Origin of the sequence: Cypionkella aquatica, assembly GCF_030161095.1 — a bacterium.
Taxonomy (GTDB): Bacteria; Pseudomonadota; Alphaproteobacteria; order Rhodobacterales; family Rhodobacteraceae; genus Cypionkella; species Cypionkella aquatica.
On sequence record NZ_BSPP01000010.1, the window covers coordinates 339,609 to 396,426 of the forward strand.

Consider the following 56,818-nt stretch of genomic DNA (forward strand, 5'->3'; position numbering starts at 1 on the left):
GCTTCCGGGGTCGCCAGCCGCATATCGGCGGCCATCGCCAAAATCGCGCCCGCCCCGACCGCCACACCGTCCACTGCCGCAATCACGGGTTTCCCGCAGGAAATCATCGCCTTGACCAGATCGCCGGTCATCCGGGTGAACGCCAGCAAGTCCTTCATCGGCAGCCCGATCAGCGGCCCGATAATATCATGCACATCGCCGCCCGAGCAGAAATTGCCGCCATTTGAGGCCAGCACCACCACATCCACATCATCCGCATAGACCAGATCGCGGAACAGATCGCGCATCTCGGCATAGGACTCGAACGTCAGCGGGTTCTTGCGCTCGGGCCGGTTCAGCCGCAGCACGGCGACGCGATCAGAGACCTCCCACAGAAAATGCACAGGGCTGATATCTGCCAGTTTCATTTGCCCATCCTTTTCAAAATCTCGGTCAGCGCGTCCAGATCAGCCTCGGACAAACCGCCAAACAACCGGTCCACCGCGCGTTCATGATCAGCCGCCAGCCCCTCAAACTGCGCCAGCCCTTCCGGCGTCAGCGCCACAAAAACCGTGCGGCGGTCCTGCTCGGATTGCGTGCGCCGCACCAAACCGTCTTTTTCCAACCGGTCCACCACCGCCGTCGCATTGCCGTTGGACACCAGCAGCATCCGGCTCAACTCAGACATCGTGACGCCATCCCGCCGCCGATACAGCGCCGCCAGCACGTCAAAGCGCGGCAAGGTGGTGTCGTGCTTCACCCGCAAAAACTCGCGCAGATGGCTTTCCGAGCCGCGCGTCACCCCCAGCATCCGTATCCACATCTTCAGCCGACGCTTGGAAAGCTCGCTCACACCTCGCCCCCCGCAATCGTCACGGCCTGCCCGTTCACGCCTTCCGACCCCGGCCCGCACAAAAACAACGCCATCGCGGTGACTTCCGAAGGCGCAATCAGCCGTCCCTGCGGGTTCATCGCCGCCAGCACTGCCCGCGCCTCGGCCAGCGATTTCCCGGTTTTCTCGGCAATCACCTCGACCGAGTGATCGGTCATCGGCGTGTCCAGAAACCCCGGACATATCGCGTTCACCGTCACCGGACGCCGCGCGATTTCCAACGCCAGCGACCGGGTCAGCCCCACCACGCCATGCTTCGCCGCCGCATAGGGTGCCACCTTGGCATAGCCCTTCAGCCCCGCCGTCGACGCGACCGAGATCAACCGCCCCCAGCCCGGCATCTGGTTCAGCCCGTCGCGCAGGGTCAAGAAAACCCCGGTCAGATTGACTGCGATCATCACATGCCACTGCGCAAGACTGGTCTTCGCCATCACCGTCGAATCCGCAGCCCCCGCATTGGCGATCACCACATCGCATAGCCCCGCCTGCTGAAACATCGCCCGAACCGAGGCTTCATCCGTCACATCCGCCTGCACCGCCCGTATCCCCGGCGCGGCAGCCGCAACCGCCTGCAGCGCGTCCAGCCTGCGCCCGGCGATCACCACCTCGGCCCCGGCTTGCGCAAAGCCAATCGCAAGGTTCTCGCCTGCGCCCGAGCCACCGCCAGTAATCAGAACCCGTTTGCCAGACAGCGTCATACCCGGATCACGCCTTCCGATTTTTGGGCCAATCGCTGCGCCTGATCGCGGCCCGCATAATAGGGCTTCGGCCACGCTGTCGCAGTGTCGCCCAGCGCCACCGATTGATGCAAAGTCCAGTACGGGTCAGCCAGATGCGCCCGCGCCAAGCAGACCAGATCGGCCCGACCTGCCAGCAAGATCTGGTTCACCTGATCGGCCTCGGTGATATTGCCCACCGCCATTGTCGCCAGACCAGCCTCATTCTTGATCCGGTCGCTGAATGGCGTCTGGAACATCCGACCATAGACAGGCTTTGCCTCGGTCGAGGTCTGGCCCGCCGATACATCAATGATATCCGCGCCTTCCGCCGCGAACATCTGAGCGATCAGCACAGCCTCGGCTGGCGTCACGCCACCTTCAGCCCAATCGTTGGCCGAGATACGCACTGCCATCGGCTTTTGTCCCGGCCAATAGCGCCGCATCTCGCGGAACACTTCCAGCGGATAACGCATCCGGTTTTCCAAGCTGCCGCCGTATTCATCGTCCCGCACATTCGACAGCGGCGAGATGAAGGACGAGATCAGATAGCCATGCGCCGCGTGCAATTCGATCATATCGAACCCTGCCGCTTCGGCCATTTCGGTGGCTTTGATGAAATGGCGCAGCACCGTGTCCATATCATCGCGGTCCATCGCTTTCGGCACCTGATTGCCTGTCTGCCATGGGATGGCGCTTGCACTCAGCAGCGGCCAGTTGCCCGACACCAGCGGCGCATCGGCATCCGCCCAGCCCACTTGCGTCGAGCCCTTCCGCCCCGCATGCCCGATCTGGCAGCAAACCTTGGCCTGCGTTTCGGCATGGATGAAATCGACAATGCGCTTCCAACCCAGCATGTGCTTTTCAGAATAAAGCCCCGGACAGCCGGGCGTGATCCGCGCATTGGCGGTCACACAGGTCATTTCGGTATAAACCAGCCCAGCGCCGCCTTTGGCGCGTTCGGCGTAATGCACGAAATGCCAATCGGTCGGCGTGCCTTCCACCGCGCGATACTGCGCCATGGGCGAGACGACGATGCGGTTGTCCAAAGTCATGCCACGCAACTGAAACGGAGTGAACATCGGCGCGCGCCCCGGTTTGCCGCCATGTTGCGCCGCAAACCAATCTTCCGCGCTGCGCAGCCAAGCCGGATCGCGCATCCGCAAGTTTTCATGACTGATCCGCTGCGAACGCGTCAGCAGCGAATAGGCAAACTGTGGTGCTGGCATATCGAGATAGCGCTCGACCTCCTCAAACCACTCCAGCGAGTTGCGCGCCGCCGATTGCAGCCGCAAAACTTCCACCCGCCGCTCTGACTGATAGCGCTCAAACGCCGCCTGCATGCTCGGTTCGGAATGAAGATACTCAGCCAAAGCAATCGCGCTATCAAACGCCAGCCTTGTGCCAGAGCCGATCGAGAAATGGCTGGTCGCCGTCGCATCGCCCATCAGCACGACATTCTCGTGATACCATTGCGCGCAAATCACCCGCGGAAACTGCATCCACACCGCCGAGCCGCGCAAATGCGCCGCGTTCGACATCAGATCATGGCCGCCAAGGTGACGCTCAAAGATCTTGCGGCAGGTTTCCACGGTTTCTTCCTTGGACATCGCCTCAAAGCCCCACAACTCCCAAGTGTCGGCGCTGCATTCGACGATGAAGGTCGCGGTGTCTTTGTCGAACTGATAGACATGCGCCCAGACCCAGCCATATTCGGTTTTCTCGAAGATGAAGGTGAAGGCGTCGTCGAACTTGGCATGCGTGCCCAGCCAGACGAATTTGCACTTGCGCAGATCAATATCGGGCTGGAACACATCGGCATATTCGCGCCGCACAAGGCTGTTCAAGCCATCGGTCGCCACCACCAGATCAAACTCGCGGCGATATTCCTCGGCCGATTTGAACTCGGTCTCAAACCGCAGATCCACACCCAATTCGCGCGCCCGCGCTTGCAGTAAGATCAGCAGCGCCTTACGGCCAATGCCCGCAAACCCATGCCCGCCCGACACCGTGCGCAAGCCGTTGTGCACCACCGCAATATCGTCCCAATAGGCAAACTGGCTGCGAATGGCATCGGTGCTGACCGGATCGTTCTTTGCCATCCGCCCCAAGGCATCATCCGACAGCACCACGCCCCAGCCAAAGGTATCATTGGCCTTGTTGCGCTCCATCACCACGACCTCATGGGCCGCATCGCGCAGCTTCATCGAGATCGCAAAATACAGACCCGCCGGACCACCGCCCAAACACAGAACCTTCATGGCAATCCCTCCAATGCGTTTAGGACAGCCTGCCATCCCCTCAAAACAATTTCAAGCTTGAAATTTCTCGCTTGAAATTTTCCCGCCCTGCCGCATAGTGCAGCGATGGAAAACCTGATCCTCACCCATCACGGCGCTTGGCTGCAAATCACCCTGAACAGGCCTGCGGTCAAGAACGCATTGAACACCGCCACTTTAGCCGCCTTGGCGCAAGTGCTCGGCGATGCCGCAACTGATCCCAACATCCGCGCCGCTTTGATCCACGGCGCCGATGGCAATTTCGCCGCAGGCGCCGACATCAGCGAAATCGAGCATAAAACCAGCGCAGAGGCCGCCACCGATCCCCGCAAAGCCCATTGGGCCAGCATCCGCGCCTTCCCGAAACCGCTGATCGCCGCCGTCGACGGTTTTGCCCTGGGCGGTGGCCTCGAACTGGCCCTGATGGCCGACCTGATGGTGCTAGGCGAGACCGCCAAACTCGGCCTGCCCGAAACCAACCTTGGTCTGATCCCCGGCGCAGGCGGCACGCAGCGCCTGCTTGCCCTGATCGGCCGCGCCCGCGCCAGCCGGATGGTGCTGACAGGCGAAATCATCGACGCTGCAACCGCCCACGCCTGGGGCCTCGCCGCCTATCTCAGCACAGGCTCCGCCCTCACCGAAGCCATGACCCTCACCGCAAAAATCGCCAACCGCGCGCCCCTTGCGCTGCAAGCCGCCAAAGCCGCGCTGGTGACGGGCGACGAAGCCCAACGCGCCTTCCCGCAAGAACGCGCCGCCTTTGAATCGCTGATGGACACTGCCGACAAAGCCGAAGGCATCGCCGCCTTCCGCGCCAAACGCAAACCCGATTTCAAGGGCGCGTAATGCACAGCATCGGCATCATAGGGCTCGGCACCATGGGCCTCGGCATCGCGCAGGTTTTTGCACAAGCGGGCTTTCCCACCATCGCCACCGACGCCCACGCGCCTGCCCGCGAAACCGCGCGGCACCGCATGGCAGATGCGCTGCAATCCCGCATCACTGCCGGAAAACTCACCACCGAGGCCCGTGACGCCACTCTTGCCAACCTGCAGATCGCCGATACGCTCGCCGATTTCGCCGCTTGCACCCTGATCATCGAAGCCATTGTCGAGCGCGCAGACGCCAAACAATCGCTGTTCGCCAGCCTCGAAGCGGTCGTCCCCGCCACCACGATCCTCGCCACCAACACCTCGTCTATCCCGGTGGCAACCATCGCCGCCACGGCAAAACACCCCGAGCGCATCCTCGCCCTGCACTTCTTCAACCCGCCCACAGCGATGAAGCTGGTCGAACTCGCCCCCCATGCAGGCACCTCGGCGCAAGCGCTGACGCTCGCCCGCCAAATCACCGAAGCTGCGGGCAAAACCGTCATCCAATGCCCCGACCGCCCCGGCTTCATCGTCAACCGCTGTGCGCGCCCCTATTACGGCGAGGCCCTCGCCCTCCTGGAAGAGGGCCACCCCGCCGCCGAGATCGACGCCGCGATGATGGCCGCCGGATACCGCCTTGGCCCCTTCGCTTTGATCGACCTGATCGGTGCCGACATCAATCTTGCCGCGACCGAAGGCTTGTCCGCCGCGATGCAAAACCACCCGCGCTACCGGGTTTTCCCAGCCCTCAAAGCCCAAGTCGCCTCTGGCCATCTGGGCCGCAAATCCGGCCAAGGCTTCATCCACCCCGCGAAAACCGAACCCAAAGCCAACGCGGAAATCGCCCTGCGCATCGACTCCACCCTGATCAACGAAGCCGCTTGGCTGCTGGCCGAAGGCGGCACCACGCCCGAAGGCATTGATACGGCGATGAAACTGGGCCTGAACTTCCCGCGCGGCCCGTTTGAGGCGCTTGAGCTTCACACCGCGCCCAAAGTCCTCGCCACCCTGCAAACCCTTGCCGTCAAAGCACCCGCCCCGCTGCAACCCCGCTATGCCCCTGCTCCCTTTCTCATCCGGTGAATCCTATGTCTGAAGTCTATTTCCTCTACCATTCCATCGGCATGTATCCCGGCAAAACCGAAGATCTCGCTTCCGCCATGACCGAATTTGCAGGCGTCTGGGGCAAACCAGATGACAGCCAATGGGCCTATGCGCTGGGAAAACGCCAGAATTTCATCGACCGCTGGCGCGCCATCCTGAACGCCGCCCCGCAAAGCATCACCGCCACCGAAAACGTCACCGCCGCCTTCCACGCCCTGCTGACCTCGCTGCCCGAAAGCCATCTGAAAGGCCGCAAAGTGCTGGTCGGGGCCGATTGCTTCCCGTCCAACCACTTTCTGCTGAACGGTATGGCCGAGAAATACGGCTTCACCCTGCACACCGTGCCGCTGCGGCAAGGCATGGGCTATGTCGAGGATGACGACTTTATCGAGGCTTGGACGCCAGATGTTGGCCTTGCTTTGCTGACATGGGTATCCTCGCTGACCTCGCACCGCATTGATCTCAAACGCATGGTCGCACATGGCCGCCGTATGGGCAGCCTGATCGGCACCGACATCACCCAAGCGGCAGGGCTGATCCCCTATGACGTGCTGGCCCCCGAGGTTGATTTCACCGTCTCCACCAGCCTGAAATGGATGTGCGGCACCCCCGGCGCAGGGATTCTTTATGTCAGCCCGCGCCTGACCCCGCATCTGACCCCCGAATTGCGCGGCTGGTTTTCGCAAGCCAACCCGTTCAACTGGGACATCACCGCTTTCCAATACGCCCCCGACATTCGCCGCTTTGACAATGGCACCCCCGGCACGATGGCGGCGCTGGCAAGCCTGCCCGCCTTGGATTGGCATGCAACCCAAGACCAAGCCGCGCTGTTGGCCCACAACCGCCGCCTGACCGCACGCATCATCGAGGCCGCTGACGCGCTGAACCTGACCCTGCTGACACCGCGCGCGCCAGACAAACGCGGCGGCTCAATCATGCTGCGCCTGCCCGACACCCACCCCGCCGCCGAGGTGGTCACCGCCCTGCGCGCCCAAAGCATCACCACCGACGCGCGCAGCCAAACCCTGCGGCTGTCGCCCGGCAATCTCACGACGATGGCAGGCACCGAGACTTTGATCGCCGCCCTGACCAAACTTTTGCGCGCCTGAAACCATAGCGCGGCGGCACGGTCGAAGCCTCCGGTCGGGATATTTGACCCAATGTGAAATGAGAGGGCTTGCGCTGTCGGCGATGCAGCACGCACGGCACTTCCTGCTTTCGCACTGGGTCAAATATCCCCGCCGGAGGCTTCAAGTTCGGCCCAGAGCAAACCGGGTCGCAATAAAATTCCCCACCAAAGCATTAAGAAAGCATGAACACCCCCCTGCTAACCCCTTGAAAAGGCATAAACCGCTCATCTGTCCACGCGTGGACACCACGCCGTGTTTGCCATTGCCCAACGCTCGCCCCGCGCCTACCCTGTGCCCATTCCATCAGGGAGGATACCATGAGCAACCCCTTAGGCTTCGATACCCTTGCCATCCACGCAGGCACCGCACCAGACCCCGCAACGGGCGCGCGCCAAGTCCCCATTTATCAAACCACAGCCTACGTTTTCCGCGACGCCGACCACGCCGCCAAACTCTTCAATCTGCAAGAAGTCGGCTACATCTACTCCCGCCTGACCAACCCCACCGTGTCAGCCCTCGCCAACCGGGTCTGCGCGCTTGAAGGCGGCGCGGGGGCGATTTGCTGCTCTAGTGGCCATGCGGCGCAAATCATGGCGTTGTTTCCGCTGATGGGGCCGGGCCTGAACATCGTCGCGTCGTCGCGGCTATACGGCGGCACGATCACCCAGTTCAGCCAGACCATCAAACGCTTCGGCTGGTCAGCGAAATTCGTCGATACCGAGGACCTGCTGGCGGTCGAGCACGCCATCGACGAAAACACCCGCGCGATCTTTTGCGAGACCATCGCCAACCCCGGCGGCTATGTCAGCGATCTTGATGCGCTCGCCCGCATCGCGGATCAGGCGGGCATCCCCCTGATCGTCGACAACACCACCGCCACACCTTACCTGTGCAAACCCATCGAGCATGGTGCGACGCTGGTGGTCCATTCCGCCACCAAATACCTGACTGGCAACGGCACGGTGACGGGTGGCGTGGTGGTGGATAGCGGCAAGTTCGACTGGTCGGCTTCGGCTAAATTCCCCAGCCTCAGCCAGCCCGAACCTGCTTACCACGGCCTTGCCTTCCATCCAGCCTTGGGCGCGATGGCCTTCACCTTCCACTCCATCGCCGTCGGCCTGCGCGATCTGGGCATGACGATGAATCCGCAGGGCGCGCATTACACCTTGATGGGGATTGAGACCCTGTCGCTTCGCATGCAGCGCCATGTTGAAAACGCCAAGATCGTAGCCGACTGGCTGGATCAAGACCCGCGCGTGGAAACCGTCACCTATGCCGGTCTGCACTCTTCGCCCTACCGCAAGCGGGCAGAGAAGATCACGCCGAAAGGGGCTGGGGCATTGTTCACCATCGCGGTGAAGGGCGGCTATGATGCCTGCGTCAAGCTCGTCGATAACCTGAAACTGTTCAGCCATGTTGCCAATTTGGGCGACACCCGCAGCCTGATCATCCATCCGGCCTCGACCACCCACCGTCAGCTGGAGGAAGACGCTCAGATCCGCGCGGGGGCTGCGCCGAATGTGGTCCGGCTGTCGATTGGCATTGAAGATGTAAAAGACATCATTGCGGATTTGGATCAGGCGCTGACGGCTGCCACCGCGTGACGCCAGAAAACCCGGGCTTAGATCGCGCCCGGGTTTGCTCTTTTTGAAATACTCCCGCCGGAGGCATCCGGGAGGGGCCACAGAAGCCTCCGGCGGGGATATTTAAGAACGGATGAAATGCTAGGTCAGTCAACGATCTCGTAGGTGACGGTGACAGCCGCGCTCATTCCGATCTGGCCCGAAGCGACCGGCACCGCAGATGCCGCCTTGGCCTCGTCGCGGAACATCGGCATTGGCGCGCCGTAACCTGCGTTTTCAGAGATCGCTTCGACCTTGCCAAGCTTTACCCCAGCGGCCGCGGCGAACAATTCAGCGCGGGTTTTGGCATCGGCCACGGCGGCTTTGCGGGCCTCGTCCTGCGCCGGGCGGGGGCTTGCAAGATCAAAGGTGATGCCGTTCAGCGTATTCGCGCCATCGGTGATGCTGGCATCAAGCACGCTGCCCAAGCTTTCCAACGCCCGCACCCGCACGCTGAGCATGTTGGACGCCACATAGCCCGCAATCTTCGGCGTCGAGCCGGATTCGTAGCCGACCCAGTTCGGATTCAGCGACAGGTTCGAGGTTTGCAGATCACGGTCCTCGATCCCCGCCGATTTCAGCCGATCAATCACCGCTTGCAGGGCTTTCGAGTTGGCGGCCATCGCCTCGGCAGCTGACGCGCCATCGGTGGTGACCCCGAGCGAGATCGTCGCCATGTCGGGGGTGACCTGAACGGTGGCTTCCCCCGTCACGGTAATCACATTATCGGCAAGTGCCGGGGCCGCAATTGGCAGGACAAGGGCGGCGGACAGCAACAGGGTCTTCAGAACACGCATGGGAACCTCCAAAAGTTATGCGTCTTAGGTGTAGTGCTATGACGCGCGCCGCAAGCCAATCCTTGGACCCGGCTTGCGTTTTTCTTTCCTTCGGCAAAAAGCTGCTATAGGAAGGGCCCAACCTTGCAGCGCGCGTTTCCTGCGGTGCCCTCCATGTGCTAGACCCGTGATATGAAACCAGCTTTTGCACTCGATTTCCGCGATGACACGATCAGTTTGCTGCACCGCTCGGGAAGTGGTTGGCAACTTGTTGGTGCCGTACCACTTGACACACCCGATCTGACCGAGGCTTTGGGCTATTTGCGCGCCACAGCGCTTGGCCTATCGCCGCGCGGGATGGCCACCAAACTGGTGATCCCGAACGAACAGATCCTGTATCTGACTTTGCATGCGCCCGGCCCCGATCCAGACAGCCGCGCCGCGCAGGTGGCCGCAGCGCTTGAGGGGCGCACCCCCTATGATGTTGCCGATCTGGCCTATGATGTCAGTGGTGATGGCGCGGATGTGCAGGTTGCGGTGATCGCCAAGGAAACTTTGGCCGAGGCCGAGGCCTTTGCGACCGAGCACCGGCTGAACCCGATTGCCTTCGTCGCGGCGCCTGATGGGGGCGTCTTTGCAGGCGAGCCGTGGTTTGGGCTGTCGTCGCTTGCGCCCTCGCTGATGGCGGCGGGGGGCGAGGTTGAACGCGATGCGGCACCTGTGATGATGGTGGCGCGCGGGTTTGCGGCAACTGCGCCGGTTGAGACCGAAGCTGTGGTTGAACCAGAAGCTGTGGCAGAGGTTACTGCGGACGCCGAGGCTTTGGTTGAGTCTGAATATGTCGCAGAACCTGAGTTTGTCGCAGAAGCCGAATTTAGAGCAGAACCTGTCGCGGAAATCGTGGCAGAGCCTGTGCCTGAAGTCACCGCTCAGCCCGAGTTGGCGCTGGAACCTGCACCAAAGCCAACACCTGCTTCCGCGCCAGAGCCGTTTCCCGAGGCATACCCGGACGCAGAGGCCAGCCAATATGTGCCTTTTGAAAGCAAAGCCTCTGAAGCCGAAGCCGTTGGGCGTGAAGCCCAGTCGCGCGATCTGCAACCGCGGCCGCTGCGCGCGTCGGAGCCGGTTTTTATCGAGCCGCGCCGACCATCGGCTGATGGCGGCGACGATGATCGCACGCTGATTGCGGCTTTGGCCGATACGCTGTCTGCGCCCATCGCGCAGCCTGCGCCGCCGCCACCCGTGAAACCGGCACCACCGAAGCCGCTGCCCGAGGTTGAAGAAGCCCCGATGGCGCTGGATGTCGCCGATGACGAGGCCGACAATGACACCGCGCAAGACGCAGAGCCGCAAGGGGCCGATGTCATCCGTGCGGCGCTTTCGGCGCAATCTGCATCGGGGCAACCCAATTCTGGGCAAACTGTCTCGCCGCAGTCGGCGCGGGTGATTGATCCGGCAATTGACGATGATTTGCCGCCAATGCATCCGGCATCGGCCTTGGGCGCGTTTTCAAGCCGCCGTCAGGCCAATGACCCTCTGCCCAGCAAGGCTCCGGCTTTGGGTGGGGCGAAGGATGGCGGGCAGCGTTCGGTTGGGGCAAAGCCGCTGGCCGGGCCACCGCCGTCAGCACAGCGTCCGGGCATCCAGAAGCCTGAGGCCCTTGCCAAGGCAACAAAGCCCGCAAAGTCCGGGCTGCGCGGCTTGTCGTCTTTCGTGTCTTCTGCAAGCACAGCGACAGCGTCAGGGACAGCCAAGCCGCGCAGCAAGGTTGCGATCCCCTCCGCCTTGCCGCCGCTGAAATCCACCAATGCGGCGTCGGCCAGTGCCACGTCACAAGCCACCACCCCACCACGCCCTGCTGCGGCGCGCGCGCCCGGCGGGTTTGCCGCGCGCGAGCCGGTGCGGGGCAAGCCGCGCTATCTGGGGCTGGTGCTGACGGTTGTGCTGCTGTTCTTGTTGGCGATGGTTGCGGCATGGTCGTCTTACACGATGGGCGCTTGGAATGCCTCAAGCGAGCAGCCAGTGCAGGTTGGCGATGCGGGGGGCGATGGCTCTGACGGGGTAAGCAGTGACGCGGGGACCGACTTCCCGGATGCCAATGACGAGATGTTGGCCGATATGCAGGACCCGGCTGCGCTGTCGGATACCGCTTCGGTCAGTGATCCCGGGGCAGCGCCTGTCGAAGAGGTGGTCAATCCGCCTGCCGAATTCGAGGATGCTGCACAGGCTGGCGATCAGCAAGCGGGCGATCTGGCCGCTGGGACGGCCACTGAACCTGCGCCGACCTTGCAGGTTGCCGCCGAAACTCCTGCCCCGGTCAATCCGACAGCGGGCACCGATGATGAGATCTTTCTGGCCTCGATGGATGCAGCGCCTGCTGCTTCTGACCCGTTGACGCTGAACCAGCCGCTGCCGCAGGGCGACAGCCTGCCCTCTGCACAGCCCGCTCCTCCGCCGTTTGGCACGGTGTATCAGTTTGAACCGAATGGCACGATTGTGCCAACGCCCGAGGGTGTGATCACGCCGGAAGGTGTGGTTTTGCGCGCAGGCAAGCCCGAGGTGGTGCCGGGTGTGCGCACCGCTGCCGTTATCGCTGCCGCCGCTGCGTTGAAACCAGCACCTGCGGATGCTGCGGCTTTGGTCGATCCTGCCGCCGTTGCCGCAGCGGTCGCAGACGCACAAGCCGAAGCGCCGGTCTATGCCGACCCCGCGCTTGCCGGCAAAAAACCAAAGCTTCGCCCTGCCGGATTGGCCGCCCCAACTGCCGATCAAGGCGCGCTGGCCCCTGCGGTTGACACCCGGCTGGCTGGTCTGCGCCCCGCGGCACGCCCCGGCGCTATTCTCGCCGCTGGGCGTCAGGCGCAACAAGCCTCTGCTGCGGCCTCTTTGACCGCACAGGCCGAGGCGATCACCCAAGCGTCGGCGGTGAGCGGTGGCTCGAAGCTTGCCATCGCGATCAGCCGCAAACCTGCCGCCCGCCCGCGCGATCTAAGCCGTGCGGTCGAGGCCGCCGTCGCAGCCGTCGCCCGGGAGCCGCAACCAGAGCCCGAAGCCGAGGTTGCCGCCGTGGCACCGTCGCGCAAAGCCCAGCCAGAGCCGGAAAAGAACGGAGCCGCAGAGGCTGACAATGAGCCCGAGATCGCCTCTGCCGCGCCGAAGATCCCAACCAAGGCGACAGTGGCAAAGCAGGCGACCTTCAAGAACGCGATCAACCTGTCAAAGCTTAACCTGATCGGCGTTTATGGCACTCAGTCCAAACGCTATGCTTTGGTGCGCACCGCCAATGGCCGCTACAAAAAAGTGCGGGTTGGCGATACGATTGACGGCGGTGGCCGCGTCGCAGCCATCACCGCGACCGAGGTGCGCTATCAAAAGGGTGGCCGTCTGGTCGCCTTGGCGATGCCGAAAAGCTGAGAGCCGCGCCTGCGCGCCTTGCGTGCGCGGCTATGCCAGCTGTGACCGGATCGTAGCCAACCCTGCCCTATTTCGTCACCTATTGCTTGAGCAGCCGCAGCAGCCGCCAGAATTTTCTGGCATTTGCGATAGGATACTTTGGGGTCTGGCGCTGTGCCGCTATCAGCTTGCATGAGGCAGCGCGCCCCCGACCCTGCCAACCGCTTCGTCTGCAAATTTGAAATCCAAACAAATCTTGAACCCCGCCAAATCTTAAACCCAGCCAAATCTGCCCCACCCCAGACTGAAAGTGCATGATGGAAAGCTTTCTGCTGCAAGCCTCAATCTACCTTGGTGCCGCCGTTTGCGTGGTGCCTTTGGCGGTGCGCCTGGGGTTGGGCTCGGTGCTGGGATATCTGGCGGCGGGGATTTTGATGGGGCCGATCTTTGGCCTTGCCGGTGCCGAAACCGCCGATCTGCAGCATTTTGCCGAGTTTGGCGTCGTGCTGATGCTGTTCCTGATCGGGCTGGAACTGGAGCCGAAATCGCTGTGGGAGATGCGCCACAAGCTGCTGGGCATGGGTGGCGCGCAGGTGGTGCTGACCACGGCGGCGGTGGCGGGCGCGCTGATCTGGTTCGGGCAGTCGCCTGCGGTGGCTTTGGTTTTGGGGATGATGGCCTCGCTTTCGTCGACCGCTATCGTGCTGCAAACCCTGTCGGAAAAGAACCTGATGCGCAGCATGGGCGGGCGATCGGCGTTTTCGGTGTTGCTGACGCAGGATATGGCGGTGATCCCGATGCTCGCGGTGATTCCGCTGCTGGCGCTGCCTGATCTGATTGGGCCAAACGCGGCGATTTATGGCGTCAGCAATCCACTGGATGTGGTGGACACCCATGATGCAGCCTCGCCCTTGATCACCACGATGCAGGCGCTGCCCGGTTGGGCGGCGGGGCTGTTGACGCTGGCCATTGTCGCCGGGATCGTGCTGGCCGGGCATTACCTGAGCCGCCCGATTTTCCGCTTTGTCCATGCCGCGAAACTGCCCGAAATGGGCACGTTCATCAGCCTGCTTATGGTGCTTGGCACTGCGTTCTTGATGACTCTGGTCGGCCTGTCGCCAGCTTTGGGCACATTTGTGGCGGGCGTGGTGCTGGCGAACTCGGAATTCCGGCATCAGCTTGAGGCCGATCTGAAACCGTTCAAGGGTCTGCTGCTGGGGTTGTTTTTCATGACCGTCGGCGTCGGCATCAACTTTGCCATGCTGGCCCGCGAGCCTTTCACCGTGCTGGGGCTGACGCTGGGCTTGATGCTGCTGAAAGGTGTGATCCTGTTGGGCATCGCTTGGGTGTTCAAACTGAAGCGGCAGGACCGTTGGCTGTTCTCGCTTAGCCTTGCGCAGGGGGGCGAGTTTGGCTTTCTGATCGTCAGCATTGCGCGGGCCGAAAGTGCTTTGCCGCTGGCGGCGGGGCAGATGGGGCTGCTGGTGATCAGCTTGTCGATGCTGCTGACACCGCTGCTGTTCATCGGCTATGATTGGCTAAGCGCGCGCTTTGCGCAGCGGGTGCCGGATCAGGCCCCGGATGAGATCAACGAAAAGGGTCGGGTGATCATCGCGGGCATCGGGCGGTTTGGGCAGGTGGTCAATCGGCTGATCCGCACCTCTGGCATCCCGACGGTGGTTTTGGACAATGACATGACCACGATTGAAACCATGCGCCGCTTTGGCATCAAGGGGTTTTTCGGCGACCCTGCCCGCCCCGAACTGCTGGAGGCCGCAGGTCTGGCCGAGGCGCAGGTGATCGTGATTGCAGTAGATGACCGCGACACCGCCAGCCGGATCGTGCGTTATGCCAGATCGCGTCGCCCCGATATTCACATCGTGGCACGGGCGCGTGACCGGGTGCATGTCTACGAGCTGTATCAGGCTGGGGCGGATGACATCGTGCGCGAGACCTTTGACAGCTCGATCCGGGCGGGGCGGTATGTTCTGGAGAATATGGGCTTCTCTGAATACGAAGCGGCCAAGGTCAGCCAAGCCTATTTCCGGGTGGACCGCGGGGCGATGCGCGATTTGGCAGAGGTCTGGGTGCCGGGCCAGCCCACCCATCTGAACGAGGCCTATATCGCGCGCGCCAAGCAGTTGGACCGGGATCTTGAAACCGCGCTGATGGAGGAGTTGCACGAGGTCAAACCGATGGCCGCCGAAGAGCCGCCAGAAGTTTTGCAAGCCATGTTGTTCCCCGATATGGAAGACATCGCAGAGCGTCCTACAGACCGATAAATGGCGCTGATTTTATCCCCGCTGGGACAGATTTACATATGTGGTAGTTTACGGAAATTTAACCACACAATCGAGTGGTATGCAGGAATAAGCGCCATCCAGATCAACCAAAAACGGCGGCCCGATGGACCGCCGTTTTTTGGAAACTTGACGCAGATCAGATAGGCTTGATCAAGCGGCGCGGCCGATCAGCACATCGCCAACCTTCTTCTGCGCGCCTGCCTCATCCACGCCCGACACAGCCGCGACTTCGCGGGTCAGACGCTCTAGCGCTGCTTCATAAAGCTGACGCTCGGAATAAGATTGCTCGCGCTGATCATCGCTGCGGTGCAGGTCGCGCACCACTTCGGCAATTGCCATCAGATCGCCCGAGTTGATCTTTTGTTCATATTCCTGCGCCCGACGCGACCACATCGCGCGCTTGACGCGGGCCTTGCCCTTCAGCGTGTCCAAAGCCTTGGTCACCAGATCCGGCGACGACAACGAGCGCATGCCAACATCGGTGGCCTTATGGGTCGGCACCCGCAGGGTCATCTTGTCTTTTTCAAACGAAATCACGAACAGTTCCAGCACGAAACCGGCGACTTCCTGTTCTTCGATAGAGACAATACGGCCAACGCCATGCGCAGGATAAACAACAAACTCGTTAGGACGAAAATCAGGCTTCTTCGATTTGGTCATTCAGTCGCTTCCTCGGCAAGAGCCTGTTCCGCAAAAAACATCACCGCCCCAGGAATTCATCCCGAGCAAACGGCTTATCTTTTCGACTAGATTTTCACCCCAAGCTGGCAGCTTTGAGGTTTGTGCAGGCATCCGTGTTTATTTGTAAACAACGTATAACACAGAATCGCCCCGATTCCAACCGCCGCGAAACAGGGCGTTGGGCACACTAAGGCTTGGAATCATTAGGCTTTTACGGTTCTGCCCGATTCGTGAACCGGATTGGTGCGAATCAGTGCAAGGGTGCGCGGCTCAGTTGCCCTGCCCTGCCGCTTCCGAGAAATACTTTTCGCGCTTGCCGGTTTCGCCGTCACGCTCCTCATAGCCCGGCAGCGGATCTTTTTTGGTCACGATCACTGGCCACATTTCGGAATATTTGCGGTTGAAGGTGACCCAAGCATCCATGTCCGGCTCGGTATCCGGGCGGATCGCATCGGCGGGACATTCGGGTTCGCAAACACCACAGTCGATGCATTCATCCGGGTGGATGACGAGCATGTTTTCGCCCTCGTAGAAGCAGTCCACCGGGCAGACTTCGACGCAATCGGTGTATTTGCAGGCAATGCAGTTGTCGATCACAACGTAGGTCATGGATGGGCTCCTATCTCAGCGTCGTCTGACTACTAAAGCCAGACGGATCATTCAAGCGGTGCATCGGCGGTTGGCGCAAGATCGTGATAAAGCTGCTGCGCTTCTTCCGCCGGGCCACGACGATCTGACAGCGCCAGCACCCGGATCACCCGGATCGCGCGGCCCTGCGGAAAGGTCAGCGTATCGCCTGCCATCACCGCATGGCCCGGCTTTTTGCAGCGCTGGCCGTTCAGGCGCAAATGGCCGCTTTCGATAACTTCGGATGCAAGCTCGCGGTTCTTGAAAAACCGCGCCGCGAACAGCCATTTGTCCAGCCGCAACTTCGGCTGGACATCTTTTGCGGGTTTGGCACCGGGACCAGCCAAACCTAACCGCCCGTCAGAGCTTGCTTTTCAGCGCCATCAGGGCCGCGAAGGGATTGTCTGGGTCAATCGGCTTTTCGGCGCGCGGTGGGCGTTGTTCGTAGGTTTTCGGCTTGTTATCGCGGTCGCCCGGCTTGCCACCATACGGTTTGTTGCCCTTGTAGCCTTCGCGCTTTTCACCATCACGGCGCGGGCCGCGATCGGATTTGTCGCCTTCGGGGCGCGGGCCACGATCAGGCCGTGGACCACGATCTGCGGCTGGCGCATCGCCTTCCTTCTTGGGGCCGCGATCAGGCCGTGGGCCACGATCCGGGCGTGGGCCACGGTCTGCGGCTGCCGGAGCATCAGCGCGCGGCGCACGTTCCGGGCGCGCGGGGCGTTCTGGACGTGGGCGCGGTTTGGGTGCCCAAGTGAAGGTGTAGAACGACTCCATCTCGGGGGCCGCTTCCGGGTCAGGCTGCACGAAGGCCGATTCGCCTTCGGGGATCGGCTGGATCGGGGCATCGGGATCGACGGCAACCGGGATCGGTGCGGCTTTGACCTTTGGACGCTCGGCCTTCTCGCCCTTATAGCCCAAACCGCCCATCAGGTCGCTGAACTGCTCCAGCGTCATGCCGGTGATCGACAGCATGTCGGGCGTGGCTTCAAAACCTGCGCGGCTGTCTTTGGTGCGCAGGATGTCGGCCAGACGTTCCAGCATATCAATGCGGATCGCGCGCGCGCCTGCCGGGTGGTAGCCCGCCAGAGTGTAGTGCATTTTCGGCACGGCGGGGATGTTCGGGATCGTCACCAGACCCGGAGGCGGGCTTTCGGGGAATTCATCCAGACCATTCCACAGCGACCACAGCACCAAGCGCAGACGGGTCGGCGCGGGTTTCAGCAAAGCAGGCAGGAAGACGGTGAACTGACCAAAACGCACGCCATGCTTGCGCAACGCGCCGCGGGCTTCCTGATCCAGCTCTTTGACTTCATTGGCGATATTCTCGCGCGGGATCACGCCCAGACCTTCGGCCAAGCGGAACGCGAAACCGCGTGCAAGACCGGTGAGGGTTTCATCGCGGCCCATCGCCAGCAGGGGTTCAAAGTTGGCGGCCACCTTGCGGTCGATGAAATGCTGCAGACGGCGGCGCACTTTGTCTGCGACATCGGGGCCTGCTTCGTCATCGACGAAAGCCTCGACAGCGGGACGGGCAGGTTCAGCGCCTTTGACCAGCTTGCCCATCGCTTGGGTGCCCCACATCAGGCCGCCCTGCTCGGTAAAGTCCAATTCGGTATCGGGCGCGTTATAGAACCGATCCGCCCGCAGGTGGAATTCGGGCTTTAGCGCCGCAAATGCGGCTTGCCGCAGCGTGGCGGCTTCCTCATTCGATTCGGTCGTATCCTGACGGAAACGGAACCCCTCAAGACGGCCGACGAATTCGCCTGCTACCGTCACTTCGCCTTTGTCATTCACCTCGGCCACGAGGGTCTCCTTCTGCTTCAACCGCCGCAACAGCACGGACGTGCGCCGGTCAACAAATCGTTGAGTCAGGGCTGCATGCAGCGCATCTGACAGTCGGTCTTCTACTGCACGCGTCTCGGCGCGCCAATGGCTTTCGTTGTCGACCCAGCCCTTGCGTTGCGCAACATAGGTCCAGGTGCGGATATAGGCCAGCCGTTTCGAGATGGTATCAATGTCGCCGCCCGCTTTATCTATCCGGGCGATGGCCTTTTCCAGCCAATCCGACGGGATCCGGGTCTGCGCAAGGCCCCTGCCCGTCAGGAAATCGAAGATGCGGGCCAGCAGGGTGACATGCTCATTCCCCGCCGCATTGCGGAAATCGGGGATGCGGCAAACCTCCCACAGCAGTTTGATGCGCTGCGGGGTGTTCAGTTTTTCTTTAACCTCGGGCAATTCGGACAGGTATTTCAGCGCCAGCACATCATCGGCATCGCGCGCACGGGCGAGCCATTTGTTTTGGGTGGGGGCTTCAAGGCTGCGGATCAGGCGATCAACGCTGCCAAATTCCAGCGCGTGATTGCGCCATTCAAGTTTGCGCACCGGGTCAAAGCGATGCTCCTGAATCGCCTCGACGGTTTCATCCTCCAGCGGGCGCACCTCGCCTGTGACGCCAAAGGTGCCGTTTTCCTGATAGCGCCCGGCGCGACCTGCGATCTGTGCCAATTCCTGCGGATACAAAGCCCGCATCCGGCGGCCATCGAATTTAGAGGTCGCGGCAAAGGCGATGTGCTTGATGTCCAGATTGAGCCCCATGCCAATCGCATCGGTTGCCACCAGATAATCGACATCGCCGTTCTGATAGAGTGCCACCTGTGCGTTGCGGGTGCGGGGGCTTAAGGCGCCCATCACCACGGCACAACCGCCCTTGGTACGGCGGATCAGTTCGGCAATCGCATAGACGTTTTCCACCGAAAACCCAACGATAGCAGAGCGTTCGGGCATCCGGCTGATCTTTTTCTGGCCGGTGTAGGTCAGTTCGGAAAACCGCTCTCGTTTGACGAATTGCACATTCTTGACAAGGCCAGCAATTGCAGGCCGCATGGTTTCGGCGCCCATAAACAGGGTTTCGTGCAGGCCGCGCGCGCGCAAAAGCCGATCTGTAAAGACATGCCCCCGCTCGGGGTCGGCGCAAAGCTGGATTTCATCCACCGCCACAAAATCAGCGCCAAGGTCCAAAGGCATGGCTTCCACAGTGCAGACCCAATATTGCGCACGGTCGGGCACGATGCGCTCTTCACCCGTCACCAGCGCCACCACTGACGGGCCGCGAGAGGCCACGATACGGTCGTAGACCTCGCGCGCCAGCAGACGCAGCGGCAGGCCGATCACCCCCGTGCGGTGGCCCAGCATGCGCTCTATCGCGTAATGCGTTTTCCCGGTGTTGGTCGGCCCAAGCACCGCCGTCACCTGTCCGGCAGCCGTCATATCTGTGGCCCTGCCCTATAGGTCTTTGCCCTGAAGCTCGGTTTCAATCCGGCTTACGGCTTCTTCGACGCCCGGCGCATGCGGGTCTATTTTCAGTGTGGCTTTATATACTTCCAGCGCCTGCGCGGGCTCGCCGAGTTCTTCAAAGATTGAGCCCAGACCCGATAAAGCCCCGAAATGCCGCGGATTCAGCGTCAGCACATGGCCAATATCGGAAATCGAGGGGCCAAATTCGCCCAGTTGATAATAGGCGGTGGCGCGGGCGTTCCAGCCTTCGGCGAAATCTGGCGCATGGTCGACCAGCGCGGTCAGATGCTGCACGGCCACATCGGGCTGGCCGTTCGCCATCGCCTCTTTGCCGCGCTGCAACAACAAATCCATCGCCGGAGAGCCAGATTTCGACCATTCCATCCAGATATCGGATTCAATCTGCGTCGCATCTGCCGCATCGGCCTTTTGCAAACGGGCGAAAAGATCGTCGAGTTTGGCGGTTTGGGCGGTGGCTGGCAGGCATGACAGAAAAACCAGCACAAATGCCGCAACGATACGATTGTGTAACCCATGATGCGCTTTCATAAAGGTATAGGTAACGCAATGGGCGGGAAATTCCAGCCCTGCCCGCGCAGACAGGAGAATGTGATGAGCGATGTGATCTCTACCGCCGTGGAAGCCTTGGCGAAAAAGCTGCCGAATGGCTTTGATGGCGTGGCAAAGTTCGTGCTGGAAGGGGAAGGCGCGATCATGGTGGACCCTGACGGTGTGCGGGCGGGCGACGAGGCTTCGGATGTGACGCTGACTGCGACGCCAGAGGTGTTTCAGGCGATGCTGGCGGGCGATATGAACCCGACCACGGCGTTCATGACCGGCAAGCTGAGTGTTGAGGGCAGCATGGGCCTTGCGATGCAACTTGGCGCGGCGATGTCGTGACGGCTCCGCTGTTTCAGGGCGTGGCTGAGGGGCCAGAGGGCGGGTGCGCCTTTTGGCTGATGGCTGCGGATGGCGTGCGGATCAGGGTCGGATTGTGGACGCATCCGGGGGCAAAAGGCACTGTGCTTTTGCTGCCGGGGCGGACGGAATATGTCGAAAAATATGGGCGGGCAGCGGGCGATTTGCGCAAGCGTGGCTTTGCGACTTTGGTGATTGATTGGCGCGGTCAGGGCCTTGCCGACCGGGCTTTGGATGACCCGATGAGCGGCCATGTCACTGATTTTGCTGAATATCAGATGGATTTCGATGAGATGGTCGGCTTTGCACGCGCGCAAGGGTTGCCCGAGCCATATTTCATGATGGCCCATTCGATGGGTGGCTGTATTGGCCTGCGGGCGCTGATGCGGGGGGCACCTGTGAAGGCGGCTGCATTCTCGGCACCGATGTGGGGAATTTTGATTGCGGCATGGATGCGGCCGATGGCGGTGGCGCTGACCACGGCCTCGCGCTGGTTCAAGTTTGACGGGCGCTATGCGCCGGGGACAGGGGCAACATCGTATGTTTTGACCTCGGCTTTTACGGGTAATTCGCTGACCACTGATGCCGAGATGTGGGACTACATGCGCAGTCAAGCCTTGGCGCATCCCGAACTGGGATTGGGGGGGCCTAGTCTGGGATGGCTGAAGGCGGCTTTGAGCGAATGTCATGCGCTTACCTTGCTGAAATCGCCCGCCGTTCCTGCTTTGACGGCCTTGGGCACGCAGGAAAAGATCGTGGATGTGGCGCCTATTCATGCGCGGATGGCGGCGTGGCAGGATGGTCGTTTAGACCTGTATCCGGGGGCCGAGCATGAGGTGCTGATGGAGCGGGCGGCGTCAAGAACACGGTATTTTGATACCACAGCGGAACTGTTTTCAAGCCAGCGCTAAGCCTTGAGTTTGGGCTGGGTTAACAAAAGCTGAACGACCCATAAAACGGCCATATAGGGGCCAGATATGGCCCCTATGAATTCCGGCGGCTGATTACAGGGTGATCTGGGTAAATCCGTCGCGCAAAGCCTTTGACCAAGCTTCGGACATGGCGCGGAAACTTTCGTCGCCCGCCTCAATCCGGCGCTTGCGGCCCACGCGCAGCGCGTCCTTCTCGATCACGCAGAGATCCAGCGGCATGCCGACCGACAGGTTCGAGCGCAAGGTCGAATCCATCGACAGCAACACCGCTTTTTCGGCATCGGCCAAAGACGTGGCAGGCTTTACGACGCGGTCGAGAATCGGTTTGCCGTATTTATGTTCGCCGATTTGCAAAAACGGGGTGTCCTCGGTCGCCTCGATAAAGTTGCCTTCAGGATAGATCAGGAACAGCCGCATTGCGCCGCCCTTGCGCTGTGCCGCGACGATCATGCTGGCCGAAGCGCTTTGCTTCATCGTGGCCATTTTCTCGTCGATCTCTTGCCGGACGCGCGACAGCATATCACCGATGATCGACGCCACTTTCAGCATCGTCGGGGCTTTCAGGATCGAGGTGGATTCGGTCGAATCGGGGTCATCAATCGCCTCGCGCAGCCGCGCAAGGGTGGTTTGCGTCACCGAAAGCGAGCCTGCGGTGACGATGGAAATCACCCGCTCGCCCGGTTGTTCAAAATGAAACATCTTGCGGTAGATTGCGATGTTATCCAGACCCGCATTGGTGCGAGTATCCGACAGCAACACCATGCCAGCATTCAACAAAAGTCCGACGCAATAGGTCATGGCTGCTCCGATTTCAGTCGAGAGACCCTATTGCTCTTGGGTTTGGACCGCAACCGTCACGGACAAGATTTCCGCACCCGAACCGCGCGAAATACCACGAATGGGGGCTGCATCTTGTGCATCAAGGCCAGATCCGATCCGAATATAGCGCGCATCGGGGCAGCATTGGTTGGCGGGGTCAAAGCCGATCCAACCGATTCCCGCGACATATAACTCGCCCCAAGCGTGAGCGGCCTCGTGATCCATGCCATCCTGACCCGATTGCAGATAGCCCGAGACATAGCGCGCCGGGATGCCGCCGGCGCGGGCGGCTGAAATGAGCGCCTGCGCGTGGTCTTGGCAGACACCTTCGCCCTGCGCCAAGGCCTGCGCTGCGGTGGTTTGCGCGCGGGTGGTGCCGGGTTTGTAGGCGATTGCTGCGGAAATGGCCTCCATCAGCGCGTGACAGCCCGACAGCGGCGAGTCTGCAGCGGCGATCAACTGGCCAAGTTCGATCAGGGCGGCATCGGCAACCGTGGTGTCGGTGTCGCGCAGATAGGCTTCGGGCGGCACGATTTCCTTATGGCCGCGCAAGATGCCCGCCAGATCGGTGGTCAGCACCCGGCCAGAGACGCGCACTTCGATCTCATCGACAGGGCCTGCGACCGTCCAGCCCTGCACCCAATCGCCTGCACCATCGCGGAACGCGCTGCCCATGGTGCCGCCGGTCATCGTCACCGACCAATCGAGCACCTGTTGGCCATCGAATTTCGACGGCATCAAACGATGGCTTTGCACCACCCCGCGCACCGGGCGGTCATATCGGTAATGGGTGACATGGTCGACGCTGAGCAGCATTATTGCATATCCCCCGACAGGTAAGAGTTGTGGATGATCGCGCCCAGACCTGCGGCCTCGCCGATGAAGCGCGATAGAAACTCGTGCAGGCCTTCTTCAAAAATCTGCTCGGTGCTCTGATTTTCCAGATTGTGCAACAGGCTGGCAGCAACGCTTTGCGCCTCGGTCTCGCGGCCATAGAGTTTCGCAAGACGGGTGAGGTGGTTGTTCATCCCAGCCATGCAGGTGATCAGGCTGCGCGGACATTGTGGGTTCAGGATCAGGAAATGCGCGATTTTGGCCGAGGTGATCTCGCCGCCGTAAGCCCAATGAAAGGCGCGGCTGGCCGACATGGCGCGCAACAGCATCGACCATTGATCGTTATCAAGACCCGACCCGACATAATCGGCGCGCGGCAAAAGGACGTAGTATTTCACATCCATCAGACGAGCGGTGCTGTCGCCGCGCTCCAGATAATAGCCCATGTTCAGCATGTTATAGCCATCATTGCGCAGCTGGGTCGCATCAATTGCGCCGCGCACCATGGCGGTGTGACGGGTGACCCATTCGGTCAGGCGCGACAACTCGCGCATGCCGGTTTGCGCCTCAATCTGGCGGAGCTCTTGAAACGCGGTGTTCAGCGCATCCCAGACTTGCGTGGTCAAAGCGGTGCGGATGATGCGGGCGTTTTCGCGGGCATTGGTGATACAGGCGGCGACGGAATTGGGATTGTCGCGGTCGAAAAACAGATATTGCTCGATCTGCGCCTGCGCCGGTGCACCGTATTTGGCGGCATAGCCATTGGCGTTACCGCTGGCACGCAGCAGGCTGTCCCAATCGTTGCGATAGCCTTGCGCGGTGGGCAGCAGCGAAATCCGCGCGCCAACTTCCAGCAGGCGGGCAGCGGTCTCGGCACGCTCCATATTGCGGGCGATCCAGTAGAGATTGTCGGCGGTTCTTGAAAGCATGATTTACTCCGACAATACCCAAGTGTCTTTGACGCCGCCACCTTGGGATGAGTTCACCACCAAAGAGCCCTCGCGCAGCGCCACCCGCGTCAGGCCACCGGGGACAAGTTCGATGCGCTCGCCCACCAGACAATAAGGCCGCAGATCAACGTGGCGCGGGGCGATGCCTTCTTCGACAAAGGTGGGCGTGGTCGAGAGTGCCAAGGTCGGCTGCGCGATATAGTTGCTGGGATCGGCCTTGATCAGCAGGCGAAATTCTTCAATCTGCTGCTTGGTCGATTTCGGGCCAACCAACATGCCGTAACCGCCCGAGCCGTGGACCTCTTTCACAACCAATTCGTGCAGGTTTTCATCGACATATTTCAGATCAGACGCCTCGCCGCATTTCCACGTCGGCACGTTGTTCAAAAGCGGCTCTTCGCCCAAGTAAAACCGGATCATTTCCGGCACATAGGTGTAGACCGCCTTGTCATCGGCCACCCCTGCCCCCGGTGCCGAGCAGATCGACACCCCGCCAGAGCGATACACATCCATCAGCCCCGGCACGCCGAGCATGGAATCGGGGCGGAAGCACAAAGGATCAATGAACGCGTCATCAAGGCGGCGGTAGATCACATCAACGCGCTTTGGGCCTTCGGTGGTGCGCATGTAGACGAAAGCGCCATCGACGAACAAATCCTGACCCTCGACGAGTTCAACGCCCATCAGGTCCGCAAGGAAGGAATGTTCGTAGTAGGCCGAGTTGAAATGGCCCGGCGTCAGGATCACCACCGTCGGGGCGCGGTCGCATTTGGCGGGGGCGACCGAGGCGAGGGTGCGGCGGAGTTTGTCGGGGTAGCTGTCGATCGGCTCGATGCGGTTTTCGCGGAAGAGATCGGGGAACATCCGCATCATCATCTCGCGGGATTCCAGCATATAGGACACGCCCGAGGGGGTGCGGCAGTTGTCTTCCAAAACGTAGAACTCACCCGGCCCGGTGCGCACGATGTCGATGCCAACGATATGAGAATACACACCTTTTGGCGGCACAAATCCGCAGACTGATTTCTCGTAAGCGTCGTTCTGATAGACCAGCTTGCCGGGGATACGGCCCGCGCGCACGATCTCACCACGGCCATAGACATCGACCAGAAACGCATTCAAAGCGCGGGCGCGTTGTTTGATGCCACGTTCCAGTTTCGCCCATTCGCTGTGGGTGAAGACGCGCGGAAACATATCGAAGGGGATCAAACGGTCGGGGTCGCCGCCTTCGCCGTAAACCGCAAAGGTGATGCCGATGCGGCGGAACAACGCCTCGGCCTCGGCCTGTTTGGCCAGCCGGATGTCGGCGGGCATATCCGCACTCCACCCTTCCAGACCGGCATAAGGCGGGCGCACCGCGTTATTCTGGAACATTTCGTTAAAATAAGGGGTCATGCCGTGCCGCCTTTTCGTGCTGATTGAAACAAGTAAATGCTGCGGGCAAAGCGCCGTAAAGGGCAGAAGATTGAAAGCGCTTCGATTTTCACTGATCCGCCCGAAATAGCCGCAAAACGACGCTTAATTTTTAGGCAAACCGCTTTGAACACCTTTCTGCGCGCGACCTTGCACTGGGGGGCCATTGCCCCCTAGATACGTTCAACAATGAATGAGGTTCTGATGTCGTATACCCTGCCCCGCCCGATGGCACGTCCCGGCCAGCAACGCCCGGTTTTCGATGCCCGTATTGGCTCGAACTCGTTTGGAGATCTGCCGGATTGGGATCTGAGCGACCTGTATCCAGCCCCCGATGCGCCGGAATTGCTGCGTGATATGGCGTGGCTTGAGACGGCTTGTGCTGATTTCGCCGCGAAATATGAGGGCAAACTGGCAGGGCTGTCAGCCGCTGAGATGTTGGACTGTGTTGCCGCCTATGAGGCGATTGATGTGACGGCAGGGCGGATCGGGTCTTACGCGGGCCTGCGCTATTACCAGAACACGATGGATTCCGAGCGCGCCAAATTCATGGCGGATGTGCAGGACAACATCACCAATTTCACCACGCCTTTGGTGTTTTTCAGCCTTGAGTTCAATCGGTTGGATGATGGGGTTTTGGCGGGTCTGACGGCTGCAAACGCGGATCTTGCCCGCTACACTCCGGTATTTGAACGGATGCGCGCGATGCGGCCGCATCAGTTGTCGGATGAGATGGAAAAGTATCTGCACGACGCGTCGGTGGTCGGCGCATCTGCGTGGAACAAGCTGTTTGACGAGACAATGGCGGGGCTGATGTTTTCGGTCGCGGGCGAAGAAGAAGAGCTGAACCTTGAGGCGACGCTGAACCTGCTGACCGACAGTGATCGTGCCAAGCGCGAAGCGGCAAGCCATGCGCTTGCGGCGGTTTTTGACAAACATATCAAGCTGTTCGCGCGGGTTCATAACACTTTGGCGAAGGAAAAGGAAATTGAGGATCGCTGGCGCAAGATGCCCAGCCCGCAATATTCGCGCCATTTGGCGAACCATGTCGAACCCGAAGTGGTCGAGGCTTTGCGCAACGCGGTTGTGGCGGCCTATCCCAAGCTGAGCCACCGTTATTACAAGCTGAAAGCCAAATGGATGGGGCTTGACCGCTTGCAAACATGGGACCGCAACGCGCCTTTGCTGACCGAGGCACCGCGACTTGTGAACTGGGCGGAAGCCACTGAAACCGTGCTGTCGGCCTATGCCGCTTTTGACCCGCGGATGGCCGAGATAGCCAAGCCGTTCTTCACCGATGGCTGGATTGATGCGGGCGTCAAACCCGGCAAGGCTCCGGGGGCGTTTGCGCATCCGACGGTGACGACGGTGCATCCCTATGTGATGCTCAATTATTTGGGCAAGCCGCGCGATGTGATGACCTTGGCGCATGAATTGGGCCACGGCGTGCATCAGGTTCTGGCGGCGGGTCAGGGTGAACTTTTGTCCTCTACCCCGCTGACTTTGGCGGAAACTGCCTCGGTGTTTGGCGAGATGCTGACCTTCCGCAAGCTGCTGGACGGCGCGAAGACCCCGGCCGAGCGAAAGACCCTGCTGGCGGGCAAGGTCGAGGATATGATCAACACCGTGGTGCGCCAGATCGCGTTCTATGATTTTGAATGTAAGCTGCATGCGGCACGGGCAGAAGGTGAGCTTACGCCGGATGACATCAACATCCTGTGGATGAGCGTTCAGGCGCAATCCTTGGGCGAAGCCTTTGATTTCGCAGATGGATATGAGACCTTCTGGGCCTATATCCCACATTTCGTCCACTCGCCGTTCTACGTCTACGCCTATGCGTTTGGCGACGGTTTGGTGAACGCGCTTTATGCCGCCTATGCCGATGGGCTGCCGGATTTCCAAGAGAAGTACTTTGATATGCTGAAAGCGGGCGGATCGAAGCACCACAAGGAATTGCTGGCCCCGTTTGGGCTGGATGCCAGCGATCCGAAGTTCTGGGACAAGGGCCTGTCGATGATCGCAGGCTTTATCGACGAGTTGGAAGCGATGGAAGACTGAAGCCGCGCCGCCCCGGGCTTGATCCGGGGCCTTGTGGCATAAAAACGCCGCCCCGGATCAGGTCCGGGGCGGCGTCTTTTTATCAGTCAACTCAAGTGCTTACAGGCTGATGTTCACGCCGACTTTGTAAACGGTATCCATCATCGCTTGCGTGCCTTTGACAAATTCCAGCGGGCACGGATAAGCGACACCCTCGCGGATCGAACGGCCAAAAGCCTCAACCTGCAGCACATAATGGCTGGAGGTCGGGAAACGCTCGGTGGTGACTTTGTTGCCGTTCTGGTGCAGTTCAATCTCGGCAATGTCGTTGTAGTTGGCGTTGAACGGGCCGCCGTCAAGGCGGATCATGCCCTTGTCACCTTGGAACACCACGGTTTGGCGATTATAGGCGCGCATCGAAGTCATCGAGCCATAGGTGAAGCGGCCATGCGGACCGTCCATGATGCCTGCAACTTGGGCGAAAGTATCGACGCCGTTTTCAAGGATCAATCGCGCAGAAATATCAACGGGTTCGGACCCGGTGGTGAAGCGCGCACAGCCAAAGGTATAGACGCCGATATCGCGCAAGGAACCGCCGCCTGCGTCAGGGCGGTTGCGGATATTGGTGAGGTCTTCCAGACAGAAGGTGAAGGCGGCATCGACGTGGCGCAACTGGCCGATCTCACCCGCCTCAAGCCATTTTTTCGCCAGCTGCCACTGTGGGTGATGCACGATCATATAGGCTTCGGCCGCCAGCAAACCGCTGGCATCGCGGGCGGCGATGATCTGATCAATCTCGGAGGCTTGCAGCGCGATTGGCTTTTCAGTCAGCACATGCTTGCCCGCGGCAAGGGCTTTCAGCGTCCATTCGACATGCAGATGGTTCGGCAGTGGAATATAGACCGCGTCAATCGACGGGTCAGCCAGCAAAGCCTCGTAGGTGGAGTGGATTTTCAGGCTGGGGCAAAACGCCTGAAAACCAGCGGCTTTTTCCGGGCTGGAGGTCGCCAAAGCCGCAAGCTCTGCGCCCTTCGCTGCGTGAATCGCCGGAGCCATTTGCTCTTTCGCGAAATTCGCAGCCCCCAAAACACCCCAACGCACTGGCTTCATGATCTTCCCCCTGATGTGATGGCGCAAGCCTAGCGGGATGGCCATGTTAGCGCAACCAGCTTAGGCCTCGTTCTGGGGATCTTCACTGATTTTGCGCGGTTTTTTGATGAACGTATAGGCCAAGGCCACCAGATAAGCGCAATCGACCAAGGCCAGAGTGATCCAAGGATAGGTCAACAGGGCCGCCACAACGCCGACAAAGGCCAAGAGCACAAAGCTGACATTTTCGGCATAGATCGTGGCGCGTTTGAACGACGGGGTGCGAAACCGCCCCACCATCAGCGCGCCAACGCAGGCCATCCAAAGCGCGACCAGCCAGGTTGCATGCGGCTGACCATCGCCCAGCGCAAAGGCCAGAAACATCGGCAGCATCACCAGCAGCGCGCCCGCAGGCGAAGGCACACCTTGGAAGCTGTTGGAATCATTGTCAGGTTGGCGGTTGCCAATGTTAAAGCGGGCAAGGCGCAACAGGCAGGCGACGGCATAGATCAGGCAGGCGATCCAACCTTCGGCCCGCATGCCTTGCAGCGCCCAAAGGTAGGTGATCAGCGCAGGCGCGACACCGAAGTTGACGAGATCGCACAGGCTGTCAAGTTCAGCGCCCATGTCGGATTCGCTTTTCAGAAAGCGCGCAAGGCGACCATCAAGGCCATCCATCACCGCCGCCGCAATGATCAGCGCCACGGCCAGACCAAAACGGCCCTCAATCGCAAACCGCACCCCGGTCAGGCCCGCACATAGGGCCGCGACGGTCATGAAATTCGGGATCAACTGCACGATATGCAGCTTTTTGCGCGGACGTCGGCCAGATTGGGGGGATGGCAAATCGCTCATTCGCGGCTGGCCGCGCGGCGCAGCATATCGCGGTCCAGCTCGGCCAGAACGGTTTCGCCGCCAACCATGGTTTGACCGACAGCCACCAGCGGCTCTACCCCGTCTGGCAAATAGACATCAAGGCGCGAGCCGAAGCGGATCAGACCAAAGCGTTCGCCGGTGCGCAGGGATTGGCCCTCGGACACAAACGGCACGATGCGGCGGGCGACAAGCCCCGCAATCTGCACCACGATCAGGTGGCGCCCATCGGGAAGTTCCAGCAGCAGGCTGTTGCGCTCGTTATCTTCAGACGCTTTATCGAGCGAGGCGTTAAAGAATTTACCCGGACGATAGGCCATTTTGGCGATGCGTGCGGCAATCGGCGCGCGGTTAACATGGCAGTTGAACACCGACATGAACACCGAAACCCGGGTGAGCGCATCATTGCCCGCGCCCAGTTCCGGCGGCGGCACCGCGCGTTCGATCAGGCTTACCACGCCATCGGCGGGCGAGACGATCAGGCCGCGCCCCTGCGGGACCGAGCGTTTCGGATCACGGAAAAAGTAGTAGCACCAGACGGTTGCACCGACGCCCAGCCAACCCAGCGGATCCCATATCCAGAACAGCACCAAGGTGATCGCGGCAAAGATCGCCACGAATTTATAGCCCTCTCGGTGCATTGGTTTCAGGAAGGTTTCCAGCATGGTCATTCGGAGCGCCCTTTTATGGCCCGGCAGTTTGATCCGGCTGTTTAGCCGCTGTGCCGGGCTGACGCAACCTTTGGGCGCTGTTTTACGCCCAAAGGAGTTTGCATTTACGCAGGCACAACCATGCCTTTGCCCAGCGCCAGCGAACGCATCCGCTCTTGCAGCTTTTCAAAGGCGCGCACTTCGATCTGGCGAATACGCTCACGGCTGACGCCGTAGCTTTCCGACAGCTCTTCCAAAGTGATCGGGGTTTCCGACAGACGGCGCTTCATCAGCACGTCTTTTTCCCGATCATTCAGCGCCGACATAGCCTGATGCAACAGGTTCATCCGCGTATCGAATTCGTCGCGTGCCTCGTAATCGCCGGCTTGGTCGCTGTCTTCATCTTCCAGCCAATCCTGCCATTGCGTGGTGCCTTCGCCGTCCGAGCCGACGGTGGCATTCAGCGAGGCATCGCCGCCGGACAGACGCCGGTTCATATCGACGACTTCATGCTCAGACACGTTCAGATCGGTGGCGATGCGGGTCACATTTTCGGGCCGCAGATCGCCCTCTTCCAACGCGCCGACCTTGGCTTTGGCCTTGCGCAGATTGAAGAACAGTTTTTTCTGCGCCGAAGTGGTGCCAAGTTTCACCAACGACCACGAGCGCAGGATGTATTCCTGAATCGAAGCCCGGATCCACCACATCGCATAGGTCGCCAACCGGAAGCCTTTTTCGGGGTCAAAGCGCTTGACCGCTTGCATCAGGCCGACATTGGCTTCGGAAATCACCTCGGCTTGCGGCAGACCATAGCCGCGATAGCCCATCGCGATTTTGGCGGCCAGACGCAGGTGGCTGGTGACCATCTTATGCGCCGCCGGGCTGTCTTGGTGATCAACCCAGCGCTTGGCCAGCATATATTCTTCTTCGGGTTCCAGCAGCGGGAATTTGCGGATTTCCTGCATGTAACGGTTCAGCCCCTGTTCCGGGCTTGGTGCTGGCAGATTGGCATAGGTGCTCATGTTTGACGCTCCCTCGTTAGCCCGGTGCAGTTTCGCCCCCGGGGCATCGCAACTTATGTATGCCGGACGCAGGGTTCAAGCATCCTGCACACAACTTGTTTAACGAAAGATGGTTCCGTTTCCGTCGCAGCGAAAGGTTTGTAACATTCCGGTCACGGGAATGTCAGGGCAAGCCGCGTTTTGGTCATCCTCTGTGCCTGATTATTTCCACCGGAGGTATCCTACATGGGCCATAGGAGCCTCCGGTGGAGATTTTAGACCATTGTGAATGGCCACGGTGGCAATTCAGGTCTTGCCGAGCGCGGCAAGAAGGCCTTGCAGGTCGGCGGGCAAGGGTGAGGTGAATTCGAGCATCTCGCCCGTCACCGGATGCGCGAAGCCAAGGCTGGCGGCGTGCAGGGCTTGGCGCGGGAAGCTGTTTCCAAGCTCGGCCACTTCGGGGCCAAACAGTTTTGGTGAGACCTTTTTCTTGCCGCCATAGGTCTGATCGCCGATCAGGCCGTGGCCCGCATAGGCCATATGCACGCGGATCTGGTGGGTGCGGCCGGTTTCCAGCCAACATTCGACCAAGGCAGCACCCCCACGGAAATCCTCGACCACGCGGGCGCGGGTGACGGCGTGACGGCCCGAGTGCCAGACGACGGCTTGGCGTTGGCGGTCGGTTTTGTGCCGCTCCAGATGGGTGGCGATTTTCAGGATGCCACCAGCCTCAAAGCTGATGCCTTGCAGGCCACGGATGCGCGGATCATAGGCCGAGGGCACGCCGTTCACCACTGCCATGTAGTGACGGTTGACGGTGTGGGCCTCGAACTGCGCAGCGAGGCCGTGATGGGCGCGGTCGGATTTGGCGACCACCAGCAGGCCGGTGGTGTCTTTGTCGATGCGGTGGACAATGCCGGGGCGACGTTCGCCGCCGATGCCCGACAGCGTATCACCGCAGTGGTGCAAAAGCGCGTTCACCAGCGTGCCCGAGGGCGTGCCGGGGGCGGGATGCACCACCATGCCTGCGGGTTTGTCGATCACGATCAGATCGCCATCTTCCCAGATCACCGACAACGGGATATCTTCCGGCAAAGTCGCTACATCAACGGCGGGAGCGAGGATAAGGGTGTAAACCTCGCCCTCTTTCACCTTGGTTTTTGGATCGGTCACAGCCTGCCCGCCGCGCAACACATCGCCCTCGTCGATCATCTTCATCAAACGCGAGCGCGATAGCGCTGCATGCTCTGGCACTGCGGCGGCAAGCGCCTTATCAAGGCGTTGCGGGGCGTCTTCACCGATCGTGATGATCAGCTGACCGCCCGCGCCTGCGTCTTCGTCTTCAAAAGGGCTCGCCATGACTGACACTCCGATCGAGCCGGGCTTGCCGCCCTCGCTCCGCTTGCTGAAAGGGTTGGTGATCGTGCTGATGATCACCATGATTGTCGGTGTCATAACCGTGGTCGCGCTGCTTGTCACCCGCATGCCGGATATGCGCGCCCGCGCGCCGGAGTTGCCCACAAGTTTGCAGATGCCCAGCGGCGCTGTGGCGCAGGCAGTGACGATGGGCACGGGCTGGATTGGCGTGGTCACCACTGATCAGCGGATTTTGATTTTTACGCCGCAGGGGCAGTTGCAGCAGGAAATTGCCATCGCTCCAAACCCCGTGCCCTAGTGGTTTTGCTTGACCACTGGCCGCGCGTGATCTTTGCTATCTGCGACGGTTGCGGGGTGCAAAGATGAGGATGTTGCGATTTATCCTGCCCCAAGGCGACACCGCCCGCGCAGAAATTGAGCAACAAGTTCAGCTGTTGCTGCGGGTAGAGCCGACGCGGCTGCTGACCACCTCGGTGGCCTTTTTACTGACGGCGGTGTTTTTGCCGATCTGGCTGGCGCTGGGCGCGATGGGGCTGGATTTGCTGTTGGAAAGCCTTGGCCTGAGGCTGATGCGCAATCTTGATCCGGCGCGGCATCGGCTGCGCTATCTGGCGGCACTGGGCACGGTCATTCTGAGCGAGGTCAGCTTTGCACTGCCCTGTCTGCTGATCTGGCAACAGGAGGGCGACTTTGCCAAGGCGACAGCGGTGGGTTTGCTGAGCATGACGCTGTTTCAGCTGAGCACGGTGCGCGCAATCCATCTGCCGTTTGGGATGGCGGGGGCGATTGGGGCCGGATTGGTCGCGGCGATTGGCAATGGCTATTACTGGTGGCATCAGCAATCTTTACTGGGGTTTGCGATCTCGAGCATGGGGTTGTTGGCAGCACTGGCTTACGCGTTTGGTGCGATGTTTTCCAACCATGCGCTGCATGTCGAACTGATGCAGCGCGGCGTCAAAGCCGATGCGGCGAACCGCGCCAAGGGGCGGTTTCTGGCACAGATGAGCCATGAGTTGCGCACGCCCTTGAATGCAATCGTTGGCATGGGCGAGGCCGAATTGGCGCAAAGCCCCGATCCGGCTGCGCGGGCGCGGATGGGCACTTTGGTCGGCTCGGCCATGGATCTGGCGGCGATCCTTGATGACATTTTGCAAATGGCGGCGGTGGAAGAACAGCAACTGCCGATCCGCCCGGTGGTGGCGCAGCCTCGGGCGGTGATCGAGGCCACGGTGGCTTTGTTTCAGCCGGTGTTTGATCGGGCCGGGCTGTGGCTGCGGCTGGATTTTGTCGATCTGCGCCAAGCGGGCGGCGCAGCTGCGTTGCAGGTGCCAGAGCATGCGGAATTTGATCCGCAACGGCTGCGGCAATGCCTGTCGAACCTGTTGTCCAATGCGCAGAAATTTACCCAGACGGGGGGCGCATCGGTCCGGGTCAGCTATCGACCGCAAAGCCTGCGCGCCCCTGGCAAACCAGCGTTCGGGGTGTTGCAGATTGATGTCTTGGACACTGGCAGGGGCATCTCGGCCATCGAGCGCGCGACGCTGTTTCGCCCGTTTCAGCGCGGAGACAGCACGCATGCCGGGTCAGGCTTGGGGCTGGCAATCAGCCGGGGCATTGCACAACAGATGCAGGGCGATCTGGAGTGTCTGCCCAGCCCGACCGGGGCTTTGTTCCGGCTCACCCTGCCGATCCGTCCTGCGGAGATCACCCAGAGCACGCCGGCTGTGGCAATGGATTTGACCGGTAGGCATATTCTGGTTGTCGATGATATTGCCACCAATCGGCTGGTGGCTGCGACCTATCTGCGCGGCATGCAGGCGCGGGTCGAAGAAGCCGCGAGCGGCGCTGCGGCTTTGAGCAAGATTGCAGCCGCCCGCCCCGATCTTGTGCTGCTTGATCTGCATATGCCGGGATTGTCGGGGGCCGAGACTTTGGCCGCGATCCGTGCTCTGCCCGGGCCACATCTGACTGTGGTTGCGATGACGGCAGACACTTCGGTTGCAGAGCGTGCGCAGTATTTGGCGGCAGGGCTGGACGGCTGCGTGACCAAACCATTGACGCTACAGGCGTTGCAGCTGGGTCTTGCGCCGCATCTGGCAAAGGCAGTGCGGCGCTGATCGCAGTTTTGGTCTGGGGGCGTTGTTCTGCTGGCACAGATCAGGGCGCGCTGGACATTGGCAGGATCGCAAGCGTCAACTGCCGTCAAATCAAGCAGGAGAATCGGCATGATGGGTGATCTGGGCGCGCGGGATGCGACAGAGCTTGCGGGGATGGTGGCATCGGGTCAGGTGACGGCGAGCGAGTTGCTGGACGCTGCCTTGGCGGCGGTTGCGGCGCATAATCCGGCGATCAATGCGGTGGTGCTGGTGCAGGAAGATGCCGCACGGCGCGCAATTGCCGAAGGGCTGCCGCACGGGCCGTTCCGGGGTGTTCCGTTTTTGCTGAAGGATCTTGGCTGTGAGGCGGTGGATTTTCCGGGCCACAATGGCTCGCGTTTGCTGATGAACACCCAATACGCGCGGGACTCCGCGATATGGGAGCGTATTCGCGCCACAGGTGTGGTGAATTTTGGTCGCACCACCAGCCCGGAAGGCGGCGTTGGCGCGGTGACCGAGGCTGCGGTTTATGGCGGGCCTACCCGCAATCCGTGGAATTTGGATCACACCTCGGGCGGCTCATCCGGCGGCGCTGGGGCGGCGGTTGCGGCAGGGATCGTGGCGTTTGCGCATGGTTCGGATGGCGGCGGCTCGGTGCGCATCCCTGCATCTAGCTGCGGCTTGTTCGGGTTCAAATCGACGCGGGCGCGGTTGCCGGATGGGCCATACAGCGGCGAGGGCTGGGCGGGCATGGCGATTGACGGCTTTCTGACGCGATCGGTGCGCGACACAGCTTTGATGCTGGATGCTTGCGAGGGGCCTGATCTGGGCGCACCTTATGTCGCCCCGCCCTTGGCTCATGGCCATGCAGCAGCGATCAGCCGTCCGCCGCGCCGCCTGCGGGTGGCTTTGTGCGATACGACCTTTACGGGTGAGGCGATTGACCCCGAGGTGGCGCAAGCCGTGCGCGATGCCGGGGCGCTGCTGGAAAGCCTTGGCCATCATGTCGAACCGGGGCGGCCCCGTGCCGATGTCGATATGATGATGCGGGCCTGGACCGATATTGTCGGCGTGGGCACGGCCTTGTCGATCCAGAAGGCATTGGGCGGGCGGGCTTTGACGCCCGATCTTGTCGAGGGCATTGGCCGCTCGGCTTGCGCCTATGCCGCCACCCTGCCCCCGACCCGCTATCTGGAGGCGGTGGGCGAGATTCATGCCTTTGGTCGTCAGATGGCCGGGTATTTCGCGGGCGGCCCGGATCATGCGGGGCCGGATATTCTGCTGTCGGCGACTTTGGCCGAGCCGCCGGCAAAGGTTGGGCGCTATCACCATGACCGCGATGATTATGTGAATTACCGCGTCGGGCCGGGCGGGATCTTTTCATATTCGCCGTTCTGCGCGGTGTTCAATGCCAGCGGCCAGCCAGCGGCATCGCTGCCGCTGGGGCAATCCGCCAGCGGTTTGCCGATTGGCGTGCATCTGGCGGCGGCTTATGGGCGCGATGAAGAGCTGATCGCACTTTGTGCTGAAATCGAATCTGCGGCACCTTGGGCAGGTCGACGGGCCAAGATGGCTTAACGCCTGCCTAAGCGCTGCTAAACCTACGGCTTTGTCGCGGTTCATCGGCTGCCGCAGCTTTAGGCATTTGCACAACCTAAGCGGCAACTGCCTAGTCTTTCGGCACATCAGGGCAAGTTTCTGTTGCGCCATGGCGTTGCGGCTGCACAATATGATCAAAATTAAACGGGAGCGAGTCACCTTGAGCCAACAAAACGCCGTTGAGGCCCGCAATGCGGTGAAAGCCTTCGGGCAAGGCGACAATGCGGTGCGCGCGCTGAATGACGTATCCATTGAAATCCGCAAGGGCGAGTTTTTTACGCTGCTCGGCCCCTCCGGCTGCGGCAAGACCACGCTGCTGCGGCTGATCGCGGGGTTTGAGATGCCGACCTCTGGCACAATCCTGCTGGAAGGCGCTGACATCACCTACCTGCCGCCGAACCAGCGTCCGGTGAATACGGTGTTTCAAAGCTATGCACTGTTTCCGCATCTGACGGTGGCGCAGAATATCGGCTTTGGACTGCAAATGCAGGGCCGCCCGAAGGCCGAGGTCAAGGCCACGGTGGACCGGATGCTGGCCTTGGTGAAGTTGGAGGCGATGGCCAGCCGCAAGACCAGCCAGCTTTCGGGCGGCCAACAACAGCGGGTGGCTTTGGCGCGGGCTTTGGCTCCGTCGCCGAAAGTGCTGCTGCTGGACGAGCCATTGTCGGCGCTGGATCTGAAGCTGCGCCGCGAAATGCAGGGCGAGTTGAAGCGCTTGCAGACGGAAACCGGGATCACGTTTATTTTCGTGACCCACGATCAGGAAGAAGCGCTGACGATGTCGGACCGCATCGGCGTGATGTCGGCGGGCAAACTGCAACAGGTCGGCACCCCGCGCGAGATTTACACACGGCCGCACAATCGCTTTGTCGCAAGCTTTATCGGCGAGACGAATTTCCTGCCCGCCACCTCGGATGGCAGCACCCTGACCCTGCCCGGCGGCTATCAGATTGAAGCCCCCGCTGGCACCAAAGCCGGTCAAGTCACCGTCACCGTGCGCCCCGAACAGGTCAAGCTAAGCCCAACCCCCGAGGCTGGCACCCTGCCCGCCACCGTGCGCGGCGTGGTCTATATGGGCACCGACATGAACTATCAGCTGCATCTGGCCGATGGCACCGAGATTGAGGCTTGTGTGGTGTCAGACGTGACGGGCGAGGCGGCATTGGCTGCGGGCCAGACCGTTGGCGTGCGCTTTACCCCCGGTGCTGCCCAAGTGTTGGAGGATTGAATGAGCGCTGCTGAAAAAGCCCAAGCCGCGCAATCCACCCGCAACGGCTGGCTGCTATCGACCCCGGCATTGGTGATCCTGACGCTGTTTGCCGTCGGGCCCCTGATGATCGTGGTGGTGTATTCCTTCCTTGCCCCCGGCCAATACGGCAATATCGAATGGGCGTTCTCGCTGGATGGATGGCGCGGCATCCTGTGGACCAAGGACATTTTCGACGACACTTACGGTCTGGCCGACGCCAATGTGACGATCTTTTGGCGCTCTATCAAACTGTCGGTGCTGACCACGCTGCTGACCTTTGCTGTGGGCTTTCCGACCGCTTGGTTCATCGCCACCCGTCCGGCAAAATCGCGGGCTTTGTGGTTGTTTCTGATCACTATTCCGTTCTGGACCAACCTGCTGATCCGCACCTATGCGATCAACGAAGTGATCCGCAACGAGGGTTTGCTGAACACCGTGCTGATCAAGCTGGGCCTGATCTCGGAACCTTTGCGCATCATTTACACCGATACCGCGGTCTTCATCGGCATGGCTTATGTCTATCTGCCACTGATGGTGTTGCCGCTGTTTGCCGCCATCGACCGCTTTGATATGCGGCTGCTGGAGGCCGCTTATGATCTTTACGCCAGCCGCTGGCAGGTGTTGCGCCGCGTCATCCTGCCGATTGTAAAGCCGGGGATCATTGCTGGCTCTATTCTGGTGTTTGTGCCCTCTTTGGGCGCTTATGTGACGCCGCGCGTGCTGGGGGGCGGCAAGCAGATGATGATCGGCAACTTTATTGATCTGCAGTTCGGTCAAGGGCGCAACTGGCCCTTGGGGGCGGCTTTGTCGCTGACGCTGCTGATCATCGTGACGGTAGCGCTGCTGATTTATGTGAAATATGCAAATCGGGATACTGCTCATGGCCACTAAATCATTCTCGGTCGCCAAGCTGCCCGGCTTTACCGCCACGGCGGTGATCGTGTTCGTGACGCTTTACCTGCCGATCCTGACGCTGGTGGCCTATTCGTTCAACGCCAGCCAATCGGTGGCGATCTGGGGCGGCTTTTCGTGGGATTGGTATGTGAAGGCGTGGAACAATGACGCCGTCAAAGATGCCACGGTCCGGTCGTTGCTGATCGCAGTCTGTGCTGCGCTGATTTCCACGGCCGTCGCCACCATGGCGGCACTGGGCACCACACGGCGCAAGGCATTCAAGGGCCAGACCTTTATCTACGTGATGATCAACCAGCCGCTGATGGTGCCCGAGATTGTCACCGCGGTATCCCTGCTGATCCTGTTTGGCATGATCAAGCAGGCGACGGGAATCCAAGGCATCGGCTATGTGATCTTTGCCCATGCCGCCTTCTGCATCCCCTTTGCCTATCTGCCGATCCGCGCCCGGCTAGAGGGCATGGATATGACGCTGGAAACCGCCGCAGCTGATCTTTACGCAAGCCCGTGGCAGACCTTCCGCCATGTGACCTTGCCAATCCTGCTGCCCGGTGTGATCGCCGGCGCGATGCTGGCTTTTGTGATCAGCCTTGATGATGTGGTGATCACCGAATTCGTCAAATCTGGCGGGCAAGATACCTTGCCAACCTACATGCTGGGGCAAATGCGCCGTCAGCTGACACCCGAGATTAACGCGATCTCGTCGATGCTGCTGGCGCTGACCATTGTGCTGTTGACCGCATTCTTCCTGCTGACCCGCAAAAACGACTGACCCTGCAACCATCTGTGCCACGATAAAAAAGCTTAACGATAAAAAACGTCCCTCCTCACCGTCCAACACCGGAGCCTGCCTGATGAAAAAGCCTCTGCTCGCCCTTTCCTTGCTGTTATCCACCACCTCGATTGCTGCGGCCGAAGGCCAGTTGAACCTGTTCAACTGGGGCGATTACACCTCGCCGGAGCTGCTGGAAAAGTTTGAAAAGGAAACCGGCATCAAGGTGACGGTCACCGATTACGACAGCAATGACACCGCACTTGCCAAAGTGTCGGCGGGCGGTGGCGGTTATGATCTGGTGGTGCCCTCGGCGCATTTCGTGCAGATTTATGTCGAAAAGGGTCTGATCCAGAAACTGGACCTCAGCAAGCTGCCGCACCACAGCAACATCGCGCCGGAATGGATGGATGTGGAATGGGACAAGGGCCGCAACTACACGATCCCGTGGCAATGGGGCACGACTGGGATTTCGGTCGACACCTCGATCTACAAGGGCGATCCGAACACCTCTGAAATTTTCCTGAACCCACCAGAAGAGTTGAAGGGCAAGATCAACGTCGTGCCCGAAATGAACGAAGTCGTCGGCCTTGCGGTGATGTGGGCGGGTGGCAAACCCTGCACCGAGGATGTCGCGGTACTGAAAAAGGCGCATGATGCGCTGATCAATGCGCGGCAATACTGGATTTCGATGGATTATGGCACCACCGAGCGCATGGCGAACGGCGATTGGGCGGCCTCGGTGAACTGGTCGGGCGAAACCTTCCGCTCGCGGTTGAAAAACCCCAATGTGGTCTATGGCTATCCGAAAGAGGGCTATCCTTTGTGGATGGATTCGGTGGCGTTGCTGAGCGATGCGAAAAACGTCGATGAGGCATATAAATTCCTCGATTTCATCAGCCTGCCAGAAAATGCGGCACTGATCTCGGCCTTCGCGCGTTACCCCAACGGCATCAGCGGCTCGACCGAATTCATGCCCGCCGATATGGCGACCGCACCCGAGGTCAATATCCCGGCGGAATTCAAAGCGGCTGGCCATTTCTTGCCCGCCTGTTCGGGCAAGGCACTGGACTACATGACCGCAATCTGGACCGATCTGCAAAAATAACAACGAGACGAAACCTAGGGAGACGACAATGAAAAAACTATTCTCAGCCACACTTCTGTTGCTGGCGAGCACTTCGCTGGCATCGGCGGAAGGCACGCTGCAGCTGTTCAACTGGGGCAACTACACCAGCCCTGAACTGCTGGCAAAGTTTGAAAAAGAGACCGGCATCAAGGTGACGGTGACCGATTACGACAGCAACGACGCGGCTTTGGCCAAGGTCGAGGCGGGCGGGTCGGGGTTTGATCTGGTGGTGCCTTCGGCCAACTATGTGCCGATCTGGGTGGCAAAAGACCTGATCGTGCCGCTGGATGACAGCAAGTTGCCGCACAAAGGCAATATCGCGCCGGAATGGATTGATGTGGCTTGGGACAAGGGCCGCACCCATACGATTCCGTGGCAGTGGGGCTCGACCGGGATCGCGGTGAACACCAAGGTTTATGGCGGCGACATCAACACCTCGGCGGTGTTTCTGAATGTGCCGGACGAGTTGAAGGGCAAAATCAACGTCGTGCCCGAGATGAACGACGTGGTGAACCTTGCACTCTGGTATGTCGGCGGCGAGCCTTGCACCGAAGATACCGAAGTGCTGAAGAAAGCCCGAGATGCGCTGGTGGCCGCCAAGCCCGATTGGTTGTCGATGGATTACGGCGCCACTGAAAAGCTGTCGAACAACGATTGGGCGGCAAGCGTCAACTGGAACGGCTCGACCATGCGTGTGCGTCTGGCGAACCCGGATGTGAAATACGGCTATCCGAAAGAAGGATTCCCGTTGTTTATGGATTCGGTGGCGCTGCTGAAAGACGCGCAGAATGTCGAGGAAGCCTACAAGTTCCTTGATTTCATCATGATCCCGGAAAACGCCGCGATGATTTCGTCGTTCGCGCGCTATGCCAACGGCATTGCCGGGTCGGATGCGTTCATGCCGGAAGACATGAAAACCGCGCCGGAAGTGGTGGTCCCAGAAGAGTTCAAAGCCTCGGGCCATTTCCTGCCGACCTGCTCGCCGAAAGCGCAGGAATACATGACCGCGATCTGGACGGAACTGCAAAAGTAAGCAGGCTGCGGTGACAGCGGGGGTGCGGGGGGTGCTGAGCCCCCCGCTTCTTTGCAAGCCGCACAAATTTGGAGAGGGCATCCGCCCCCTCCAACCCTCCCCACATTCCCCCCCTAAAATTTGCACACAGGATGGCCAAGATGGCTTTGCACAAGAGGTCGGCCTCTGATCTGGCGCGGATGATTGCGGCGCGCAAAGTCGCCCCCTCCGAAGTGATGGCCGATCATCTTGCGCAGATTGCAGCGACCAATGGCGTGGTCAATGCGGTGATTTCCCTGCGCAACGATGATGATCTGATGGCCGAAGCGCGGGCGATGGATGATGCGAAGCCCTTGGGTTGGCTGCATGGGTTGCCGCTGGCGGTGAAGGATCTTTGTGCGACCAAGGGGTTGCGCACCACCTATGGCTCGCCGTTGTTTGCGGATTTTGTGCCGATGACGGATGATTTGTTGGCGGCCCGGATGCGGGCGGCTGGGGCGATTTTCATTGGCAAGTCCAACACGCCCGAATGGGGCCATGGCAGCCATTCATTCAACCCGGTGCATGGCGTCACCCGCAACCCCTATGATCTGACCGTCACCGCAGGCGGATCTTCAGGGGGCGCTGCGGCGGCACTGGCCGCCCGGATGGTGCCGGTGGCGGATGGCTCTGATATGATGGGCTCTTTGCGCAATCCGGCGGCATTTTGCAACGTCTACGGCTTTCGGCCCAGTTGGGGCTTGGTGCCCGCCGATGCCGAAGGAGACACCTTTCTGCGGACCTTGGCGACAGAAGGGCCGATGGCGCGCGATGTGGAAGATCTGGCCAACCTGTTGTCGGTGCAGGCCGGGGTAAACCCCGAGGTGCCCTTTGGCCGCGATGGACGCGATTTTGCAGCGCAGCTTTCCATGGATATGAGGGGCAGGCGGATTGCATGGCTGGGCGATTGGGGCGGTGCCTATCCGTGCGAGCCGGGGATCTTGCAATTGTGCGAGGCCGGTTTGCAGGTGTTTGCCGATCAGGGCGCGCAGATCGAGGCCATCGCCCCCCCCTTCCCGGCTGCAAAGCTGTGGCAGGCTTGGACCACCCTGCGCGCGATGTTGAATGCGGGTGGCATGAAGGCGCTTTACGACGATACCAGCAAACGTGCGCAGCTGAAACCTGAGACGATCTGGGAGATCGAGCAGGGTCGCGGCATGTCTGCGCAGGCTGTTTATGAAGCAAGCGTGATCCGCAGCCGCTATTATGCCCACATGGCCAAGCTGTTCCAGAAATTCGACGCGGTGGTGTTGCCGACGGCGCAGGTCTGGCCGTTCCCCGTCGAGTGGCGCTGGCCGCAGAGCATCAATGGCCAAGCGATGGACACCTATCACCGCTGGATGGAGGTGGTCATTCCGATCAGCCTGATCGGTTTGCCCGCGCTGAACGTCCCGGTGGGCTTTGGCAGCAATGGTCTGCCGATGGGCATGCAGATCGCGGGCCCGGTGGGGGCGGATGCCGCCGTGCTGGCGATGGGGCAAGCCTATCATCTGGCGACAGATTGGCCAGGCAAGCAGCCGCCAAAGCTGAGCGAAAGGCCTGCCTAGCGCGTGTCTGGTGGCGAAGCTGTTGTTTTCGCCAAAATCAGACAGGCTTTAGGGCTGCAGAATGGTGCGGTGCAAATAGGCCAGAATATCGCCCTGCACCTCGGCGCTGGCCTGATCCAGACTGTTTACGCAGATGAACAGCACATCCGCGCGGGCCTCAGCCTCGGCAATTTTCTCGCGGATGCGCTGGGGTTTGTCGACATCGGCGCGGAAGTATACCGTGTTGTCTGCCGGCGCGATTGTGGCACTGCCTGCAGCAAGTTCTAGATGGCAGGCGAGGCTGGTGGGGTTGAACTGCGCACCATGCCGGAAACGCCGCGCCATATTCGCCTCGATCACCCCAGGATGCGCCGCCTGAAACCGCTGAAAGGTGGAGCGGCGTAGCGGATGCGGGATATGGCCAAAGCTGAAAAACCGCAGCCCCGGTGCTGCCAATCGCGCCGCGTTCAACTGGCCTGCCTTGAAGCCGCTGGGCCGCCAATCCTTGCCGCGCCCTTTCAACCTTCCGACGATCCGTTGCAACAGCACCGCCAGCCCATAAGCGCGGCTCATCCAGCGACCGCGCAGCACTGGCCCGCGATCCGTATAGAAATCAGCGACTTGCACCGGGCGGATCAGAAAGAAATCATCGTTCAGATACAAGAAACGCTCTGCCAGATCGGGGATGCGGTAAAGTGCTGTCTCGATCGAGCGGCTGGAAAACACCGGCAGCATCGCGTCATGCCCCGCATAGATCACTTTGTGATCGACGATCTTCACCCGCGTGCGGTTTGCCGGATCGGCGGCCCAAAGTTCGGACACGACCGCCGGGGTTTGGCCATCGGTGACAATGTGGATGCAGCGCAGCCATGGTGCAAATTTCAGCAGCGCCATCAGACTGAAGCGGATTTCGTCGCGGCTGGCAAAGCGGGTGGCCTCGACGCCTGCCGCGCCAAAGCCCGGATCATAGGCCCGACGTTTGGCGGCATGGGCGGGGTCTTCGCCGTCTACCCATGTCAGCACCGCATCAATCGGCTCGCTCACAGCACCGACCGCAGGCCTTGGGGGATCAGCACCACCGGCGGGCCGGGCAGCGGCGCAGGCTTGTTCCAGGCCAGCAGGCGACGTTTCCACGTCAAGCGGCTGCGAAAGTCATCCAGCAGGGGTTCGGCGGGAGTCGGGGTGGCAGCTTCGACCATGCGGAACAGGCTTTCGCGGCGCTGCATATGCGGGCCCCAGCCTGCCGCGATCAGGTTGGGATCATTGGCGCGGCCCATCGCCGTCTCGTAATCAATCATGCCGAAATGGAACATGTAAAGATCAGGATGGATGTGGAAATTGCGCCGCTTGACCCGGTGCAGCCCCGCGCCCCAAGTGATCGGTTTGAAGGCCAACACCGGCTTGGTATAGGCGTTGGACACCACCGCCACCCGGCGTTGCGCCAGAAACGGCTGCGACGGATCAATCGCGGGTTCCGATTTAAGATCCTGCACCACATCAAGGCCCATACCCGACAGAGTTGCCGTGCGCGGCTTGTGGCTTTGGATGAACGCATCAAGGCTGGCGTGGCGGGCGGGGTCTGCCACCAGAAACTCATCCACATCGGTGGCGATCACCGCATCGTAGTCATAGCGCCACAGCGTCCGCGCCAGATCGGAAATCGCGCGGCTGCGATTATGTTCCATCACGACCCGGCGCAGCGGCACATTGCTGACCTCTGCCGCCCAGTCACGGTGGCGCAGATGCAGAAAGTTGACGCCCTCGAACCCGGCCGGAATGGTTTCATCCAAGCCGTCGATGATCACAAACAGCGATTGCCGCCCGAAATTGCCGCCGTAATAGTCGATCCATTTGCGCAGAAAAATCCGGTCATTGCGCACCGTGGTGATGCAGGCGACTTTTACGGCGGGGCTGGTCGTCAGCGGATCGGGTGCGAGATGTGCGGGCACTTTGGTCTCCGGTTGCGGCAGGCCAGCTTTACCGCAAGACGCCCAGCGCCGCAATTCCTTGCGCGGGCAGCCGATATGACGGGTTTTGCGCAAAATCTGGGCGAATGTAACAGTTTTGTAACTGGATTTGACCCACAAATCGCGGCCAATCCTATGCAAAGCTTAAGCAATATGCCATATAGAGCCTAAGCGCGGCTCTGAAGAACCGCAGCGTATAATACGAGTGAGGCCGATCAGATGACCCAGACCCTAGCCGCAGTGCCGCCACCACAGGCCGAAGCATGCCCTGTGCAATATGGCGCTTTGTGCTGGCGGATGCACCGTGGCAAGGTCGAAGTGCTGCTGATCACCAGCCGCGACACCGGGCGCTGGGTGATCCCCAAGGGCTGGCCGATGGACAAACGCTCGCCCTCCGAGGCTGCGATGCAAGAGGCGTGGGAAGAGGCTGGGGTGCGCGGTGAGATTGCGCAGACATCGCTTGGCCAGTTCAACTATGTCAAACTGCTGACACCGAAGCGCAGCTGCGAATGTGCGGTTGAGGTGTTTGCCTTGCGGGTGTCAGAGCTCGCCGACAAATTCCCCGAGCGGAAAGAGCGTCGCCGCAAGTGGTTTGCCGCCGACAAAGCCGCGCGCAAGGTGAACGAGCCGCAGCTGCGGATGGTGCTGGCCGGGCTGAGCGCCGATATGGCGGCACAGCCCGCGCTGCTTGTCGCCCAATAAGCCTTTCCCCATTAGGCACTGCGTTTCTAAGCCCCTGCGCTTCTAATCCCCAGCACTGGCAAACCCCTGCACTCGCAAGCCCTTGCCAGTGCTTGAAAAGCGGCGCACCTTGCTTAGATAAGATGCGTCCTTTCGGTTTGGCCAAAGCATGATCCACTATGCGCTGCGTTGCAGCAAATCTCATGATTTCGACAGCTGGTTCCAGTCTGCGGCGGGCTATGACAGCCTGCGCGCGGCGGGTCAGATCGTTTGTCCGCTTTGTGGTGATACCGCAATTGAAAAAACTCTGATGGCCCCGGCAGTGCGCCCTGCCCGCAAAGCAGGTGAGGTCGCGGCGCGGCCAAAGCTCAGCGAACCTGCCTCAGAATTGGAAGCGGCCTTGGCCGAGATGCGCCGGCAGGTCGAGGCGAACTCGGAATATGTCGGGCTGAATTTCGCAGCCGAGGCGCGGCGGATGCACGACGGCGATATCGACAGCCGCGCGATTTACGGCGAGGCCAAGGCCGACGAGGCCCGCGCTTTGATCGAGGATGGCGTGCAGGTCATGCCCCTGCCGTTCATGCCCCCCAGAAAGGCCAATTGATGACCACTTTGATCACCGGGGCCAATCGCGGCATTGGCCGGGCGTTGTTTGAGCATTACCGCGCGTCGGGGGAAACGGTGATCGGCACCAGCCGCAGCGCGTCGCAAGGCCTGATCCGACTGGATGTGACCGATGCCGCAGGTCAGCAGGCGTTGGGGCAAAGCGTTGAAACGCTTGATCTGTTGATCTGCAATGCCGGGGTTTACCCGGATCGCGGCCAGCGTCTGGACGATGGCTATGCGCCAGCGTTATGGGCCGAAGGCTTTGCCACCAATGTGACGGGGGTGTTTCTCAGTGTACAAGCACTGTTGCCCGCACTGGCCCGGGCGGGCGGCAAGATCGCAATCATCTCATCGCAGATGGCATCGGATACTCTGGCCCCCGGTGGCAGCTATATCTACCGCGCCTCAAAGGCTGCGGCCCTGAATTTGGGGCGCAATCTGGCCAGCGATCTTAAAGGGCGCGGCATTGCGGTGGGGATATATCATCCGGGCTGGGCCCAGACCGATATGGGTGGCGCGGGCGCGGATATTACCGAAGCGCAATCAGCGCTTGGGCTTGCCGCGCGCTTTGCTGCGCTGTCGCTGGCAACCACGGGCTGCTTTGAAACCTGGGATGGCCGCGCGCATCCATTTTAAGGCCACGCGCGGGTTGAATTGGCTTTGGTGGCCAAGGGTTTCCCCAGACACCCTTGCCGGATCTGCGATCACCAAGCGTTTGTTGCCACCGCATAACCCCCACAATCAGGGCAGCCGGCGCATACGCCCTACATCCTAGCTTAGTTTGATGCAGAAATGCTTTTTGACCGGCTGTTCGATCTTCCACACGCCTTTGAAGCCCGGCTCGACCACAAAGCCATCGCCCGGGCGAAGCGTAACAGGGCTGCCGCCATCGGGGGTGATGGTGATTTGCCCCTCGATCAGATGCACGAATTCGTAGAATTTATACACCGTGTGCCAGCTGCCCAAGGTCGCCGCCCAAGTGCCACTGATCACGCTGCCGTCGATCGAGGTGTGCTGCACCCAGGTTTTCATCGTCGGGTTGCCTTCGATCTTGGTCCAGCCCTCCAGATCGGTCAGCATTGGCTCGGGGCCGGGGGCGGGAAAGCGGAAAACCATATCAGCCATGTCAGTCCTTCCAGAATAATGTCGGGTTTGGCTGTTTTGGTAAGACCTTAGCACCAGACTGACAAGAGCCTGCGATTGCGGGCCCGCAGTGGAGGCCAGAGGGGGGTGCGGGGGGAGGTTGCCTCCCACCGCCCTATCCCCAAGCTGAAGGCTTGGATCAAGCCTGCGGATCGGGCATAACGTCGCCACGGCGCGCAGGGTGACGCGGGCCCCAAGCAGATTTAGCGAAAGATGAGGGTGCCATGGGCGTGTCGATCCGCGAAGCAAAAGCAGCCATCCGTGCAGCCATGCCGGGCGATGCTGAACATCTTGCGCGCTTCATCAATATGGCGGCCGATGATCTGCCGCTGCATTTCTGGCAAAAATCCGTCGGCGCGTCGGGGGACCCTTGGGCTTATGGCAAAGAGCGCGCCGCCCGCGAAACCGGCAGCTTTTCTTATCGCAACGCTTGGTTGGCCGAAGTTGACGGCGCGGTGGCGGCTTGTCTGCTGGGCTATCCCGCCGAGGCCGAGCCCAGCCCGATCGCCCCCGATACCCCGGCAATCTTCGTGCCGCTGATGCAGCTAGAGGCTTTGGCCCCCGGATCGTGGTATCTGAACGTGCTGGCCACCTACGAGCCGTTTCGCGGCAGGGGCACGGGCAGCGCGCTGCTGGCCCATGCCGAACAAATCGCCCGCGCGTCGGGTCATGATACCATTAGCCTGATCGCCGCTGACAGCCACGCGGAGGCGCGCCGCCTTTACACCGGCAAGGGTTTTCGCGAACTGGCCCGCCGCGCGGTGGTCAAGGACGACTGGCAGGTCGATGCGGCAGAATGGATTTTATACACAAAATCCGTGGCTTGAACTCCCCCCCCGAACAGCAAAAAGCGCGCAAGCCGACAGGGCTGCGCGCTGAATGTAGTGCAGACCCTGAATGGATCAGATCTGCTTTTCCGGCATCTGAACCCGCAGGCCATCCAACGCATCGGTGACTTTGATCTGGCAGGTCAAGCGCGAGGTCGCGGGATTGGGGTTCCATGCGAAATCCAACATGTCTTCTTCCATCGCATCTTTGGCAGGCAGACGGTCGACCCAAGCCGGGTCGATATAGACATGGCAGGTCGAACAAGCGCAGGCGCCACCGCAATCGGCCTCGATGCCCGGAATACCGTTGTCACGCGCGCCCTCCATCACGGTCAAGCCGTTTGCGACATTGACCACATGTTCCTTGCCGCCGAATTCAACGTAGATGATCTTGGCCATTCTGCTATCCTAACCTTGCCTGCCCATGCGATTGGCCCAAGCTGTCACAGCAAGGGGCGCTTTGCTGTGACATAGGCCAAATCCACAGCATTTGCCAGAGGCCGTCCCCGCAAAACAACCCCTGCGTCAGACCACATTCTGTCACCACAGCAGGCCCGCAAAAAGGCATGCCAGAACGCCGCTTTGCACAGGCATGATTTGCGGGTATTATGCGGCCAACCACGTCTGGACGAACCGGGCGGCAATACGGGCATGGCATGAGATTTCACATCTGTTTGATCTGCGCTTGGGCGCTTGCAGCCTGTGCGCAGCAGGTGGCCGTCAGCGCGCCTGTGGTCGGCGATCTTGGCGTTGAACTGATGCGCCTGAGTGAGGGCGCGCAGCCGCCACATGCTGATGGCAAATGCTGGGCGAAAGACACCACCCCGGCGGTGATCGAAACCACCACCGAACAGATCGTGGTCACGGATGAGAAGCGCGATGCGACGGGCAAGGTGACGACGCCTGCAACCTATCAGACCAAAACGCATCAGCGGCTGGTGCAGGATCACGAAGAAGTCTGGTTCCGCGCGCCCTGCCCGCAGGACATGACCGTCAATTTTGTCGCCACCCTGCAACGCGCGCTGAAAGCGCGTGGGCTTTATATGGCGGCCGTGACTGGGGTGATGGATGCCACCACTTCCGAGGCCGTGCGGCGGTTTCAGGCCGATCGCGGCCTTGACAGCCCGGCGCTGTCACTGGCGGCGGCGAAAGAACTTGGCATCATTGCAACGGATGTATCAACGCTATGACCCTGCCCACGATGAACCTTGCCGCCGCACAAACCCGATACGAGGCCGAAGTCACCCGGCAATGGGCGGCACATCCTGCCGATGGCGCGCATGATCTGGGCCACTTGCGCAGGGTCTGGGGCCGCGCCAAGCTGATCGCGATGGACGAGCCTTGCGATATGGCGGTGCTGCTGGCGGCCTGCATGTTCCACGATCTGGTCAATCTGCCGAAATCGCATCCCGAGCGTGCCCGCGCCTCGACCCTGTCCGCCGAGGCCGCCTGCCATTTTCTGCGCGCCGATGGCTTTGCCGAAGAAAAGCTGTCCGCCGTCGGCCATGCCATTGCCGCACATAGCTTTTCTGCTGGCATCACCCCAATGACCCCCGAGGCCCGCGTGTTGCAAGATGCCGACCGGCTAGAGGCTTTGGGTGCCATCGGCATCGCGCGGATGTTCCATGTTGCGGGTCAGATGGGTGGCGGGCTGTTTGATGCCGATGATCCGATGGCGCTGCACCGCGCGCGCGACGACCGCGCTTTCGCGCTGGATCATATTGACACCAAGCTGATGAAATTGGTCGATACCATGCAAACCGCCCCCGGGCGCGCGATGGCATCAGAGCGTGCCGAATGGATGCTGTCTTTCCGCACCCGGTTGCTGGCCGAGATCGGCTAAGCAATGCTGACCCGGCTTGGCCTGCGATTTCTGGCGATGTTGCTGCTAACCGCGGTGGCGATTGTCAGTCTGGTGACGATGTTTGAGACGATGATCCGCGCACAACTCAGCTTTGGCACGGCTTTGGTGGTGGTGCTGCCGCTGCTGGTCGCGGCCCGGTCAAGCGGTGCGCTGCTAGTGGCGCACACCCAGTGCGCAGCCACGCTGCGGCAGATCATCGGCTATGGTTTGTGGTGCGCGGTGCTGGGCTTGATTGGGCTTTCCTGCATCACCCTGCTGCTGCAACTGGTGGCCAAGGCCGATCCGCGCGATCTGCTGCGGCTGTTTGCCAGCCGCCCCGCCACCGCCCTTGCCGTGCTGGCGCTGGCCTTTGGCACCTGCGCTGTGATCACCTGCACCGGATTTGCTTTGGGCACGCGGGCGCAAGCCCGGTTGTTGCCTACGGTGTCGGCGAAAAGCTGAACGGCGGCAGGTTTCCCCGCCGCCGTTTCAATATCACCCGTTTGCGCTTACTCGACCGAAAGCGCCACGAACCGCGGATCGCCTTCGCGGCGCACCAACAGCAGGATCGACTTGCGACCCGCCGCTTTGGCTTCAGACAGCCGGTCTTGCAGATCGCTGATCTTCATCACCTTTTGCTGGCCGGCCTCGACGATCACATCGCCCGGCATCACGCCCTTTTCCGCCGCTTGCGAGCTGCCATCGACATGCGTTACCGCAAGCCCGGTCGCGCCATTGGACAGCTTCAGATCCTTGGCTACCTGATCATCCACCGGCACCAAAGTCAGCCCCAGCACTTCGGTCTTTTGTGGCTCTACCGGAGTGTCCTTTTGCGCTGCGGGCACCGGCTTGCCTTCTTCATCGGTCTCACGACGGCCAAGCTTGATTTGCAGCGTCTGCTGCTTGCCATCGCGCAGCACCACGGCGGGAACTTCCTCGCCAATCGGGCTGTCAGCGACGGTGCGGGTCAAGCTGCGCACATCGGTGATTTCCTTGCCGTTGAAGGTCAGGATCACATCGCCCGCCAGCATGCCGCTGGCCTTGGCCGGGCCGTCCGGCACATCGGTGATCAAGGCACCCTTGGCCTCGGTCAGCCCCATCGCTTCGGCGACATCCGGCGTCACATCCTGAATCCGCACGCCCAGCCAGCCGCGCCGGGTTTCGCCGAATTCCTTCAGCTGATCCACAACATGCGACACCACGTTGGAACCCATTGAGAAGCCAATGCCAATCGAGCCACCTGTGGGCGACAGAATGGCGGTGTTCACGCCCACCACCTGCCCGTCCATGTTGAACAAAGGCCCGCCCGAGTTGCCCTTGTTGATCGCAGCATCGGTCTGGATGAAATCGTCATACGCCCCGCTCAACTCGCGCCCGCGCGCCGACACGATCCCGGCCGACACCGAGAAGCCCTGCCCCAGCGGGTTGCCCATCGCCATCACCCAATCGCCGACCCGCATCTTGTCGGAATTGCCAAAGCCGACAAACGGCAGCGGCTCTGGGCTTTCGACTTTCAACAAGGCGATGTCGGTTTTGAGGTCAGTGCCGACCAGTTTCGCCTTCAGCTTTTTGCCCGAGAAGAATTCAATCTCGATATCATCCGCGCCCTCAATGACGTGGTTGTTGGTCACGATATAGCCGTCAGCACTGATCACAAAGCCCGAGCCCAAAGCCTCGGAGCGTTGCGGCTCGTTGTTGCCCTGGCCGTTCTGGTCCATGAAATCCTTGAAGAAATCTTCAAATGGGCTGCCGGGCGGCACCATCGGATTGCCGTCCGTCGCCTGCGCCACCATCGACGATGTGGTGATGTTGACGACCGAAGGGCTGATCTGTTGCGCAAGATCAGCAAAGCTTTCGGGTGCGCCGAACGCCATGGCCTGATGCGCGGGGCCAGTTGCCAGCGCCATCGTCAGGCCAAGACCAAGCGCCAGCAGCAGCCGGGGCCGCTTTGGCGTGGTCAAAGTCGGAACTGTCAGCGCACGCGCGGATTTGGAAACTGGCGCGGGGGAAGTATGAAGCACGTCCGAACTCCTTTTCGTATAGCAGGTCCGGGTGTCACACCTTCGGCCCCGTCGGATCACTGTCCGCATATTCATTTATGGGCCAAAATCTGCAATGCAAACCAGATCGCGCCATCTCAAGCCTGCGTGAATGAATTTGTCACCGACGTGAGCCTTGGCGCAAGCGCTATTGCAACCTTGCGCCAAACAGCGCCGGAATTTGCACGATCCGCACGCAAAAGGGCCAGCGCGATCGCTGGCCCTTTTGGTTCATCCTGACCAACTTGGACTACGGAGCAGGCACCGCAGCCGGCGCCTTTTCGGTGCGCAGATAGTCGAAGAATTCGCTGTCTGGCTGCATCACCATCGACGAATTGCCCGCCTGCAATGCGCGTTCATACGAGGTCAACGACCGGGTAAAGGCAAAGAACTCGGGATCTTTGCCAAACGCATCGGCATAGATCGCGTTGCGGGTGGCGTCTGCCTCACCGCGCACGATTTCGGCTTGCTTGCGCGCCTCGGACACCACTTCAACGACAGAGCGATCTGCAGTTGCCCGCACCCGCTGCGCAGCCTCGTTGCCGCGACCGATTTCGTCGGCGGCTTCACGATCCCGCTCGGCCCGCATCCGTGCGAAGGTGGCTTCAAGGTTCTGCTCGGGCAGATCGGTGCGGGTCAGCCGCACGTCGATCACATCCACGCCGAGGCCCTTTGCCTTGGCACGCGCATTGTCGCGGATCTGGTTCATCAGGGTTGTCCGGTCTTCTGACAACACCTTCTGGCTGTTCACCCCACCCAAAACCTCGCGGATCTCGGCATTGATGATCTTGTCGAGGTTGCTGCGCGCAGCGTCAACGCCGCCAGAACCAACAGCCCGACGGAAGGCTTCCAGATCAACGATCCGCCAGCGCGCGAAGGCATCGACCACCAAGCGGCGGTCGTCCAGAGGCGTCACTTCCAACGGCTGCGTTGGCAGCCCAAGGATGCGGTCGTCATAGCGGAACACATCTTGCACGAAGGGGATTTTGAACCCCAGACCGGGCTGGTCCACCACTTGCTTCACTTCACCGAACTGCAAGACCAAAGCCTTTTCACGCTCGTCCACGATGAAAACCGAAGACAGCAGCAGCGCTCCGGCCAGGATCAGGCCGGGAAGAATATAGATCGCGCGCATCAGTTTGACCCTCCGGTTGTCGCAGCAGGTTTCGGCAAAGCATCCAGCGGCAGATAGGGCAGCACGCCCTGCCCGTCTTTGCCCGCCACGCCGTCAAGGATCACCTTGTTCATGCCGCCTAAGACTTTCTCCATCGTTTCCAGATACATCCGCTTGCGGGTGACCTCTGGCGCCTTGATATATTCGGCATAGATCGACAGGAAGCGGCTGGCCTCACCCTGCGCGTTGTTCACCACTTGCGCCCGGTAGCCTTCGGCCTCTTGTTGCAGCTGAGCGGCTTGACCACGCGCGCCTGCGGTCGCGGTGTTGGCATAGGCATCGGCCTGCTTTTCGAGCTGATCGCGCTGCTGCTGGGCGGCTTGCACCTTGCGGAAGCTGTCGATGACCTCGCGCGGCGGATCGGCCTTGTCAAAGTTCACCCGGATGACGCTGATGCCCGCATCATAGCTGTTCAGCGTGTTCTGGATCGCCAAAGTCACTTCGGATGCAATCACACCCCGGTCACGGTTCAGCACTGGCGCCAGTTCCGAACGCGCAATGATGTCGCGCATTGCAGATTCGGACACCGCCCGGATGGTGTCTTCCGGGTCGGCAAGGTTGAACAGGAATTTCGACGGATCACTGATGTTCCAGACCACCTGAAACTCGATATCCACGATGTTCTGATCGCGGGTCAGCATCAGGCCGTTGTCCAACTCGCCCGCAGCCCCGTTGCCGATATCGGTGGTGCGCTGCTTGCGAGATTCCACGATTTCCGCCGTCATCACCGGCCAAGGCGCGAAATGCAGACCCTCTTCCGACACGCCGCTGAACTTGCCCAGCATCAGCGTCACCGCTTGCTCTTCCGGCTTCACGGTGTAAGCCGAGGTCCAGCCCCAAGCCACCAGCACGGCCAAAACGCCCAGCGCAATGCCCTGCTTGCTGAACATCGGCCCGGCACCGCCGCCGCCCACAGGCCCACGGCCATTGCCGCCACCGCGCCCGCCCATCAGCACGCGCAGATGTTCCTGGCCTTTTTTCATCAGCTCATCAATCTCGGGCATCTGCGGGCCTTCGCCCGGCTTACGGCCACCCGGACGCGGGCCATTCCGGTCGCCCGGTCGCTCGCCCTCTGGCCGCTGGCCATTCCGGTCATCCCCACCAGAACCGCCATTTCCGCCCCAAGGGCCGCCGCTACCCGCCATTGATCAACCTTTCGTCCTGTTATGCTTTTGCCTGAATTGGGCACTCGGCGCGGAAAATCAAGCAGATACCCTGCGCAAATTGCCGCATCACACCACTCTGCTTGGCTTGCGCATGGTGACAAGCTCTTCCGACACCGTCGGATGCACCGCCACCGTGCGGTCAAAATCGGCCTTGGTCGCCCCCATCTTCACCGCAATCGCTGCAAGCTGGATCATTTCCCCAGCACCGGGCCCGACGATATGGCAACCAAGCACCTTCTGGCTGGCCTGATCGACCACCAGCTTCATCAACACCCGGTCTTCTGTGCGCCCCGCAAACAGGCTGCGCATCGGCCGGAAACTGGCGCTGAAAATCTCAATCGGCCCATTACCTTTAGCCGCCTCTTCCGACAGCCCAACCGAGCCCAACTCCGGCTGGGTGAACACCGCCGACGCCACCAGTTCATGATCGGCTTTGGTGGGCACGCCCCTGAATACCGTATCGGCAAACGCATGGCCCTCGCGGATCGCAACCGGAGTTAAGTTGATCCGATCCGTCACATCGCCCACGGCATAGATCGACGGCACCGCCGTCTGCGACCATTCATCGACCAGTATCTGGCCGCGCGCACCGATGCCAACGCCCAAAGCCTCAAGCCCCAAACCGCCCGAGTTAGGTTTGCGCCCGGTGGCATACATCACCAGATCGAATTCCTGCGCCGAACCATCGGTGCCTTGCACCGCAATGCCACCCGCCGCCTGCTCCAGCCGCGCCACATCAACGCCGCATTGAACAGCAATGCCGCGTTTGGTCATCGCCGCCACCACCGTAGCGCGGGCCTCGTCGTCAAAGCCGCGCAAAATCGCAGCGCCCCGATACATCATCGTCACCTGCACGCCCAAACCATGCAGGATGCAGGCGAATTCGCTGGCGATGTAGCCGCCGCCCACCACCAAAGCCCGCTTCGGCAAAGCCTCAAGGTGGAACATCTCGTTCGAGGTCACCGCCAGCTCCGCCCCCGGCACGTCCGGCACAAAGGGCCGCCCGCCCGTGGCAATCAGGATATGCTTGACGCTGAATTCTTGCCCATCTGCCAAGCGCACCCGGTGCGGGTCCACCACCACGGCGCGGGCATCATAGATCACCACCCCCGCCGATTTCAGCGTGTTGCGATAGGCCGCCTCGAGCCGATCCAGTTCCCGATCCAGCGATCCGCGAAAGCGCCCCCAGTCAAACGCGCCCACGGTCGCATCCCAGCCATAAGCCCGCGCATCCGCCACCGCCTCAGGCATCTCCGACGCGAACACCATCAGCTTTTTCGGCACACAGCCCCGGATCACGCAAGTGCCACCCATCCGGCTTTCTTCGGCCAGCGCCACTTTGGCACCGCCCTCAGCGCTGGCAATCCGCGCCGCCCGCACCCCGCCCGAGCCACCGCCGATGACGAAAAGATCGTAGTCGAACACGCTATTCCCCCAGATCAGCGAAGATATTATCCGTCGGCGCAAACAAAATCTGATCGTCGGTTTCAGACCCCGAGTTGATATCACGCACCGTCACCCTGCCGTCGCCATGGCCGATGATCACAATGTCACAGATATCTATGAACAGCCCGTTTTCAACCACCCCCGGGATCTGGTTCAACACCAACGCCAACTGGCGCGGATTGCTGATGCGCTTCAGATGCAAGTCCAGAATGTAATTGCTCTCATCCGTCACCAAGGGCCGCTCGCCATTCATCCGCAAGGTGACATCGCGCGCCAGCACATCCATCGACACCAGCATTTCTTCAACCAATGCTTTCGAGGTCTGCCAGCCAAACGGAATGATCTCAATCGGCAACGGAAACGCGCCCAGCTGCTGCACTTCTTTGGCGGCATCGGCAATCACGATCATCTGATCGCTGGCGGTCGCCACAATCTTTTCCTGCAACAAAGCCGCGCCGCCACCTTTGATCAGCGCAAGATTCTGGTCAAACTCATCCGCGCCATCAATGGTTATATCCAGCCATTTCGCCTCATCCAGTGATGTCACATGGATACCGCATTGCCGCGCAAGCTCGGCTGTGCGGGTGCTGGTCGGAACGCCAACAATCTTCAACCCCTCTTGACGCACCCGCTCTCCCAGACAGCGCACCATCCATGCGGCGGTTGATCCGGTGCCAAGCCCGACCTTCATGCCGCTTTCAATGAAATCCACCGCGCGCTTGGCGGCGACGAATTTGGCTTTGTCGATGGGGGAAAGTTCGGCTGGCATGGGCGGCTCCTGACACTGTTGCGCCCTTATAGGCAAAGCAGGCGCATCGGGCGAGAGGGGAATCGCCTTTTGCATCAAGCGAGGGCTTGACAGGTTTCACGCCAAGTCTACATTGCGAATAATTCTCAATATCTAGAAAGTCGCCATGAAATCGCCGTTTGATCTGACCGCAGACTGGAAACAACCCCGGGGCGATGCCCCCCTTGCCGATGTCCACCGCTCGGTGACCCTGCCGAAAGGCGCGTGGCGCCGCTTTGCT

At 60.8% G+C, this 56,818-nt stretch carries 53 protein-coding genes and 1 pseudogene (2 of these 54 only partly in view); 26 read left to right on the top strand and 28 right to left on the bottom strand.

Translation table 11 applies throughout. From position 1 onward, the window contains the following. The 4 genes in view from QQJ98_RS14580 to QQJ98_RS14595 are tightly spaced (each overlapping or abutting the next) and all read right to left on the bottom strand, a layout consistent with a single transcriptional unit that may run on beyond the window. Positions 1–407: the 5' portion of an enoyl-CoA hydratase family protein gene (locus tag QQJ98_RS14580; protein ID WP_284326077.1), read on the bottom strand. 403 nt of this gene lie to the left of the window's left edge; 407 of the gene's 810 nt are visible here — the first part of the coding sequence; the start codon lies at positions 405–407; its stop codon lies off the left edge, out of view. Beyond that, complete coding sequence (locus QQJ98_RS14585; protein ID WP_284326078.1) at positions 404–832, bottom strand: MarR family winged helix-turn-helix transcriptional regulator; 429 nt, start codon at positions 830–832, stop codon at positions 404–406. Before QQJ98_RS14585 ends, QQJ98_RS14580 begins: the two co-directional genes overlap by 4 nt. Next, positions 829–1,569 carry an SDR family NAD(P)-dependent oxidoreductase gene (locus tag QQJ98_RS14590; RefSeq protein ID WP_284326079.1) on the bottom strand — a complete coding sequence of 247 codons (741 nt, stop codon included), beginning with the start codon at positions 1,567–1,569 and terminating at the stop codon, positions 829–831. Before QQJ98_RS14590 ends, QQJ98_RS14585 begins: the two co-directional genes overlap by 4 nt. Further along, entirely contained in the window at positions 1,566–3,848 is a 2,283-nt protein-coding gene (locus QQJ98_RS14595; protein ID WP_284326080.1) for a bifunctional salicylyl-CoA 5-hydroxylase/oxidoreductase, read from the bottom strand. The genes QQJ98_RS14590 and QQJ98_RS14595 overlap by 4 nt, the downstream gene beginning before the upstream one ends. Before the next feature lie 105 nt (positions 3,849–3,953). On the opposite strand from QQJ98_RS14595, the gene QQJ98_RS14600 reads away from it, so the two are divergent. The 4 genes from QQJ98_RS14600 (at position 3,954) to QQJ98_RS14615 (ending at position 8,576) form a co-directional block, all read left to right on the top strand. Then, positions 3,954–4,712: an enoyl-CoA hydratase-related protein gene (locus QQJ98_RS14600; RefSeq protein WP_284326081.1), complete on the top strand. Its 759-nt coding sequence runs from the start codon at positions 3,954–3,956 to the stop codon at positions 4,710–4,712. Further along, on the top strand, positions 4,712–5,821 hold the full coding sequence (locus tag QQJ98_RS14605) for a 3-hydroxyacyl-CoA dehydrogenase (RefSeq protein WP_284326082.1): 1,110 nt from the start codon (positions 4,712–4,714) through the stop codon (positions 5,819–5,821). The genes QQJ98_RS14600 and QQJ98_RS14605 overlap by 1 nt, the downstream gene beginning before the upstream one ends. Positions 5,822–5,826: 5 nt before the next feature. Then, complete coding sequence (locus QQJ98_RS14610; protein ID WP_284326083.1) at positions 5,827–6,951, top strand: aminotransferase class V-fold PLP-dependent enzyme; 1,125 nt, start codon at positions 5,827–5,829, stop codon at positions 6,949–6,951. A gap of 338 nt (positions 6,952–7,289) precedes the next feature. Then, positions 7,290–8,576, top strand: a complete 1,287-nt coding sequence (locus tag QQJ98_RS14615; protein ID WP_284326084.1) for an O-acetylhomoserine aminocarboxypropyltransferase/cysteine synthase family protein — start codon at positions 7,290–7,292, stop codon at positions 8,574–8,576. 125 nt (positions 8,577–8,701) lie between these two features. Here QQJ98_RS14615 and QQJ98_RS14620 read toward each other — a convergent pair whose 3' ends face one another. Next, positions 8,702–9,391, bottom strand: a complete 690-nt coding sequence (locus QQJ98_RS14620; RefSeq protein WP_284326085.1) for an SIMPL domain-containing protein — start codon at positions 9,389–9,391, stop codon at positions 8,702–8,704. Positions 9,392–9,562: 171 nt separating this feature from the next. Here QQJ98_RS14620 and QQJ98_RS14625 point away from each other — a divergent pair, with 171 nt between their 5' ends. Together QQJ98_RS14625 and QQJ98_RS14630 are read left to right on the top strand one after the other, a co-directional pair. Continuing rightward, positions 9,563–12,784, top strand: a complete 3,222-nt coding sequence (locus QQJ98_RS14625) for a hypothetical protein (RefSeq protein WP_284326086.1) — start codon at positions 9,563–9,565, stop codon at positions 12,782–12,784. Between the two features lie 296 nt (positions 12,785–13,080). After that, positions 13,081–15,045, top strand: coding sequence for a cation:proton antiporter domain-containing protein (locus QQJ98_RS14630; protein WP_284326221.1), 1,965 nt, complete (start codon positions 13,081–13,083; stop codon positions 15,043–15,045). A 171-nt stretch (positions 15,046–15,216) separates the two neighbouring features. Here the strand turns inward: QQJ98_RS14630 and QQJ98_RS14635 are convergent, their stop codons facing one another. From QQJ98_RS14635 to QQJ98_RS14655, 5 genes are all read right to left on the bottom strand, one after another. After that, positions 15,217–15,726: a CarD family transcriptional regulator gene (locus QQJ98_RS14635; RefSeq protein WP_284326087.1), complete on the bottom strand. Its 510-nt coding sequence runs from the start codon at positions 15,724–15,726 to the stop codon at positions 15,217–15,219. Between the two features lie 291 nt (positions 15,727–16,017). After that, entirely contained in the window at positions 16,018–16,356 is a 339-nt protein-coding gene (gene fdxA / locus QQJ98_RS14640; RefSeq protein WP_284326088.1) for a ferredoxin FdxA, read from the bottom strand. 47 nt (positions 16,357–16,403) lie between these two features. Next, positions 16,404–16,721: an RNA-binding S4 domain-containing protein gene (locus QQJ98_RS14645; RefSeq protein WP_284326089.1), complete on the bottom strand. Its 318-nt coding sequence runs from the start codon at positions 16,719–16,721 to the stop codon at positions 16,404–16,406. Between the two features lie 13 nt (positions 16,722–16,734). Then, positions 16,735–19,644, bottom strand: a complete 2,910-nt coding sequence (locus QQJ98_RS14650; protein ID WP_284326090.1) for a helicase-related protein — start codon at positions 19,642–19,644, stop codon at positions 16,735–16,737. A 15-nt stretch (positions 19,645–19,659) separates the two neighbouring features. Then, positions 19,660–20,220 (bottom strand): tetratricopeptide repeat protein, encoded by a 561-nt coding sequence (locus QQJ98_RS14655; RefSeq protein ID WP_284326091.1) that lies wholly within the window; start codon positions 20,218–20,220, stop codon positions 19,660–19,662. 63 nt (positions 20,221–20,283) lie between these two features. On the opposite strand from QQJ98_RS14655, the gene QQJ98_RS14660 reads away from it, so the two are divergent. Together QQJ98_RS14660 and QQJ98_RS14665 are read left to right on the top strand one after the other, a co-directional pair. After that, positions 20,284–20,571 (top strand): SCP2 sterol-binding domain-containing protein, encoded by a 288-nt coding sequence (locus QQJ98_RS14660; RefSeq protein WP_284326092.1) that lies wholly within the window; start codon positions 20,284–20,286, stop codon positions 20,569–20,571. After that, positions 20,568–21,500: an alpha/beta fold hydrolase gene (locus tag QQJ98_RS14665; RefSeq protein ID WP_284326093.1), complete on the top strand. Its 933-nt coding sequence runs from the start codon at positions 20,568–20,570 to the stop codon at positions 21,498–21,500. Before QQJ98_RS14660 ends, QQJ98_RS14665 begins: the two co-directional genes overlap by 4 nt. Before the next feature lie 93 nt (positions 21,501–21,593). On the opposite strand, the gene QQJ98_RS14670 is transcribed toward QQJ98_RS14665, so the two are convergent. The 4 genes from QQJ98_RS14670 to QQJ98_RS14685 are packed head-to-tail and all read right to left on the bottom strand — an operon-like array spanning position 21,594 to position 25,519. Further along, positions 21,594–22,319 carry a proteasome-type protease gene (locus tag QQJ98_RS14670; RefSeq protein WP_284326094.1) on the bottom strand — a complete coding sequence of 242 codons (726 nt, stop codon included), beginning with the start codon at positions 22,317–22,319 and terminating at the stop codon, positions 21,594–21,596. Positions 22,320–22,346: 27 nt separating this feature from the next. After that, complete coding sequence (locus QQJ98_RS14675; protein WP_284326095.1) at positions 22,347–23,156, bottom strand: transglutaminase family protein; 810 nt, start codon at positions 23,154–23,156, stop codon at positions 22,347–22,349. Next, positions 23,156–24,103, bottom strand: coding sequence for an alpha-E domain-containing protein (locus QQJ98_RS14680; RefSeq protein ID WP_284326096.1), 948 nt, complete (start codon positions 24,101–24,103; stop codon positions 23,156–23,158). The genes QQJ98_RS14675 and QQJ98_RS14680 overlap by 1 nt, the downstream gene beginning before the upstream one ends. A gap of 3 nt (positions 24,104–24,106) precedes the next feature. Further along, a complete protein-coding gene (locus QQJ98_RS14685; RefSeq protein ID WP_284326097.1) occupies positions 24,107–25,519 on the bottom strand; it encodes a circularly permuted type 2 ATP-grasp protein in 1,413 nt (470 codons plus the stop codon). A 222-nt stretch (positions 25,520–25,741) separates the two neighbouring features. On the opposite strand from QQJ98_RS14685, the gene QQJ98_RS14690 reads away from it, so the two are divergent. After that, entirely contained in the window at positions 25,742–27,595 is a 1,854-nt protein-coding gene (locus QQJ98_RS14690; protein WP_431307825.1) for a M3 family oligoendopeptidase, read from the top strand. Between the two features lie 99 nt (positions 27,596–27,694). Here the strand turns inward: QQJ98_RS14690 and QQJ98_RS14695 are convergent, their stop codons facing one another. The 5 genes from QQJ98_RS14695 to QQJ98_RS14715 form a co-directional block, all read right to left on the bottom strand. After that, positions 27,695–28,684, bottom strand: coding sequence for a Gfo/Idh/MocA family protein (locus QQJ98_RS14695; protein WP_284326098.1), 990 nt, complete (start codon positions 28,682–28,684; stop codon positions 27,695–27,697). A gap of 60 nt (positions 28,685–28,744) precedes the next feature. Then, the gene (gene pssA / locus QQJ98_RS14700; protein WP_284326099.1) at positions 28,745–29,518 is read right to left on the bottom strand and encodes a CDP-diacylglycerol--serine O-phosphatidyltransferase; all 774 of its coding nucleotides are present in this window, start codon (positions 29,516–29,518) and stop codon (positions 28,745–28,747) included. Next, on the bottom strand, positions 29,515–30,207 hold the full coding sequence (locus tag QQJ98_RS14705; protein ID WP_284326100.1) for a phosphatidylserine decarboxylase: 693 nt from the start codon (positions 30,205–30,207) through the stop codon (positions 29,515–29,517). Before QQJ98_RS14705 ends, pssA begins: the two co-directional genes overlap by 4 nt. Positions 30,208–30,311: 104 nt before the next feature. After that, a complete protein-coding gene (rpoH, locus tag QQJ98_RS14710; protein WP_284326101.1) occupies positions 30,312–31,208 on the bottom strand; it encodes an RNA polymerase sigma factor RpoH in 897 nt (298 codons plus the stop codon). A 285-nt stretch (positions 31,209–31,493) separates the two neighbouring features. Then, positions 31,494–32,546: an RluA family pseudouridine synthase gene (locus QQJ98_RS14715; protein ID WP_284326102.1), complete on the bottom strand. Its 1,053-nt coding sequence runs from the start codon at positions 32,544–32,546 to the stop codon at positions 31,494–31,496. Between QQJ98_RS14715 and QQJ98_RS14720 the strand changes: the two genes are divergently transcribed. From QQJ98_RS14720 to QQJ98_RS14760, 9 genes are all read left to right on the top strand, one after another. Further along, a complete protein-coding gene (locus QQJ98_RS14720) occupies positions 32,545–32,862 on the top strand; it encodes a DUF6476 family protein (protein ID WP_284326103.1) in 318 nt (105 codons plus the stop codon). The genes QQJ98_RS14715 and QQJ98_RS14720 overlap by 2 nt on opposite strands. 64 nt (positions 32,863–32,926) lie before the next feature. Then, positions 32,927–34,681, top strand: coding sequence for a response regulator (locus QQJ98_RS14725; protein ID WP_284326104.1), 1,755 nt, complete (start codon positions 32,927–32,929; stop codon positions 34,679–34,681). Positions 34,682–34,789: 108 nt separating this feature from the next. Beyond that, positions 34,790–36,238: an amidase gene (locus QQJ98_RS14730; protein WP_284326105.1), complete on the top strand. Its 1,449-nt coding sequence runs from the start codon at positions 34,790–34,792 to the stop codon at positions 36,236–36,238. A 181-nt stretch (positions 36,239–36,419) separates the two neighbouring features. Then, positions 36,420–37,487, top strand: a complete 1,068-nt coding sequence (locus tag QQJ98_RS14735; RefSeq protein ID WP_284326106.1) for an ABC transporter ATP-binding protein — start codon at positions 36,420–36,422, stop codon at positions 37,485–37,487. Then, positions 37,488–38,399 carry an ABC transporter permease gene (locus QQJ98_RS14740; RefSeq protein WP_284326107.1) on the top strand — a complete coding sequence of 304 codons (912 nt, stop codon included), beginning with the start codon at positions 37,488–37,490 and terminating at the stop codon, positions 38,397–38,399. Then, complete coding sequence (locus tag QQJ98_RS14745; protein WP_284326108.1) at positions 38,389–39,192, top strand: ABC transporter permease; 804 nt, start codon at positions 38,389–38,391, stop codon at positions 39,190–39,192. Before QQJ98_RS14740 ends, QQJ98_RS14745 begins: the two co-directional genes overlap by 11 nt. A gap of 82 nt (positions 39,193–39,274) precedes the next feature. Next, entirely contained in the window at positions 39,275–40,300 is a 1,026-nt protein-coding gene (locus tag QQJ98_RS14750) for an extracellular solute-binding protein (protein WP_284326109.1), read from the top strand. A gap of 28 nt (positions 40,301–40,328) precedes the next feature. Next, positions 40,329–41,354, top strand: coding sequence for an extracellular solute-binding protein (locus tag QQJ98_RS14755; protein WP_284326110.1), 1,026 nt, complete (start codon positions 40,329–40,331; stop codon positions 41,352–41,354). A 140-nt stretch (positions 41,355–41,494) separates the two neighbouring features. After that, positions 41,495–42,919 (top strand): amidase, encoded by a 1,425-nt coding sequence (locus tag QQJ98_RS14760; RefSeq protein WP_284326111.1) that lies wholly within the window; start codon positions 41,495–41,497, stop codon positions 42,917–42,919. Between the two features lie 48 nt (positions 42,920–42,967). Here QQJ98_RS14760 and QQJ98_RS14765 read toward each other — a convergent pair whose 3' ends face one another. Then, positions 42,968–43,942 (bottom strand): Stealth CR1 domain-containing protein, encoded by a 975-nt coding sequence (locus QQJ98_RS14765; RefSeq protein ID WP_284326112.1) that lies wholly within the window; start codon positions 43,940–43,942, stop codon positions 42,968–42,970. Beyond that, positions 43,939–44,847, bottom strand: coding sequence for a glycosyltransferase family protein (locus QQJ98_RS14770; protein WP_284326113.1), 909 nt, complete (start codon positions 44,845–44,847; stop codon positions 43,939–43,941). The genes QQJ98_RS14765 and QQJ98_RS14770 overlap by 4 nt, the downstream gene beginning before the upstream one ends. A gap of 237 nt (positions 44,848–45,084) precedes the next feature. On the opposite strand from QQJ98_RS14770, the gene QQJ98_RS14775 reads away from it, so the two are divergent. The 3 genes from QQJ98_RS14775 to QQJ98_RS14785 all read left to right on the top strand — a co-directional run bounded on the left by QQJ98_RS14775 (position 45,085) and on the right by QQJ98_RS14785 (position 46,788). Further along, positions 45,085–45,567 carry an NUDIX hydrolase gene (locus tag QQJ98_RS14775; RefSeq protein WP_284326114.1) on the top strand — a complete coding sequence of 161 codons (483 nt, stop codon included), beginning with the start codon at positions 45,085–45,087 and terminating at the stop codon, positions 45,565–45,567. A gap of 148 nt (positions 45,568–45,715) precedes the next feature. After that, positions 45,716–46,150, top strand: coding sequence for a DUF1178 family protein (locus tag QQJ98_RS14780; RefSeq protein ID WP_284326115.1), 435 nt, complete (start codon positions 45,716–45,718; stop codon positions 46,148–46,150). Beyond that, positions 46,150–46,788: an SDR family NAD(P)-dependent oxidoreductase gene (locus QQJ98_RS14785; RefSeq protein ID WP_284326116.1), complete on the top strand. Its 639-nt coding sequence runs from the start codon at positions 46,150–46,152 to the stop codon at positions 46,786–46,788. Before QQJ98_RS14780 ends, QQJ98_RS14785 begins: the two co-directional genes overlap by 1 nt. Before the next feature lie 135 nt (positions 46,789–46,923). Here the strand turns inward: QQJ98_RS14785 and QQJ98_RS14790 are convergent, their stop codons facing one another. Then, complete coding sequence (locus tag QQJ98_RS14790; protein WP_284326117.1) at positions 46,924–47,277, bottom strand: cupin domain-containing protein; 354 nt, start codon at positions 47,275–47,277, stop codon at positions 46,924–46,926. Positions 47,278–47,519: 242 nt separating this feature from the next. On the opposite strand from QQJ98_RS14790, the gene QQJ98_RS14795 reads away from it, so the two are divergent. After that, a complete protein-coding gene (locus QQJ98_RS14795; protein WP_284326118.1) occupies positions 47,520–48,122 on the top strand; it encodes a GNAT family N-acetyltransferase in 603 nt (200 codons plus the stop codon). Between the two features lie 75 nt (positions 48,123–48,197). Here the strand turns inward: QQJ98_RS14795 and QQJ98_RS14800 are convergent, their stop codons facing one another. Further along, positions 48,198–48,521, bottom strand: a complete 324-nt coding sequence (locus QQJ98_RS14800; RefSeq protein ID WP_284326119.1) for a 2Fe-2S iron-sulfur cluster-binding protein — start codon at positions 48,519–48,521, stop codon at positions 48,198–48,200. A 257-nt stretch (positions 48,522–48,778) separates the two neighbouring features. On the opposite strand from QQJ98_RS14800, the gene QQJ98_RS14805 reads away from it, so the two are divergent. From QQJ98_RS14805 to QQJ98_RS14815, 3 genes are read left to right on the top strand one after another with little or no spacing between them, the layout of a single operon-like run. Next, entirely contained in the window at positions 48,779–49,312 is a 534-nt protein-coding gene (locus QQJ98_RS14805; RefSeq protein WP_284326120.1) for a peptidoglycan-binding domain-containing protein, read from the top strand. Further along, entirely contained in the window at positions 49,309–49,965 is a 657-nt protein-coding gene (locus QQJ98_RS14810; protein ID WP_284326121.1) for an HD domain-containing protein, read from the top strand. Before QQJ98_RS14805 ends, QQJ98_RS14810 begins: the two co-directional genes overlap by 4 nt. 36 nt (positions 49,966–50,001) lie before the next feature. Beyond that, the gene (locus QQJ98_RS14815) at positions 50,002–50,427 is read left to right on the top strand and encodes a hypothetical protein (protein WP_284326122.1); all 426 of its coding nucleotides are present in this window, start codon (positions 50,002–50,004) and stop codon (positions 50,425–50,427) included. A 47-nt stretch (positions 50,428–50,474) separates the two neighbouring features. On the opposite strand, the gene QQJ98_RS14820 is transcribed toward QQJ98_RS14815, so the two are convergent. From QQJ98_RS14820 to rpiA, 5 genes and pseudogenes are all read right to left on the bottom strand, one after another. Continuing rightward, positions 50,475–51,872, bottom strand: coding sequence for a Do family serine endopeptidase (locus QQJ98_RS14820; RefSeq protein ID WP_284326223.1), 1,398 nt, complete (start codon positions 51,870–51,872; stop codon positions 50,475–50,477). Positions 51,873–52,257: 385 nt separating this feature from the next. Beyond that, a pseudogene (gene hflC, locus QQJ98_RS14825) lies at positions 52,258–53,142 on the bottom strand (protease modulator HflC); the annotation flags it as partial. Next, positions 53,139–54,323, bottom strand: coding sequence for an FtsH protease activity modulator HflK (gene hflK, locus QQJ98_RS14830; protein ID WP_284326123.1), 1,185 nt, complete (start codon positions 54,321–54,323; stop codon positions 53,139–53,141). The gene hflK and the pseudogene hflC, both read right to left, overlap by 4 nt. Positions 54,324–54,410: 87 nt before the next feature. Then, positions 54,411–55,769 (bottom strand): glutathione-disulfide reductase, encoded by a 1,359-nt coding sequence (gene gor, locus QQJ98_RS14835; RefSeq protein ID WP_284326124.1) that lies wholly within the window; start codon positions 55,767–55,769, stop codon positions 54,411–54,413. A gap of 1 nt (position 55,770) precedes the next feature. Beyond that, entirely contained in the window at positions 55,771–56,559 is a 789-nt protein-coding gene (gene rpiA / locus QQJ98_RS14840; protein WP_284326125.1) for a ribose-5-phosphate isomerase RpiA, read from the bottom strand. A gap of 145 nt (positions 56,560–56,704) precedes the next feature. Here rpiA and QQJ98_RS14845 point away from each other — a divergent pair, with 145 nt between their 5' ends. Continuing rightward, on the top strand, positions 56,705–56,818 hold the 5' end (the start) of the coding sequence (locus tag QQJ98_RS14845) for an Nramp family divalent metal transporter (RefSeq protein WP_284326126.1). The gene runs 1,215 nt beyond the window's last position; the window shows 114 of its 1,329 coding nt (coding positions 1–114); its start codon is at positions 56,705–56,707; its stop codon lies off the right edge, out of view.

Bases quoted from the DNA above. Each gene is read 5' to 3' on its own strand.
- QQJ98_RS14590 (WP_284326079.1), bottom strand. From the start codon at position 1,569: ATGACGCTGTCTGGCAAACGGGTTCTGATTACTGGCGGTGGCTCGGGC.
- QQJ98_RS14595 (WP_284326080.1), bottom strand. From the start codon at position 3,848: ATGAAGGTTCTGTGTTTGGGCGGTGGTCCGGCGGGTCTGTATTTTGCG.
- QQJ98_RS14600 (WP_284326081.1), top strand. From the start codon at position 3,954: ATGGAAAACCTGATCCTCACCCATCACGGCGCTTGGCTGCAAATCACC.
- QQJ98_RS14605 (WP_284326082.1), top strand. From the start codon at position 4,712: ATGCACAGCATCGGCATCATAGGGCTCGGCACCATGGGCCTCGGCATC.
- QQJ98_RS14610 (WP_284326083.1), top strand. From the start codon at position 5,827: ATGTCTGAAGTCTATTTCCTCTACCATTCCATCGGCATGTATCCCGGC.
- QQJ98_RS14615 (WP_284326084.1), top strand. From the start codon at position 7,290: ATGAGCAACCCCTTAGGCTTCGATACCCTTGCCATCCACGCAGGCACC.
- QQJ98_RS14620 (WP_284326085.1), bottom strand. From the start codon at position 9,391: ATGCGTGTTCTGAAGACCCTGTTGCTGTCCGCCGCCCTTGTCCTGCCA.
- QQJ98_RS14625 (WP_284326086.1), top strand. From the start codon at position 9,563: ATGAAACCAGCTTTTGCACTCGATTTCCGCGATGACACGATCAGTTTG.
- QQJ98_RS14630 (WP_284326221.1), top strand. From the start codon at position 13,081: ATGGAAAGCTTTCTGCTGCAAGCCTCAATCTACCTTGGTGCCGCCGTT.
- QQJ98_RS14635 (WP_284326087.1), bottom strand. From the start codon at position 15,726: ATGACCAAATCGAAGAAGCCTGATTTTCGTCCTAACGAGTTTGTTGTT.
- fdxA (WP_284326088.1), bottom strand. From the start codon at position 16,356: ATGACCTACGTTGTGATCGACAACTGCATTGCCTGCAAATACACCGAT.
- QQJ98_RS14650 (WP_284326090.1), bottom strand. From the start codon at position 19,644: ATGACGGCTGCCGGACAGGTGACGGCGGTGCTTGGGCCGACCAACACC.
- QQJ98_RS14655 (WP_284326091.1), bottom strand. From the start codon at position 20,220: ATGAAAGCGCATCATGGGTTACACAATCGTATCGTTGCGGCATTTGTG.
- QQJ98_RS14660 (WP_284326092.1), top strand. From the start codon at position 20,284: ATGAGCGATGTGATCTCTACCGCCGTGGAAGCCTTGGCGAAAAAGCTG.
- QQJ98_RS14670 (WP_284326094.1), bottom strand. From the start codon at position 22,319: ATGACCTATTGCGTCGGACTTTTGTTGAATGCTGGCATGGTGTTGCTG.
- QQJ98_RS14675 (WP_284326095.1), bottom strand. From the start codon at position 23,156: ATGCTGCTCAGCGTCGACCATGTCACCCATTACCGATATGACCGCCCG.
- QQJ98_RS14680 (WP_284326096.1), bottom strand. From the start codon at position 24,103: ATGCTTTCAAGAACCGCCGACAATCTCTACTGGATCGCCCGCAATATG.
- QQJ98_RS14685 (WP_284326097.1), bottom strand. From the start codon at position 25,519: ATGACCCCTTATTTTAACGAAATGTTCCAGAATAACGCGGTGCGCCCG.
- QQJ98_RS14690 (WP_431307825.1), top strand. From the start codon at position 25,742: ATGTCGTATACCCTGCCCCGCCCGATGGCACGTCCCGGCCAGCAACGC.
- QQJ98_RS14695 (WP_284326098.1), bottom strand. From the start codon at position 28,684: ATGAAGCCAGTGCGTTGGGGTGTTTTGGGGGCTGCGAATTTCGCGAAA.
- pssA (WP_284326099.1), bottom strand. From the start codon at position 29,518: ATGAGCGATTTGCCATCCCCCCAATCTGGCCGACGTCCGCGCAAAAAG.
- QQJ98_RS14705 (WP_284326100.1), bottom strand. From the start codon at position 30,207: ATGACCATGCTGGAAACCTTCCTGAAACCAATGCACCGAGAGGGCTAT.
- rpoH (WP_284326101.1), bottom strand. From the start codon at position 31,208: ATGAGCACCTATGCCAATCTGCCAGCACCAAGCCCGGAACAGGGGCTG.
- QQJ98_RS14720 (WP_284326103.1), top strand. From the start codon at position 32,545: ATGACTGACACTCCGATCGAGCCGGGCTTGCCGCCCTCGCTCCGCTTG.
- QQJ98_RS14715 (WP_284326102.1), bottom strand. From the start codon at position 32,546: ATGGCGAGCCCTTTTGAAGACGAAGACGCAGGCGCGGGCGGTCAGCTG.
- QQJ98_RS14725 (WP_284326104.1), top strand. From the start codon at position 32,927: ATGAGGATGTTGCGATTTATCCTGCCCCAAGGCGACACCGCCCGCGCA.
- QQJ98_RS14730 (WP_284326105.1), top strand. From the start codon at position 34,790: ATGATGGGTGATCTGGGCGCGCGGGATGCGACAGAGCTTGCGGGGATG.
- QQJ98_RS14740 (WP_284326107.1), top strand. From the start codon at position 37,488: ATGAGCGCTGCTGAAAAAGCCCAAGCCGCGCAATCCACCCGCAACGGC.
- QQJ98_RS14745 (WP_284326108.1), top strand. From the start codon at position 38,389: ATGGCCACTAAATCATTCTCGGTCGCCAAGCTGCCCGGCTTTACCGCC.
- QQJ98_RS14750 (WP_284326109.1), top strand. From the start codon at position 39,275: ATGAAAAAGCCTCTGCTCGCCCTTTCCTTGCTGTTATCCACCACCTCG.
- QQJ98_RS14755 (WP_284326110.1), top strand. From the start codon at position 40,329: ATGAAAAAACTATTCTCAGCCACACTTCTGTTGCTGGCGAGCACTTCG.
- QQJ98_RS14760 (WP_284326111.1), top strand. From the start codon at position 41,495: ATGGCTTTGCACAAGAGGTCGGCCTCTGATCTGGCGCGGATGATTGCG.
- QQJ98_RS14775 (WP_284326114.1), top strand. From the start codon at position 45,085: ATGACCCAGACCCTAGCCGCAGTGCCGCCACCACAGGCCGAAGCATGC.
- QQJ98_RS14780 (WP_284326115.1), top strand. From the start codon at position 45,716: ATGATCCACTATGCGCTGCGTTGCAGCAAATCTCATGATTTCGACAGC.
- QQJ98_RS14785 (WP_284326116.1), top strand. From the start codon at position 46,150: ATGACCACTTTGATCACCGGGGCCAATCGCGGCATTGGCCGGGCGTTG.
- QQJ98_RS14790 (WP_284326117.1), bottom strand. From the start codon at position 47,277: ATGGCTGATATGGTTTTCCGCTTTCCCGCCCCCGGCCCCGAGCCAATG.
- QQJ98_RS14795 (WP_284326118.1), top strand. From the start codon at position 47,520: ATGGGCGTGTCGATCCGCGAAGCAAAAGCAGCCATCCGTGCAGCCATG.
- QQJ98_RS14800 (WP_284326119.1), bottom strand. From the start codon at position 48,521: ATGGCCAAGATCATCTACGTTGAATTCGGCGGCAAGGAACATGTGGTC.
- QQJ98_RS14805 (WP_284326120.1), top strand. From the start codon at position 48,779: ATGAGATTTCACATCTGTTTGATCTGCGCTTGGGCGCTTGCAGCCTGT.
- QQJ98_RS14810 (WP_284326121.1), top strand. From the start codon at position 49,309: ATGACCCTGCCCACGATGAACCTTGCCGCCGCACAAACCCGATACGAG.
- QQJ98_RS14815 (WP_284326122.1), top strand. From the start codon at position 50,002: ATGTTGCTGCTAACCGCGGTGGCGATTGTCAGTCTGGTGACGATGTTT.
- QQJ98_RS14820 (WP_284326223.1), bottom strand. From the start codon at position 51,872: ATGGCGCTGGCAACTGGCCCCGCGCATCAGGCCATGGCGTTCGGCGCA.
- hflK (WP_284326123.1), bottom strand. From the start codon at position 54,323: ATGGCGGGTAGCGGCGGCCCTTGGGGCGGAAATGGCGGTTCTGGTGGG.
- rpiA (WP_284326125.1), bottom strand. From the start codon at position 56,559: ATGCCAGCCGAACTTTCCCCCATCGACAAAGCCAAATTCGTCGCCGCC.